The sequence below is a fragment of the Lutibacter sp. B1 genome (assembly GCF_012524075.1).
GTDB lineage: Bacteria > Bacteroidota > Bacteroidia > Flavobacteriales > Flavobacteriaceae > Lutibacter.
The window spans coordinates 1-57,671 of record NZ_JAAZUI010000013.1; the positions used below are offsets into that span (position 1 = coordinate 1).

A 57,671-nucleotide genomic window follows, 5' to 3' on the forward strand; every position below is an offset into this window, starting at 1 on the left:
TCTGAAAATCACTTGACTATGTCATTATTTTCTGCTAACTTCGCCAAACTGTTATACGTTATCAACGTTTTGATAGTGAAACTCTCAACGATGTCAATCGTACAGTTTGAGTCGAAACTTCCATAAATGTCTCTTTCATTAGTATTTTAAAAATTGTACTTAATCCTATCTTTAATGAGTCCGAAAATGTCTATTTGGAACCCAAAAGGCTGATCATATTAAATACAACTTGTTATATCCTTTCAAATTTAACTATTTATTATTAAAAATTTCCGGATAAACGTAGATTTATATTATTTTTATTGGATTCAACTAAACTTTTCAATGCAATATCTAATGGACTTTCAATTTTCAATAAATCTTTTTTACTTACATGAGTATAAATCATTGTCGTTTCAGGTTTAGCATGCCCTAAGAGTTCTTGTATATACCTTAAATCTATTCCATTCTCTAATAAATGGGTCGCATAACTATGCCTTAAAGTATGTGGGGTAACTCTTTTAGTTATATTTGCCATTTGACACGATCTTTTTAAAAAACCTCTAACACTTTCTGCACTATATTTTTGTGAAGGAACTCCTTCAACAAAATAAACTTTTGGATTGTAGCTGTTTATATAATTTAGCATAAGAGGTATAAAGCTTTCTGCTAGTATAATATTTCTATCTCGCCGTCCTTTGCTGTTTTTAACAATAATTTGCCTTCTGTCTATATCAATATGTTTTAATTCTAAATTAAGGAGCTCACTTATACGTAAGCCGGCTGAGTATATCATTGCTAAAACAGCTCTGTGTTTTAAATTTTTTGTATAACGTAATAAGTCAATTATTTCTTCTTTTGAAAGTACTGTTGGCAAAATTTTACTTTTACTTGGACGTTTCAACTGAATTTCATCAATTTTACATTCCGGACAAAAAGCTTTAAATAGTTTTATGGCACTTATAAACTGCCTGTGTGTACTTATGCTGTATTTTCTCGGAATAAAAATATCTTCAATAAATTTTTCTACATGTCTGTTCGTTAAACTTATTAGAGGAATATCTTGTATATAATCAAAAAAATCGGCAATAAAAGTGTAATATGTTTTTATAGTACTTTCACTATAACATTTACCTTTTAAATATCGTACATAATCTCTTAATATTTCTTTATTTTCTTCAGAAATAACTCTATTCTTTCTCTCAGGTTTTATCTGTAATTCATACTGTAAAGAAGCGTCACTTTTAAATTTTACATCATTTTTTAATGTTTCTTTTATTAAAAGTATATTTTTTGAGGTAAAATCAGAATGCCATCCACGTAAAGTTTTACTCCAAACAAAACATTTCAATTGTTTTATTTTAGATTTAATTTCATAATTGAATGGAAAAGTTACAAGTAATCTAACTTGATTTTTGTGCACAACCTTTTGTAATAGGAGGATAGGTATTTTATTATGTATAATTTTCATAGCAATTCAAAAATACATAATTTATAATTATAAATTAAAATAATTTTGATAGAAAATATGATTTTTTGAAGTAAAAAGTGCGCGTGACTGGAGTCGAACCAGCACGTTCTAAGCGAACACAAGGCCCTCAACCTTGCGCGTCTACCAATTCCGCCACACGCGCATTAATTAGTATGTATAAACAAAAAAAGTTAAGCATTTAGCTCAACTTTTTGTGACCGGGCTGGGGCTCGAACCCAGGACCACCTCCTTAAAAGGGAGGTGCTCTACCAACTGAGCTACCAGGTCAAAATGCTTTTCGCATTTGCGAGTGCAAATATACCATCAAAAATTTAGAATACAAGTTTTTTTATGTAGTTTTTTAAACGATATTTGTTTTCAATTTATATAGCAATTAAATTTACTTTATGAGAATTGTATTACTGGGGTATATGGCTAGTGGGAAATCTGCTATAGGAAAAGCTTTAGCAAAAAAAAAGGATTTAAAAATTATTGATCTGGATAGTTATATTGAAGAAAGAGAACAAATGTCTATTTCTAATATATTTTCTGATAAAGGCGAAATCTATTTCAGAAAAAAAGAAGGAGAGTATCTTAATGAATTATTTGATTTATATGATAATTGCATTATTTCGGTGGGTGGAGGAACACCTTGTTACGGAAATAATATGGATAGTATCTCTAAAAATTCGACAGCAATTTATTTAAAAGCATCAATTGATACTATTTTTAACAGATTACTTAGAGGTGCAGCAAAAAGACCTCTAGTTGCTACTATAGGTACTGATAATTTAAAAGAATATATAGCTAAACATTTATTTGAGAGAAGTCCTTATTACGAAAGGGCACACAAAACAATTAAAGTTGATGATAAAAGTATTGATGAGAATGTTAATGCAATACTTCAACTACTCTAAAACAGCATAAGATTCATTTTCATTAAACAACACCGACACATGCTCGTGCATTGAGGTTGATAATGATAGTCCTTTAAAATCTGCTTTTACAGGATATTTTTTATGATTTCTATTTATTAAAACAGCCGTTTTAAATCTTTTTAAAGGTACTTCTAAAAAATGTTTAATACCATAAATTAATGTAGCTCCGGAATTTAAAACATCATCAACTAAAACAATAGATTTATTTTTATAGAGATTAGACTCTAAGTCTGTTGTAATAGGTTTTAACGGATTTTTTTTGTCAATAATTACTTCGCAGAGTACAATTTTTAAATTTGAAATATCATTTAAAAAATGTGCAATATTTTGAGCAAAAATAAACCCATTTCCATTAATACCGGCAATTATAATTTCTTTTTCATTATAATTATCTTCTAATATTTGATATGCAATTCTTCTTGTTTTATTATGAATTTGCTCGTTACTTAAAATTATTGAACTATCCATTTTGTTTATTTTTTCTCAAAGATAAAAAACAATTCTCTACCAAACCTAGGTTTAATTGAATTATAGCATTTTTCTAACGTTTTAATTTTAAATTTTTCTGAAAATAAATGAATATACTCATCAAAACTACCGCCAAATGGTGGCCCTTCTTCAGTTAATTCAAAATCGAATAATAAACCTACTAATCTCCCTTTTGGTTTAAGTAAGTTATACATTTTATCAACATAATTTTTTCTTTGGCTAGGGTGTAAAGCACAAAAAAATATATGTTCTATTATTAAATTATAAGTGTTTATATGTTCAAAAAAATCTTGATGTACTAAATGTTTTTCAGGAAATTCAGTTATTCGTTCTTTAAAATTAATCAATGGTTGCTCAACTACATCTAATACAATTACATTTTCGAACCCATTGTTAAAAAAATACTCAGCTTCATAAGCATTTCCGGCACCAGGTATAAGAATATCAATTTTTTTATTTTTTAAGTGATCAATATAATTTTTTATTGGGTTAGAAACATTACCAATATCCCAAACCGTTTTGTTTTGTTTATAGGTTGTCTCCCAATAGTATTTATCCAAGTTGGCTTTATTCATCTTGAAATTCATCTAAATCTCTTCTGTCTTTTTTAGTTGGCCTTCCGGTGCCTTTTTTGCGGTAATAATCTTTTGAATATTTCAAAAGCTCAAATTTTTTAAATTCTTCTGCGGGCGTTATATCTTTTCTGTATAAATCAACTAATTTGGCTCCAACACGACTTGTAGGTATATCCAACACTTCTATAACATAATTAATTTGATCTTTTCTAACAGTTATTTTTTCACCATTAAAAATTAGTTTGGATGGCTTAATAGTATCACCATTTATTTTAACATGACCCTTTTTACAAGCTTCAGTTGCAATATTTCTGGTTTTAAAATAGCGTATGCACCATAAATATTTATCTATTCTCATTTAATAAGTTAAAATTTTCTTATAATCTTTTAACAAAGATATTAAAATAGTATCTTGCGCGTCTAAAAATTTACATGAATGAAATTTAAAAATTTATATTTAATAGCTGTTTTAAGTTTACTGTTTATTGCTTGTGGCGGAGGCGGAGGTGATAAAGATAATTTTGATGCTGCTGAACAAGCTGTAATTGATAATACTGCATTAGTAGAATATTTACAAACACACTATTTAAATGAGGAAGATGATGGAATTTGGACTATAACCAACGGAGAAACTCCTTTAATGGAACAAGTTGAAGTACAGGATATTACTAAAGACGATATTTCATATAAATTATATTACTTAATCCAAAATGAGGGAGTTACTATTTCTCCAACAAGGGCAGATTCTGTTCTTGTAACTTATACCGGAACATTGTTAGATAGCACAGTTTTTGATGGTAGTTCAAATCTTATTTGGTGGTCTCTAACAAGCTTGATTGATGGGTGGAGTTATGGATTTACTAATTTTAAGGGAGGAAACAAAGTTGTAAATACTGACGAGTCTTTTTATTATGAAGATTATGGTAAAGGGATTTTGTTTATTCCATCAGGATTAGGATATGGTAATACAGCTTATACAAGTATACCACAAAATTCACCTCTAATATTCCAAATAACTTTACAAGATGTTAATAAATCTGATGATGACAATGATGGAATTTTATCTATTTTAGAAGATATAGATAATGATGGTAATGTAAAAAATGATGATACAGATGAAGACGGAATTGCTAATTATTTAGACGTAGATGATGATGGTGACGGTATTTATACCAAAGATGAAGATATTGATGGAGATGGAGACCCAACAAATGATGATACTGATGGTGATGGAATACCAAATTATTTAGATAAAGATAACTAATAAAAAAGCTCGCAAATTGCGAGCTTTTTTATTATAAATTTTTATGATTTCTCCACCCTGATTTAGATAGTCTATTTCCTTTCGTGTTATCTAAATTGGCAATATTTTAATTAATACAAAGCTGTCTACAATAATAATGGGTTAAATAAATAGACAATTATTTAAACTAAAAAAAGCCTGTTTGTAACAGGCTTTTTTTCAGTATATTGTAATATAATTAGTTCGAAAAACGGTAAGATAAACTTAAAATAAATTGTTCAGGTCTAGAATCAATTCTATATTCAGGAGTTTCTGTTATGTTTTTATTGATGAATGATGCTTCATTTTCACTAAAACCTCTTTCATATCGTGCATCAATTCCCAACCTACCTATCTCAACACCTACACCTAAATTAACACCAACAGTTAAATCGTTTTCTACTTCGTCATAATTAAAATTTTCAAATTCACTGTCTAATATATATTGGAAAGAAGGTCCAACAAAAGCACTTAATGGTCCAAATACTTTAAAACCAACTAAAACAGGAACGTCTAATTTAGAAATTTCTAAATCACCATTATTATATTCGCTTTTTGTTTTGGTATAAACCAATTCGGGGCGTAAGTATAACGGTCCTAAATTATATTTTCCATACACACCAACGTGAAAACCAGATTTACTGTCACCTTCATCATCAATTGCTTGTTTAGTGTCGTTAATAATTTCAGAATAATCACCATTGGAATTGTAGCTGATTCCTGCTTTAATACCATATTCACCTTGAGCTTTAGCAGCAAAAATTGTTGCAAATAAAGTAAATACTAATAATAGATTTCTTTTTTTCATAAATTTTTATTTAGAAGTTATAAATTTAAAACGTGGTAAATATAAAGTTATTTTCTATTTATTGCTTTCTCGGCAGCTTTTACAATAGCTTTATTGTTTAAACCGTACTTTTCCATAAGTTCTTCCGGTGTTCCAGATTCGCCAAAACTATCGTTCACCGCAACAAATTCTTGTGGTACAGGTTTATTTTGAACAAGTAATCTTGAAACGCTTTCACCTAAACCACCTAAAATATTGTGTTCTTCAGCAGTTACAATGCAACCTGTTTTAGCAATAGATTTTAAAATTGCTTCATCATCTAAAGGCTTTATGGTATGAATATTTATAACTTCAGCGCTAATTCCTTTAGCTTCAAGAGCTTCTGCTGCTTGTATGGCTTCCCATACTAAATGTCCGGTAGCAACTATAGTAACGTCTGTTCCTTCATTCAGCATTATAGCTTTGCCAATTTCAAATTTTTGGTTTTCAGGTGTAAAAATTGGTACTTTCGGACGACCAAATCGTAAATAAACCGGACCAACATGTTCTACAATTGCAATAGTAGCTGCTTTAGTTTGGTTGTAATCACACGTATTAATTACGGTCATGCCCGGTAGCATCTTCATTAAACCAATATCTTCTAAAATTTGATGAGTTGCTCCATCTTCACCTAAAGTTAAACCTGCATGTGAAGCGCATATCTTTACATTTTTACCTGAATAAGCGATAGATTGACGGATTTGATCGTAAACTCTTCCTGTAGAGAAGTTGGCGAAAGTTCCTGTGAAAGGTATTTTTCCTCCAATTGTTAGTCCGGCAGCAATACCCATCATATTGGCTTCAGCTATACCAATTTGAAAAAATCTGTCAGGATGATTTTCAATAAATTTTTCCATTTTTAGAGAACCTATTAAATCGGCACAAAGTGCTACTACATTTTCATTTGTTTCTCCTAATTCAGCTAATCCTGCACCAAAACCTGATCTGGTGTCTTGTTTTTCGGTATAAGTATATTTTTTCATTTGGGTTTTATTAAAAATCGATTCAAAAATAAGTATATATAATATAAAAAACTAAAATTTTATCAATTCATCATATAATTTATGAATAGGCAAGCCCATAACATTAAAGTAGCTGCCTTCAATTTTTGTAACACCTATAAAACCAAGCCATTCCTGTATTCCGTAAGCACCTGCTTTATCAAAAGGTTTATAATTTGTTACATAATATTCTATTTCATTTTTTGTGAAATTTTTAAAATAAACGTTTGTAACATCAAAAAAAGTTTTTTGATGTTTAGTGTTTTTAATACAAACTGATGAAATTACCTTATGACTTGTTCCCGACAAATTAGTTAGCATTTCAATAGCTTGTTTCTTGTTTTTAGGTTTTTCTAAAGCTTTATTGTTATGCCAAACTATAGTATCAGCTGTAATTAATAGTTCATTTTCGTTCAAATCATTTTCAAATGCATTTGCTTTCAGATTAGCTAAAAAGTTGGTTATTTCTTCTTCTTTTAAGTTTGAAGGATAATTTTCTTCAACATTTTTTAGTTTTATTAAAAAATCAATATCCATTCCTTTTAATAATTCTTGACGTCTTGGAGATGATGAAGCTAGTATGATTTGTTTGTTTTTTAATTTTTCTGAAAGCATATTACAATTTTAATGAAAGGATTACTAATGAATTTATGCCTAAAAACATGATAATTTTTAATAATGTACTTAATTTATTCAAATTTTTAGGCGTTTTTACATTAAGTAGTTTTATAGCTACATACAAAATTGGTAAAAAAGTACCTATAAGTAAATACAACATTGTAAATTTATATTCAAATGAATATTTTATGAGTATAAATAAAAGTAAACTTAACGGAAAAGCACAAATAACAGAAGCTAAATACCTTGTTCTTTTTCTTCCAACTAAAATAGGTAAAGTATTCATATTTAATGCATAATCACCATTTATATCTTCTATATCTTTAATAATTTCTCTAATAAGGTTTAGAAAAAAAGCAAAAAAAGATAAAAACCAAACCGAATATATTATCAGTTGCTGCGAGTGTGTTTTTATGCTGAAATCAATATCAAACCAAATTATAATAAGTATGCTTATTGCAATTAGAAATGACACAATAACATTACCAATTAAAGGTTTTGATTTAAAGTTTTTAGAATAATAGTAGAGTAGAAGCGAAGCACCAATAAAAAGGAATGAAAATGTTGGTTTTTGAATGTTTAAAGATAGATAAATTCCTAAAGCAATACCAATTGTATTAATTAATAAGTACAGTTTTTTACCTTTATCTACAGTTATTTTTTTTGAAATAATTACTTTCTCGGGTTTATTTATCAAATCAGTATTTACATCAAAAATATCATTGATAATATAGCCGGAAGCTGTAATTAGAATTATTGAAAATATCAGAATAAAAAATTGAAAAACAGTTAGGTTGTTAGAAATATTAAAAGATGAAAAAAAATAGAATTTAATTAGTAATTGAGTGTATAGAATTAACAGTAAATTTTTCCATCTAATCAATTTAAAAAATGCTGATAAATCCATTAATCTTAATTAAAATTCTTCTTAATTCTATCTAAATTAATTTTATTTTCCCTGTTTTTTATAGTATCTCTTTTATCGAATATTTTTTTTCCTTTACAAAGGGCAATTTCTAATTTGGCCCAACCTTTTTCTGTTAAAAATAAGCGGAGAGGTACAATGGTTAAACCAACATTTTGAACTTCTTTCTGTAATTTTTTTAATTCGCGCTTATTTAATAAAAGTTTACGCTCACTTTTTGGTTTGTGATTGTAGGAATTACCGTATAAATATTCTTCAATAAACATATTAATTACAAATAGTTCACCTTTTTCATTAAACTCACAAAAACTCTCTGTAATTCTGGCTTTACTTTCTCTAATAGATTTTATCTCGGTACCGGTTAGTTGAATACCTGCAATATATTTATCTAATATCTCGTATTCGAAACGAGCTTTTTTATTTTGTATGTTAATTTTCTTTTGCATAAATGTTTCGCAAAAATAATTATTTATACTGAATTTATGAATTATACGTCAATGTAAATATTTTTATTTGAGTTATTTAATAAAGCCTTATAAATAAGCGTACATTTGCATTTTTATAAATAGAAGGCATGTCAACATTTTTAGAACTGGGCGTTAGTAAACCATATATAAGCGCATTAAAAGAATTAGGAATTAAATTTCCAACCGATATTCAGGAAAAAACCATTCCTGTTTTATTGAATTCTAAAACAGATTTTATCGGTTTAGCACAAACCGGTACCGGTAAAACTGTAGCTTTTGGTATTCCGGCACTAAATTCTATTGATGCAACTAAGCCTGTTATACAAGCATTAATTTTAGCTCCAACCAGAGAATTAGCGCAACAAATAAAAAAACAACTGTTTAAATTTACCAAACACATTGAGAGTAAAATTTTTGTAGAAGGTGTTTACGGAGGTGAGAAAATTGAAAAACAAATTTATGCACTAAAAAGAACAACACATGTAGTTGTTGCCACGCCAGGCAGGTTAATTGATTTAATTGAAAGGGGAGAAATAAATTTAAAACATATTTCTACATTAATACTTGATGAGGCTGACGAAATGTTGAGTATGGGTTTTAAACAAGATTTAAACAGAATTTTAAAATATACAAAAGGAGAAAAAAACACATGGCTGTTTTCTGCCACCATGCCCGAAGAAATAAAAAAAATTATTAAAACTTATATGGCTTCTAACGCTGTGAAGGTTGAAGTAAATAAAAATGATTTGGTAAATGCCAATATTACGCATCAATTTATTAAAACAGAAGTAAAAGATAAAGTAAACCTTTTAATTAAGTTACTGGAAACAAGAGATTCTGATAGAGGTATAATTTTTTGCAGAACTAAAGCCGGAACCCAAAATTTAACTAAAACTTTAAAAGAAGAAGGATTCTCTGTAGAAGCTTTAGAAGGCGATATGCAACAAAGAGAAAGAGATAAAGTGATGCGTGCTTTTAAAAAAGGTACACTTCAAGTTTTAATTTCTACTGATGTTTCTGCCAGAGGTATAGATGTAAATAATCTAGGTTTTATTATCCATCATCAATTACCGGAAAAATTAGAATATTATACGCATAGAAGCGGAAGAACCGCCAGAGCTGGAAAAAGAGGATATTCTATAGCATTAATAATTCCAAGTGAGTTACAGCGAATACATGAAATTCAAAAAGAATTGAATATTAAATTTATAGAAATTACTTCTTAAGAGTTTTTACGAATTTCCCTTTTTTGTTTTCTGAGCTCCTTTTTGTTAGCCTTTCTAAGTTTTCTTTCGTTTTTATGGTCAGATTTATATTCGTTAAGTATATCCTTTTCCTTATATAATTTTTTATTAGTAAGGTGTAATGTGTATTTTAAATCGTTTTCTTCAGTACTTTTTACTTCAACAAAAACCTTTTTTCCTGCATTTATATATCCTTGTTTATCGGGTATATTTATAAGGTCTCTATTTTTTAAATTAGCCAATGGAATAGAAACCCAAATACTGGTATTGTTACCATAATCTAAATATCCTTCAACAAAAAGATCAAAAGCTGTTGATCTAATTTCCATTTGAGGGATTTCAATAGTATTGTTTTTAATATAAACAGTGTTAGAAATTGGAGCAAATCGAATATCTTCAAATCGTTCTTTCTTAAAAATTATATTTCCTATTTTTTGTAGTGGTTCAAAACCATTTATTTGTGCATTTTCAAGTGTAAAATTGAATTCTCCTTTTAACGATTTGTTATCCAATCCTGTAGCGTCATTTATTATACCTTTTAAGTTTGAATTAATGGTAATTTGGCCTTCTAATTTTTCTGTTTTTTGAAGTTCTGAAAGATTTAAATAATTAAAATCTCTCATTAATTTACCTAAATCTAATTTTTCTGTAGTAAAAGTTAAATTGAAAAAAGTTTCGTCTAATTTTGAAAGATCTATATAACCATTAAGATTAACTTTTCCTTTATCGTATGTAAATCCGGTATTTATTAAACGTATTTTATCTTCACCATCAAAATTGATTTTTGTTTTAAGTACTTTGGCAGAAAAATTATTGTACAAACACGAATCAATGGCTAAAAACAAGCTCGGATTAAATTTTGTGTAAATACCACTCAGTGTTTCTTTTAATGCTTTTACTGATTTATTTCCGGGTTTCTCTTTTTTTGTATCATTGTTAGATTTTTCAAGGGTTTCGAAAATTTTCATAAAATCATTCCAAATCATTTTTTCTGAATAAATATTTAATTCAGAAGAAACAATATCTTTCTGATTGCTGAATAATAATGATGTAAAATTATTCAGTTTCCCCGAAAAATTAATGTGTTCATCATTTTCAATAGGAATTTTAAGTGTTTTCAGATTTGCATTTTTGTTTGAAAGTTCAAGTTCTAAATTATCAATTGCTAAAGTTACATTTGTAGGTTTATAAAAAACATTACTGTTGCTTAGCTTTAAATTTGTATTTGTAGCCAATAAAACATCGTTTAATGATGTTATTGGTCCGTTATATTGTGTGTTTAAATTAAAAGTTCCATTCTTAAAAAAGAATGCTTCATTTTTAAATAATTCATTAAACTTTTCCGGATTTCCTTTAGCATTAAGAGCAAAATTTGCAGTTGTTTGATTTTCAAATGTTGATAAATTTGAGTTTTTAAGAGTAAAATCAATTTGATTGTAAGTTCCGTTTATAGAGTCGAAAGTAATTTTAAGGTTCTTTTTATTTTCTGAAAAAGCTCTTTCATCAGTATAAATTCTATTAACAAAATCACCTTTAAAAGAAAAATTATTAATTTGAATGCTGTCTTTTATTTTTAAGGTATTGTTTTGAGTATTAAATTTTATTTTAACCAAAGGGTTACTGCCATATGCAAAACTACCTTGTAACGTGGTATAAGTATAAAATGGCTTTTTAAGGTCAAAAGAGCGTAATTTCTTTTGAATATTTTGAGAAATAAGTTTTATGGTAGGTGTATATTTCGCTTTATTATTTTCAAGAACAAAAGAGAAAGTACCGGAATCTTTAGTATTTATATCTGCCTTAACTTTAAAAAGCTGTTCATCTATTTTAAGATTAAAAAAAGGTATCGTAACTGTATTTTTAGATGAATTTAACGTATAATTAAATGTTCCGTTTACATTGGCATTATTAAAAAAAGTTCCGTTAGCAAGGTTAAGTCCCATTTCATTCATCAAAATATCCATTTTAGCAGTTCCTGAAATAATGGAATCATTAAAAGAAATTTGTGTATTCAATTTGTTTATATAAGCGTTACTTCTTTTATTTTTTTTGAAGTTGAGAATAGCAGTTTTAAAATCTTTTATAGAAATTTTTACGTTATTTTTAGAAAGCAAGAACTGTTCTTTAAAAGGATTTTCTGTTGAAGTTGTTTTATTTTTTAATTGGAATACATTTAAATTGCTGTATCCGTTTGAAAGAAGCAAAGATGAAAACTCACCATTTTCGATAATAAACTTTTTAAATTGAATTTCTTTTTGCAGCAATTCTTTAACTGAAACCACACAGTTAATTTTCTCAGCTTTAAGTGTAGTGTACTTATGTTCAGTATACAGTGAATCTATCAGGATAATATTTTTCACTTTTATTGAAACTGACGGAAAATTATCAAGAGTATTTATAGAAACATCATCAAAAGAGATAGTTCCATAATAATTATCATTGTACGCTTTTTCCAGTCTGTTTAAAATATCTTCTTTATGATTGCTCAAGTAATATGTTACACTTGCATAAAACACAATTACTAAAATAAGTAGTGCTAAAAGTATTTTAAAGGTAATTTTTAGAGCTTTCAAAATAAGTTAATTCATTTAAATTAGTGGGTATACCTATACCTTATAAGTATGCTAAATTTTTTAACAGCTTGTTTTTTAATTAATAAATCTACAAATAATACAATAACTAATATTAAAGTTTTAATTATAAAATAATTAAATTCACCTAAAATCAATTAATTTACATAATAATTATTCGTAAAAATAGCAATTGTTATTTTTACCACAAACATAACTGTAATTTGAAAAAATAATGTGATATGATATATATCATTTCAAAAATATTTTCATTAGGTTAAATTTAAATGAATAATAAAATTTTGGCGTTATGAAAACTGTAGATAATAATAATTTTGGTAAAAAAGTTTTAAAAACAGTTCCATATTTACAACCTTATGTAAAGCATAGATTATATACTGCAGAAATTTTAGGTGTTATTCCAAAAAATATGTATAAAAGCAATGGAGTTATTGATGATGCTATTGTTCAGTTATATGAAGAATATAAAGGAGATTTTAATAAAGGAAGTTCATTAAAATTAGAACTATTTACTTTAGTGAGTAATCGTTTAGATGAAATTTTTAAAAAAGAAGAATTTCATAAAAAAACACTAAGCATAAGTGAAATATTAAATAATGAGCTAGAACAATTAGATGAAAAATTTGAAACAGATTTAGATTGGGATTTGCTAATGGTAGATGAATTAGATGATATTTCATACCACCAAGAAGATATGAAAACACCAATTCTTTTATATAATAATGCTGAAGAAAATATTATTAAATCTTTAGAAATATATAGCGAAAAAGATGGTTTAAATCAAAAAAACCGAATGATTTTGAATAAAATATATAGTTGGTTGCCTTTTGAAACTTCTAATTTAATAGACCTTTATGTTTTTGGAAACTTAAACTTTAACGAAATTGCCCAAATAAAAAAAGTAGATGTTAGAGATGTTGAAAGTGTAATTGTTAAAGTTCAAAAAAGTTTTAGAAAAAATTTAAATTAAAATTTCACTTCCGGTAATATTAATTAAAAGCTAAATTTCACTTTAAACAATTGTATATATCTTAAATATCTTATATTTAATGATGTAATCCTGGTTGGGATGAAAACGCCAATAATATTGAAACATTTACCGATATAAGAGAAATTTAAAATAAGTTAAAAAAGAAAGGTGTTAAGTTAGAGAATGAAGTAGATGAAACAACTACAGGTCCTGCAAGTTTTGTTATCTCAGACCCCGATGGAAATGTAATATTGATTGATCAACACGTATAATGCCATATTTATTTTTTTGGCTATTTGTTTTGTAAAAAAAGTTATTTTTACTGCCTAATTTATTACTAATGACAAACAAAAAATATAAAATAGCTGTTATACAACTTAACCTTAATAACAAACCTGAAAACAATTTAAAAAAATGTTTAAAATGGGTAAGAGAGGCTGCAAATAAAGGCGCTGAAGTAATTTCGTTACCCGAACTTTACAGTAGTCATTATTTCTGTCAGAGTGAAGATGTTGATAACTTTGCTTTCGCTGAACCTTTGTATAGTACATCATTTATAGCTTTTAGTAAATTGGCAAAAGAACTTGGAGTAGTTATTATAGTTCCTTTCTTCGAAAAAAGAATGGCCGGCATTTATCATAATAGTGCTTATATTATAGATACCGATGGAAGTGAAGCAGGTTTATACAGAAAAATGCACATACCGGACGATCCTCATTTTTATGAAAAATTCTATTTTACACCGGGAGATATTGGTTTTAAAACATTTCCAACAAAAAAAGGAAAAATTGGTACGCTTATTTGTTGGGATCAATGGTATCCTGAAGCTGCACGTTTAACAGCTTTACAAGGTGCTGAAGTATTATTTTATCCAACAGCAATTGGATGGCATCCTCAAGAAAAAGAGCAATATGGAGAAAATCAGCATGGTGCATGGATGAATGTTATGAAAGGACATGCGGTTGCCAATGGAGTTTATGTTGCTGCGGCAAACAGAATTGGATTGGAAAAATATATACCAAATACAGCAGGTATTCAGTTTTGGGGATCTTCATTTATTGCTGGACCACAAGGTGAAATTTTAGCACAAGCTTCGCATGATAAAGAAGAAATTTTAATTGCTGAAGTTGATTTAGATTTACAAGAAAACGTACGTCAAAATTGGCCTTTCTTTAGAGATAGAAGAATTGATGCCTTTGGCGACCTAACAAAAAGAGCGATAGACTAATAATTATGAAAACTACTAACAGAAGATTTCCTGCAGAATGGGAAAAGCAACAGGGTATTTTACTTTGTTTTCCTCATAATGGTAATGATTGGCCCGGAAAATATAAAGCAATACAATGGGCTTTTGTTGAGTATATAAAAAAAATAGCCTCTTTTGAGCAAGTATTTTTAGTGGTTGCCAATGAAAAATTAAAAGAAAAAGTAATCAGCATGCTTGATATGGCTCATGTAAATCTTAACAATGTATCATTCATCATTCAAAAAACAAACAGAAGCTGGATGCGAGATTCCGGCCCTATAATTGTTAAAAATGGAAATAACCTAGAAGCTCTCAATTTTAATTTTAATGGTTGGGCAAAGTATAAAAATTACAAATTAGATAAAGTTGTTCCATTAAAAGTGGCTAATTTTTTAAATATACCTTTAACTCAGGCTGTTTATAAAGGGAAGCCGGTTGTTTTAGAAGGAGGTGCTATTGATGTTAATGGAAAAGGTACACTAATAACTTCTGAAGAATGTTTATTGCATCCAACAATTCAAGTAAGAAATCAGGGATTTACAAAGCAAGATTATGAAGAAATATTTAAAGAATATTTAGGAATTACCAATGTTATTTGGGTTGGAAATGGAATTGAAGGTGATGATACGCATGGACATATTGATGATTTATGCCGATTTGTAAATGAAGACACTATTATAACAGTTGTTGAAGAAGATAAAAGCGATAGTAATTACAAAGCTTTACAGGAAAATTTAGACAGATTGAAGAAAGCGACGTTAGAGAATGGTAAATCTCCAAAAATAGTTACACTGCCAATGCCTAAACGTTTGGATTTTGATGAATTGAGAATTCCGGCAAGTTATGCTAATTTTTTAATTTTAAATAATTGTGTACTTGTACCTATGTTCAACGACTCTAATGACAGAATTGCTTTGAATATTATTGCAGATTGTTTTCCAAACAGAGAAGTTATTGGTATTAGTGCTATTGATTTAATATGGGGATTTGGAACTTTACATTGCTTAAGCCAACAAATACCGGAATAAATAAAACAAAAGAAATTTTAAAATGAAATCATTAAAAGGTAAAAATGCTCTAATAACAGGAGCCGGAAAAGGAATAGGAAAAGCAATAGCTATAGCTTTAGCTGAAGAAGGTGCTAACGTAGTACTTCTTGCACGTACTGAAAAAGACATAGAAGGTGTTGCTGAAGAAGCTCGAGCTTTAGGAGTAAATACTATGGCAACTGTTGCAGATGTATCAAATATAGAAGCAGTAAATGCTGCAGCTTCTAAAATACATGAAGCTATGGGTAACATTGATATTTTAATTAATAATGCAGGAATAGGAAGATTTGGTAAATTTATGGAACTTGAACCGGAAGAATGGGAACAGGTTATCAAAGTAAATCTTTTGGGAACTTATTATGTAACCCGAGCATTTCTTCCAAAAATGATAGAACAAAAATCCGGAGATATTATAAATGTATCTTCAACTGCAGGTATTAGAGGTGGAGCAGTTACAAGTGCTTATAGTGCTTCAAAATTTGCAGTGTTAGGATTAACTGAATCTTTAATGCAGGAAGTAAGAAAGCATAATATTAGAGTTACTGCTTTAACGCCAAGCACCGTTGCAACTGATATGGCGATAGAATTAAAACTAACAGACGGAAACCCTGAAAAAGTGATGCAAGTTGAAGATATTTCAGAGATAGTAATTTCATTATTAAAATTACCGGGAAGAGTGTTTATAAAAGATGTAAGTATTTGGTCTACAAATCCGTAATTTAAAATTTTAAATATAAAGTGTATAAAAAATCAGTCTATTTTAAATAAGACTGATTTTTTTATTTTAAAATATGTAATAAAAATCGAAAAAATATGCTATTAAAACTCATATATCTTTGATTTTATACTTAAATTTGGCGCAATTAATTTTTCAATAAAATCACCTTCTTAAATAAAAGCGAAAAAATAATTAATTAAAACACAAACTATGAGATTTGGACATTTTGACGATCAACAACGCGAATACGTCATAACAAACCCAAAAACACCTTACCCTTGGATCAATTATTTAGGAAATGAAGATTTTTTCTCATTAATTTCAAATACAGCAGGTGGTTATACTTTTTATAAAGACGCAAAATTTCGTCGATTAACTCGTTACAGATATAATAATGTTCCTACCGATGCAGGAGGTAGATATTTTTATATAAAAGATGGCGATACAGCATGGTCTCCAGGATGGAAACCTATGAAAACCCCATTAGACAAATACGAATGCAGGCATGGGATGAATTACACCACAATTGAAGGTGTAAAAGATGGCGTTTCTGCAAAAGTATTATTTTTTGTGCCACTTAAAACGTGGGCTGAAGTTCAAAAATTAACCCTAACTAACTATAGTGATAACGTAAAAAAACTTAAAGTTTTTTCATTTGCTGAATGGGCACTTTGGAATGCGGCAGCCGATATGGAAAATTTTCAGCGAAATTTTTCTACCGGAGAAGTTGAAATAGAAGATTCAGTAATTTATCACAAAACAGAATATAAAGAGCGTCGTAATCATTATGCGTATTATTCGGTTAATACTGATATACAAGGCTTTGATACTGACAGAGAATCCTTTTTTGGATTATACAATGGTTTTGATGAACCTCAGGTGGTAGAAAAAGGAGCACCATCTATGAGTGAAGCTCATGGTTGGTCACCAATTGCATCACATTATATTGAAATTGAATTGCAACCCGGAGAATCTAAAGATCTTGTTTTTGTTTTAGGTTATGTGGAAAATGAAGATGATGAAAAGTGGGAATCAAAAAATATAATCAATAAAACTAAAGCAAAAGCTACAATTCAAAAGTTTGATACAGTTGAAAAAGTAGATGCTGCTTTAGCAGAATTGCGTACCTATTGGGATAATTTATTAAGTGTTTATTCAGTAAAATCAAGTGAAGAAAAACTTGACAGAATGGTAAATATTTGGAATCAATACCAATGTATGATTACGTTCTGTTTTTCTCGTTCTGCTTCATTTTTTGAAAGTGGTATAGGTCGCGGAATGGGCTTTAGAGATTCAAACCAAGATTTAATAGGTTTTGTACATCAAATTCCTGAACGTGCTCGAGAACGTATTATCGATATTGCTTCAACACAATTTCCTGATGGAGGATGTTACCATCAATATCAGCCTTTAACCAAAAAAGGAAATAACGATATTGGAGGAGGATTTAATGATGATCCAATGTGGTTAATACTGGGAACCGTTAGTTACATTAAAGAATCGGGTGATTTTAGTATTCTTGATGAAATGGTGCCTTTTGATAATGATATGAGTATTGCTAAAACGTTATTCGGTCATTTAACTGTTTCGTTTGATCATGTTGTAAACAATTTAGGTCCTCACGGATTACCTTTAATTGGTAGAGCAGACTGGAATGACTGTTTAAACTTAAACTGTTTTTCAAACGATCCAAATGAGTCTTTTCAAACTACTGAAAATCAATCGGAAGGTACAAAAGCAGAATCATTAATGATAGCAGGACTTTTTGTGGTTTATGGAAAAGAATACGTTACGCTTTGTGAACGATTGGGTAATACCAAAGAAGCCAAAAGAGCTCAGGTACATGTTGATGAAATGGTTAGCGCCATTAAAAAACATGGTTGGGATGGTGAATGGTTTTTAAGAGCTTACGATTACTACGGAAATAAAATTGGAAGTGACGAAAATGAAGAGGGGAAAATATTTATAGAATCTAACGGATGGTGTACCATGGCCGGTATTGGAAAAGAAGAGGGCTTGGTTGAAAAGGCATTAGATTCTGTTAAAGAACGCTTAGATTGTGAATATGGAATTGTATTAAACAATCCTGCTTTTACAAAATATTATGTTGAATATGGTGAAATATCAACATATCCTCCAGGATATAAAGAAAATGCAGGTATATTCTGTCACAATAATCCTTGGATAATTATTGGAGAAACTGAAATTGGAAGAGGAGATCAGGCGTGGGAATATTTCAGAAAGATTTGTCCGTCTTATTTAGAAGATATCAGCGAGTTGCACAGAACAGAACCTTATGTTTATGCACAAATGATTGCCGGTAAAGATGCTTATAAACCCGGTGAAGCAAAAAACTCGTGGTTAACAGGTACTGCGTCTTGGAATTTTTACACAATTAGCCAATATATTTTAGGAATTCAACCGGATTATGATGGTTTAAAAATTGAACCTTGTATTCCAAAAGAATGGAAAGGCTATGAAATTACTCGTAAATTCCGTGGAGCTACATACAATATTAAAGTTGTTAATGAAAACCATGTAAATAAAGGAGTTTCTAAAGTAATTATTGATGGTAAAGAGCAAACTTCAAACATACTTCCAATTTTTGGAGATGGAAAAATCCATAATGTAGAAGTAATTTTAGGATAAAATAGCAAGTTAAACAGAAATAAAAAGAAGCACATTTGTGCTTCTTTTTATTTATTAGGTGTAATAGAGTAGGTAGAGGTTAAGTTTGTAATTTAATGTATAGCATCTAAAATTTTACCATCTTCACTAATATAATCGTCTTTTGATAAATTAATTGCTGTTTCAATTAAGGCTAAATGTGAATATGCTTGAGGAAAATTACCTAAAAGGCGTTTGGTTTTAAAGTCTATATCTTCACTAAACAAACCAACATGATTGCTATACGATAAAAGTTTTTCAAACATACTTTTAGCCATTTTTCGTTTTCCTATAGCATTTAAACTGTTGATTAGCCAAAATGTACAAATAGTAAAAGAAGAACTTGGTAAACCAAAATCATCTTTATTTTTATACCTGTACATTAATCCGTCTTCACACAACTCTCTTTCCGTTGCCAACACCGTATTCACAAATTTTTCATCTGTGGCATCAATAAAACCATAGGTTTCCATTAATAAATTAGCTGCGTCCAAATCATTAGAGCCATAAAATTGAGTAAAAGCATTTACATTTTCATTCCAAGCATTTTGGTAAATATCATTTTTAATTTTATCAGCTAATGGTTGCCACATTTCTATATATTCTTTAATTCTCAAGATTTTAGCTATTTTAATTGCTCTGTCAATGGCAACCCAACACAGTACTTTTGAAAAAGTAAAGTGTTTTTCATCAGTTCTAATTTCCCAAATACCTTTATCAGGCTTTTCCCAGTTGTCTTCAACAATTTTTACAATATTTCGCGTAATAGTCCATAAAGATTCACTGTTATCTAGCGAAGTTTCAAAATTTTTGAACTGTTGATAGATAACATCAACCAAAATACCATAAATATCATTTTGCTTTTGGATATATGCAGCATTACCAATTCTCACCGGAGCCGAATTTTCATATCCTTTTAAATGAGACAGCGTTTCTTCAGTTAATTGTTTTTCTTTATTAATTCCATACATTATCTGAATTTTTTCATTTTTGTCGGGAATAATATCTATAATGAAATTCATGAAACGTTTTACATTATGCTGATGACCTAATTGAGACATTACTTTAATTACCATTGAAGCATCTCTAATCCAACAAAAACGGTAATCCCAATTTCGTTCTTCACCAATAGTTTCAGGAAGTGAAGTAGTGGCTGCGGCTAAAACTGCACCGGTTTTATCGTAACTTAATATTTTTAATGTTAAAGCACTTCGTATAATATCATTAGTATATTTAGATGTTATATTTGTTTTATTAGACCAATTTAGCCAGTAAACTTTTGTGCGCTGAAGTTTTAAATATTGTCTTTCTACTGTTTGTTCCAATAATTTTTGATTATAACTTAACAGCATAAAAGCATCATCCTCTAAAAAAAACTGCGTTTTGTTTTGTATATTATTTTTATCAAGACTGGTATATAAATAAAGTGAATCGTACTCTCCGTTTTTTGTAAAACTTTTAATATAATCAGGTTTTATAATAGATTCAGTTTCAGGTAGAGCATACTCTAATTTAGGATTGTAATTTACTGATAATATGGGTTTTCCACTTATATATTTAAAGTATCTGATTATATCCGGCGGATTGTAATAGCCCATATCTTCTTTTTGGTATCTGGGCATAAAATCAAACACCTCAAATGCATCAATTCCATTGCTGAAACGTGTACACAAAATATTGGTACTCTTAATATAAAACTGTTTAGTAGTATACTCATCGCTTACTATTATTTCAAAAGAGCCTCCAATTTCTTTATCAAGTATTTTCGCAAAAACTGAAGATGAGTTAAAATCGGGTAAGCAGCACCAATCAATAGATCCGCTTTCAGAAATCAATGCAGCGCTTCTGCAATTCCCAATAATTCCGTAATTTAAATTCGTCATATTAATTATTTTCAATAAAGGATTTAAGTAAAGTTCTAACGTCTTTATAACTATCTACATAATATTTTGCAGCAGATTTATCTGTTCCAACTTTAATAGTTAAAGCATTTTTGGGCAATTCTTTAAATAAAAATTCATCGGTCCAATCATCGCCAATAGCCATTAAAAAATCAAAAGTTTTATCAGTTAAATATTCAATTGCTGCACTTCCTTTATTTATTCCTGACACTTTAATTTCAATTACTTTATTACCTTCCAATATTTCCAAATCTTGATTAGAAATTAAGTTTGACACATTAGCGCGCAGTTCTAAAGCTCTTAACACACCTAATTCTATATCGGCTTTTCTGTAATGCCAAACTAAAGAATGAGTTTTTTCTTCAATTAAACTTCCCGGTGTTCTGTCTACATAAGATTCTAAAATGGGTCTTATATTTTCTTTCCAATTGGATTTTTTTGGGTTTCTTTCTCGCCAGTTCGCATGTTTTTCTTTTATCCAAGCTCCGTGTTCAGCTATAATCGTGTAATTTTTATCGCCAAACCATTCATTTAAAGTTTGCTGATCTCTACCACTAATTAAAACCAATTCATTATTTGTATCATTTGCTAAAATATTCAATAGTCTTATAAGTTCTGCATCAGGAACAGCGGCTTTAGGTGTATCGAAAAATCGTTGTAAAGTTCCATCATAATCCAAAAACAACACTCTTTGATTTGCATTTTCATAAGCATCTTTAAGTTTTGTTTTAAGACTCACAGAAACCTTTCGAGCTTGATATTCTGCTTGTTTTTCTTCAGTTTTATGTAATGCTTCAACAAAATCAGATGCCCATTTATAAACATCGTATCTGGTAATTCTGTCCTGCATTGCAGTAATGCTTTTTTTCTGATCTTCATCACTCATTATCAGTGCTTTATAAATAGCGTTTGATACATCTCCAATATTATTCGGATTTACGGCAATTGCTTCACCTAGTTCTTTAGAAGCGCCAGCCATTTCACTTAAAATTAAAACACCTTTATGATTTATTTTTGAAGCTATAAACTCTTTTGCCACTAAATTCATACCATCTCTTAAAGGAGTAAGTAACGCAATATCAGCCGAACTGTATAACTCAATTAAATTATCAAACGGCATAGATCTATAAAAATAAATAATAGGATTCCAGTTTATAGTACCATAATAACCATTAATACTACCCACCAATTTTTCTACTTCACTTCTAAGGTCTTGATATTGTTTTACATCTACACGCGACGGAACCGTTAACATGATTAAAGAAACCCTTTCTTTATACTCAGGATGATTTCTTAAAAAATGTCTGAAAGCTTTTAATCTGGCAGGAATACCTTTAGTATAATCTAACCGGTCAATAGAAAGTATTAATTTTCTGTTAGGCACACTTAGTAAAAATCTATCAATATCCTGATGTTCTTTTGAGCGTTCTTGTATAGGTTTGGTTTGAATTTCAAGAGCTTTATCTTCAAATTTCTTATAATCTATTCCCATAGGGAAAACATCAATATAAATTTGTCTGTTTTCAAGGTTAATTTTATTAAAATCAACATCATGTCCTAAAAGGCGTTTTACTGAACTTATAAAATGTCGTGCATAGTCATATGTATGAAAACCTATCAAATCGGCTCCTAAAACACCATTGAGAATTTCTTCACGCCAAGGTAATATTCTAATAATTTCATACGAAGGAAATGGAATATGCAAAAAGAATCCAATACTTAAGTCGGGCCTTTTTCTTTTTAAAATTTCAGGCACAAGCATTAATTGATAGTCGTGAACCCAAACAGTATCATTTTCATTAGCATTTGCAATAATTGCTTCAGCAAAAATTTCATTTACTTTTTTATATGCCTGCCAAAAGTCTTCTTTAAACTTACAATATTCAATAAAATAATGAAATAATGGCCAAAGTATGGTGTTGCTAAAACCATCATAATAATTTTCTATAAGATTTTCATTTAAAAAAACAGGTAAACAAGCTTCTTTTTGTAGCAATGTTGTTATTTGGTTTTCTTCTTTTCTAGATTCAGCATTTAATCCCGGCCAACCTATCCATAAACTGTTGTTACTTTTATGGTACGATTTTAATCCGGTTGCCAATCCTCCGGCGCTTGGTATTACTTCTAATTTTTCATCATTTTTTTCAATTTTTACCGGCAATCTGTTTGAAACTATAATTAGCCTTTTCATAATTGTTTAATTTGTTTTTTTGATTAGAATTACTTCAAAAGTACAAATTTTGAAAGCCAACTTAGCTTATTTTATAATGTTTCTGTAAATAATTACAAACCTTATTTTTTAAAAGGTAAATACTGTTAAATTGATAATTAAAACAAAAAGATATTGTTATTTTATCAATCAAATAAAATTTAAAATCTTCTATTTAATTGTTATTGAAGAGCTGCATAACTGCATTGAATTTTCTCCGAATTTACAAAGCATATCTAAAAGTTCTGAAAGCTTTTTACCGGATTCAGTTAAAGAATACTCAACTCTTGGAGGTGTTTCTTTATACGACGTTTTGGTAATTAGACCATACCGTGTTAATAACCTTAATCTATCAGCTAAAACAGTATCACTTATAAATTCCAAGTCTTCTTTTATATTTTTATATCTTATGCTTCCATCTTCAATACAAAACAGCACATCAGTGATCCATCTTCTACTTACTAAATTTAACAGCTCGTTTAGTGAGCATCGGTTTTCTAAAAATACTTGATTGTTGTAATTTGTTGAAGTCTTTTTTCTTTTGTTCATTTCTAATTAAATAATGAGTAACTAATAAAAAACTAAGTTATTGAAATTATATTTTTTAATTGATACATTTGATGAAAAGTTAACCAATCGCTATTAAAAAGGTCTTTTTTTAAACATTTTTTAACATTAAAATCATTTATTATGGAATATAGAAAAATAGCTAACACCGATTTAGAACTTTCAGTAATTACTTTTGGAGCATGGGCAGCAGGAGGTTGGATGTGGGGCGGAACCGAGCAATCAGAATCTGTTAAAGCCATACTCGAAGCTTATGATAAAGGAGTAACATCAATTGATACTGCACCGGTTTACGGAATGGGAAAAAGTGAAGAAATTGTTGCCGAAGCTATTAAAGACATTTCAAGAGATAAAGTTCAAATTCTTACAAAATACGGTTTAAAATGGGATACTAAAAAAGGAGAATATTTTTTTAGCAGCAAAGATAATAGTGGAAATGATATTGATTTACACCGATATTCGTCAAAAGAAAGCATTATAAAGGAATGTGAAGACAGTTTACGTAGGTTAAAAACCGATTATATCGATTTGTATCAAATACATTGGGCTGATCCTACAACACCAATTCAAGAATCAATGGAAGCGGTTACTCAACTTATAAAAGAAGGAAAAGTACGCTACGCCGGAGTTTGTAATTATACAGCTGAGCAGTTCAAAGAAGCCGAAAAGTATGTAAATGTGATCTCAAATCAAGTACCATACAGTATGGTTAATAAAGGTATTGATAAGGATGTAGTACCTTACTCAATACAAACAAATAAAGCAATTTTGGCATATAGCCCAATAGAAAGAGGTTTATTGAGCGGAAAAATGAAACCGGGATACAAATTTTCAGAAGGTGATCACAGAGCGTCACATCCATTTTTTACAGATGAGTTTATTGCTAAAACAAATTTATTTTTAGCTAAAATTAAACCTATTGCTGATGATAAAGGAGCTACTTTGGCACAGTTGGTTTTAAGATGGACCATTGATAAGCCGGGGATTACAATTGCTTTAGCAGGTGCCAGAAATGCAAAGCAATCTGTACAAAATGCAGGAGCTGCTGATATTAAACTGTCTAAAGAAGAATTTGATTTTATTGCTAAAGAAGTAGAAAAACTATAAAATTACCAATGAAGTACAGAATTTTAGGAAAAACAGGAATCAAAGTTTCGGAAATAGGTTTTGGAGGATGGGCAATAGGCGGTAGCTGGGGACATCAAGATAAAAATGAATCGATTGAAGCTTTACATACAGCAATTGATAATGGTGTAAACTTTATTGATACAGCACAAGGGTATGGAGAAGGGAAAAGTGAAAAAATTATTGCCGAAATTTTAAAAACCAGAAAAGAAGAAATTACTGTTGCCACAAAAATGCCTCCCATAGAAGGTGCTTGGCCTCCAAGTCCGTATTGTAAAATAGAAGACAGATATCCTGAATGGTATATCAGAAAAAATATTGAAGAAAGATTATCAAACCTTAATACCGATTGTATTGATGTTCTTCAACTGCATACTTGGACCAGAGCTTGGAATAGTAATCCAACCGCACTGGAAATCCTTCAGCAATTAAAAAAAGAAGGAAAAATAAAGGCAATAGGAATTTCAACTCCGGAGCAAGATCAAAATAGTGTAATTGATTTAATGAGAAAAGGGTATTTAGATGTTGTTCAGGTAATTTATAATATTTTTGAACAAGAGCCTGCTGCAGAATTATTGCCTGTTGCAAAAGAATGTAATGTTGGCGTTATTGTTAGAGTTGCTTTTGATGAAGGTGTGCTTACAGGTAAATATACGGCAGACAGTAAATTTGAAGAAGACGATTTTAGAAATAAGTATTTTGAAGGTGATCGTTTAGCAAGAGCAGTAGCCAGAGTTGAAAAAATTGAAGCAGAAATAAAAGAATCTAATTTAACTATGCCACAATTGGCACTTAAATTTCCATTGGCTCACCCGGCAGTTAGCACAGTTATACCGGGAATCAGAAATAAAAAACAGGCTTTGTTAAATACGGCAATTTCCGATTTAGAAAATCTTTCTGGTGATTTACTGAAAAGATTGCATAAGCATTACTGGCATAAAGGCGTTTGGTATAGCGGAAAATAAGTTTTAATATATTTCTAACATAAATATATTATGGTTAAAATGAATTTTATCTACATAATGGTAATTGCAGCCTCTTTAATATGTTGCAGTAGCGCTAATAATACTAAAACATTAATTAATAATAATTTAGTGGGTAAATGGAAATGGGTATCTACAAATGGTGGTATAGCATCTCAAATCCATAAAACACCTTTAACAATTGATAAAAACATTAAGTTAACATTATCTAAAAATTACATTTTTTCAATTACTGAAAACACCAACATTGTTTTAGAGGGAACTTATAGCTTATCACAAAAAAAATCAATTTATGATGGTGAAATGAAGACATTTATTCATTTATCCGATAATTATGAAAACCAAAATATTGTTGTTACAGGTATCGTTACTTTTATAAGTAATGCTGAATTGCATATCTCGGATAATAAACATGATGGTTTAGGTAGTGTCTTTAAAAAAGAAAATTAAGCCTTGAATACCTTGATTATTAATTGTTTTACAACTAAAAATTATTGATTTGTTAAAATTAGGATTGCTCTAAAAATGATTTTTTTCTTTAATTTTAGTCAAAAATCATTTCTTATGAAACCTTTATACTTAACTTTATTACTATCCTTATTCATTCATCAATATTTCTTAGGGCAAAATGAACAAACAATATTTATTGATATTCCGTCTCAACAAAAGCCTTGGAATACTTTAGATTGGAATGATTCTCCCAGTCAATTTCAATTTGCAATAGTAACTGATAGAACAGGAGGGCATAGACCCGGTATTTTTATGGATGCTATTAGAAAATTAAATTTGTTGCAGCCGGAATTTGTAATGAGTGTTGGTGACTTAATTGAAGGTTACACCACCGATGTTAAAAGGTTAGATTCTGAATGGACAGAATTCAATAGTTTTATTGATAGTTTGCAAACTCCTTTTTTCTATGTTCCCGGAAACCATGACATTACCAATAAAGTTATGGAAAAAAAATGGCAAGAACTTTTTGGTGTAACATATTACCATTTTGTGTATAAGGATGTTTTATTTTTATGCTTAAATTCTGAAGATAATTATAGAGGAGCAGGAAAAGGTACTATTGATGATGAGCAGTATGAATATATAAAAAAAGCTTTAGAAGATAACAAAAATGTAAAATGGACTCTTGTTTTTTTACATCAACCTTTGTGGGTGCAAGAAGACACCAAACGTTGGTTAGAGGTTGAAAAACTTTTAGAAGACAGAAATCATAATGTATTTGCCGGTCATTATCATCGTTATTGGAAAACAGAGCGAAATAACGGTAAATATATTGCTTTGGCTACAACCGGAGGAGGTAGTAAATTAAGAGGTACTGCTTATGGTGAATTTGATCATGTAGTATGGGTTACCATGACTGAGAAAGGACCTATACTTACAAATTTATTACTTAATGGTATTTGGGATGAAAATATTGTAACAAAGGAAATTGTTGATTTAGTTAGAAACCGACCTTTCCCTGTACAAATAGAACCGGTATATATTGAAAACAAAAAGACAGAACAACTTAGCACTTCATTAAGAATTACAAATACTACTGATTATAAAATGTCAGTTAAAATACATACATATACACATCCATCAGTTTTTTATAAGTTAGATACATCAGAAATTATTGTTGAACCTAATGATGTATCAAAACTTACACTTTCCTTAATTAATAAAGAAGGAATTGATCTTACAAAAATGGCACCTATACATATTGAAGCCGAAGTAAAGTACGATTATGAAGGAAGAACGGATCTTGTACTTAAAAATACCATTAATTTTATGCCATTTCCTAAACTAATGGTTAAAAAAATAAAAAAGGATATAGTTTTGGATGGTAATTTAAATGAATGGGGAAATAATTGGATAACAATAGATAATTTTAAAGGAATTCCTTTTGATTATAAAGGACCTAACGATTGTTCCGTTAAATTTTCTACCACTTATGATGAAACAAATTTATACTTAGCATTAAATATTCAGGATGATGAACTCTATATAAATGAAGGCATTTCACCGTGGCAACAAGATGCTTTAATTGTAGGTCTTGATGCTCGCCCAAAGCATATTAGCGCTGTAAATGTAGGTGAAAGTCGCGGTAAAGATTGGTTATTATATTTTCGTTCATTTAAAGATGAAAACGCTTTATACGGTGAAGAATTTTTACCAAAAGGCGTTAAATCTGCCATAAAAAAATCAAAAAATGGGGTAACTTTAGAAATAGCATTTCCAATAGAATATTTAAATAAAATGCAAATGAATTCTTGGTCTGACTTACGACTTGGTGTTGGGTATTATGACTTTGATGATAATGGAGAAAAAAGAACAGAACATTTTTGGTATCCTTCTTGGGATTCTAACGAAAATATTTCAGGCTCCGGAATGCTTTTTAAAGAATAATATTTTTACAATAAAATATTCAATAGTATATTAATTTTAAAAAATTCATTTAATTTGTATATGTTAATTATACAGAGTAAATGTTAAGAACAATTCAGATAATAGCTATACTACAAGGTCTTTTTTTAATTTTAGTACTACTTAAAAATAAAAAGAAATATAAATCAACCACCTTTTGGTTATTTTTTGGAAGCATAGCTTCTGTTCTTTTATATTTAATAGGTGATGACGGCAGCAATATTTTTAAAAAAGGTGCTGATTGGTTTTTGTTTGACAGTTCATTATTTGTAACTTTTTTACTTTTATTCCTTAAATATTTTAAATCCGGGAGCGATAAATTTTCTAAAAAAGATTATTTGTTTTTTATACCCAACATTATCTTTTTTAGTATTGAAGCAACAGAAATTATTTTAAAGAAAGAAACTGTATTTATTGAAATTGTTGAATTGTTAATTGCAATAACATTTTTGATGTATGTGATATATATAGTGTATGACGTTATAAATACTAAAGGAATGAAATGGGTTCTTTACTTCGTTATTCCTATTGGCTTAATAAAAAGCTACATGTATGTAGTAGATTCTTTGGCTTTTTTTGGTATTGCTAAAATGAGAATGTCAAATAATGAAGATTTTAATAAATATTTGTTACTTATAATTGCTTTTTTATTCTATTTTGTTATTTATAATTTAATAACTAAACCTATAGAGTTTTTGCCTAAACCCACTTTAAACAAGTATAAAACTTCCGGTTTAAAACCGGAGCTTATCAAAAAATATGAAGGAGATTTAATTCAGTTAATGGAAGAAGATAAGCTTTTTTTAGACCCTAAACTTTCTATTGTAACTGTTTCAGAAAAATTAAATATTCCCAGACAATATATTTCTGAGGTGTTAAATTTACATATGAATATTAGTTTTCAAGATTTTGTAAATAATTACAGAGTAAATGAATTTATTAAATATCTTCAAAAAGACCAATATGCTCATTATACCCTTTTTGGTATTGCAAATGAAGTTGGTTTTAATTCTAAATCTTCTTTTAATGCTACTTTCAAGAAAATTAAAGGAGTAACACCTACTGAATTTAAACAAACACTTGTTAAAAACAGCTAAAGTTGTACAAAATGATTATGTTGGACTAACCTAAAACAATCTACTTTACAGTAATACGTTTTTTTGCAAAACAATTACCAGTTACAATGATAAAATGGATAGGCAAAAGCGCCAATACAAAACTTACTTTATTACTACTTATTACTTTTTTTATTTCTTGCTTAAAACTAGGAAGCTGGGGGTTAACAGAAACAAGTGAAGCCAGATATGGTCAAATTTCAAAAGAAATGTACATTTCAAAGGATTATGTGCATCCAAAACTATTGGGTATTCATCATTTTCACAAACCTTTGCTAACGTACCATATAACTGCGCTAGGTTATGCTATTTTTGGTGTAAATGAATTTGGAGCTCGTTTCTTTTTACAAATAGCTTTAATAATTCAGTTATTATTGGTTTATCATATCTCTTTAATTCTTTTCAAAGATAAAAATATAGCACTTAATACTTCTATAATCTATTTTTCGTTGCCTTTAGTTTTAATTTCTGTTAGAAATTTAACAACAGATGCTTATTTAAATACATGTATTCTTTCAAGTATCTTTTTTTGGCTGAAATTTCAACAAAATAATCATAAAAAATATTTTATATACCTGTTTTTTATTTGTTTAGGATTGATAATGAATATTAAAGGACCGGTTGGAATTTTATTTTCAGTAATTTTTATACTAATTTATAAACGTATTTTTAAATTTAACTATAAAATAGATTTTCATGTAATCACAGGTTTCTTTATTTTTATTGGAATGTCATTTTTTTGGTTAGCTCTTTTATTGAAAGAAGATCCTTTATTATTTAATTACTTTTTAGATGAACAAATATTAAAAAGAATAACAACTAATTCGTATCACAGAGCAAAACCTATTTGGTATTATTTATTAGTATTGCCATTAGCAATTTTACCTTGGTTAATTCCTTCAGTACAAGGTATATTTACCAATATAAAAACTACTCTTGAAAAGAATAAAACAAAAAAGCTACTGGCATTCAACATAATTGCAATATTTTTAATTTTTTCGTTATTTAAAACAAAACTTATTTTATATGTTTTACCTATTTCAAGTTATATTGCTATTTTATCTTCAAAAATTTTATCTGAATATAAAAATGAAAGATTAAAAAAATACAGTATCTTTTTAATAATACTAACGGTATTATTGATAGTAACGTTTTTTTTATTACCAACAATAGATCATTCATTTTCAATTAATTATAAAATTCTATCGGCACTCACATTAGCTTTGTTACTACTGTTTCTATTCATCTATAAAAGAAAAGACACGATGTTATCTAAAGTAGTCTATTCCGGATATTTATTTGGAATCGTTTTATTATTAGGATCAACACTATTTTTCAATTCTAATGAAATCAAGATCAATTCGGTTAAACCTATACTGAATTTTATTGAAAATAATGCATCTTTAAAAGATAGAAAAGTAGTTATTTATGATTATTTATTGCCTTCAGCTTCATTTTATTCAAACGAAAACATATACACTATCAGTAATGGTCACAATACCGTTAAAAGAGATGTAAGGTTTGAAGAAAATGATGGTTGGAAAAATTATTTAATTGATGTTAAAACTCCCGAAGGAATAACACAGTTAGATTCTCTTTTAAAAAAAGATATTGTTCTTATTACGCGAAAAAATAGACCTTTAGCAGATAATTTACAATCTAAACAAACCAAATTAAATAATGAAATTATTTTTGGTAAGTGGACCCTTTTTTATTAATATTTCGGGTAAATTCATAAATACTGAAAAAAGTTTATATTATTTAATTTTCTCTCTTTTAAAAGTTTATTATTATTTAAATTTGATAAACATTTAAGCTTTATGAAAAATTTAATTTTAGGAATATGTATTATTATATGTTTCCAACCTATTAGTTATGCTCAAAAAATAGATAATTTTATAACTGTTTCAGGAAATAAACTTATGGACGAAGATAAAGAGTTCAGGTTTATCTCTTTTAACGTTCCAACACTTAATTATCAGGAAGATGAAATGAGTTTCACGCAAACAAATCCATATAAATTACCTGATGAATTTGAAATGAGAGATGTTTTTGAAACTGTGAAAGAAATGGGAGGTCAGGTAATTAGAATTTATACAATACCTGTTAGAAATAAAAACTTTCCAAAAGAGGCTCCAACGTATGTTGAAAATCCGGGGCAATTCAATGAAGAAGCATTTAAAGTTACCGATACCATGCTTGCTTTGGCAAACGAATACAATATTAGAATTATCTTTTCATTATTAAACAATTGGCAATGGATGGGCGGAAGACCTAATTATGCTGAATTTAGAGGTAAAACTGCTGATGATTTTTGGACCGATTCTCAATTAATTAATGATTTTAAAAAAACAATTGAGTTTACAATTAACAGAGTAAATACAGTAACAGGAACAGCATACAAAGATGATAAAGCTATTATGTGCTGGGAAACAGGAAACGAATTAACCAGTCCGTTTGAGTGGACTAAAACCATTACCAGATATATTAAAAGTTTAGATACCAATCACTTAGTTTTAGACGGTTACTACGCCATTGACAACAGCCCTGTATTGGAAGAAGCTATTTTAGAACCTTCAATTGATTTGGTTTCATCTCATCATTATGAAACAAACCCTTTTGATATTCCTAAAAATATTCAAAGAAATGTTGATGTAATAAAAGGTCGAAAGCCATATTTAGTTGGTGAATTTGGTTTTTCGAGTACTGAAGCTTTAAAAAATGTGTTGGATACTATTATAAAAACTGATGGCATATGCGGTGCTTTAATTTGGAGTTTAAGACATCATAGAAGTGAAGGCGGATTTTATTGGCACTCCGAACCAATGGGAGCGGGTGTTTATAAAGCATATCATTGGCCGGGATTTGAAACAGGAATAGCTTATGATGAAGTTAATTTAATGAAAATGATGAGGGAAAAAGCTTTTGAAATACAAAATAAAGAAGTTCCTAACATTAGCATTCCTAAACAACCTGAACTTTTACCTATTGAAAATGTATATTCAATAAGTTGGAAAGGATCAATGGGAGCTTCAGGATATACAATTGAAAGAACAAATTCAAAAGAAGGTGCTTGGAAACTAATTGGTTATAATATTCCTGACAATGTTCCTTATTTTCCTTTATATCATGATAAAACTGCTCAAATAGGAAAAAATTATTATTACCGTGTTAAAGCAATAAATTCAGCAGGTGTTTCTGAAGCGTCGAATATAGTTGGTCCTGTTAAAGTAACGGAATTAGCACTTATTGATGATATGAAAAACATAGGTACATTGTACAGCAGTAAAAATATCAAGTTAGAAACAGGCAATGATAGAAATTATAAAGAACTAATTAATAGAATAAAAGGAGAAAAAGGTTCTGAAATTATATATAATATCCCTGGAATTTTTAAAGAATTCAGTATTTATACTTTTGAAAAAAATGAAACTCCTTTTTTAACTATTCTAGGTTCTGTAGACGGAATACAATGGGAAACTTTAAAATTAACACCTGAATCATTTATAAATTCTGAAACTAATTACGGTTATTTAATTCCTAAAATATATAGGTACAACCAACAAAAATCTTTAAAATTTATAAAAATTGAATTTAAAGGAATAAGTGAAATATCTAGAGTTAAATTACTATATACTAACTAATTAATTAAGTTTTAAATATTGCTCTAGACTTTTCAATACCAGGCATGTTTTCTAAAGCCCATTCGGTTAAATTTTTGATATGAGGTAAAAGACTTTCACCGCGTTCTGTAATATTATATTCAACACGAGGAGGTACCTCAGGATAAACGGTTCTGTTTACTAAACCATCAGCCTCAAGAGTTTTTAAAGTAACTGATAGCATTTTTTGAGATATACTGCCAATAGTTCTATGAAGCTCAGAAAATCTCATTTTATCGGTATCGCCTAAAATCAAAATAATTAGGATAGACCATTTATCGCCTAATCTATCTAGTACATTTCTTACGGGACAATTTTCTTCTATGGAAAATTTTTTTAACTCAATCATTTTTTAATCTATTGATTTACTGTAATACTAACATAAAGGTAAGTATCTGACTATTAGGTACGTTCTTGTTTAGTAATATGTAACTGCTTACCTTTACTTACCAAAAGTAACTAAAAAACTTTTAGTTACTGTAATAACTAATTATAAAAATAAATAATAAATGGAAAAAATACTGATTACAGGTGCAACAGGTTTATTAGGAAGTTCAACTATAAAGTATCTTTTAAATAAGGGTGTAGAAGCAAAAAACATTTACGCTTTAGTAAGAGATACAAAAAAAGCAGAAAATTTAGTTGAAAAAGGAATAAACTTAAAAATTGGAAATTATGACGATTATCCGTCTCTGGTTGAAGCATTTAAAGAAATTGATAAATTATTTTTTGTTTCGGGAAGTGAAATACCAAAACGAGTGGCACAACACGAAAATATTGTAAAGGCAGCTAAAGAAGCTAAAGTGAAGCATATTATTTATACAAGTTTTCAACGTAAAAATGAGACTGAAACATCTCCAATAGTTACAGTTGCCGAAGCACACTTAAAGACTGAAGATTTATTAAAAAACTCAGGAATTAACTATACCATTATGAAAAATAATCTTTATATGGACATTATTCCTATGTTTATAGGAAACGTTTTGGAAACAGGAACTATTTATCAACCGGCGGCTGATGGTAAAGTAGCCTTTGTTTTGAGAGATGACATAGCTGAAGTTGCAGCAAACATTTTAACAACCACCGGGCATAAAAACAAGGAATATGATATAACTGCCAATGAAGCGTATTCATATAATGATATTGCTGTAATGATTTCAGAAATAACAGGTAAAACAATTAATTATATTTCTCCTTCTGTTGAAGAATATAGAAAAACACTCACTGATGCAGGTGTTCCAAATGAAATTATTGGAATGACAATTGGTTTTTCACTTGCTCAAGCTCAAACTGAATTAGATCAAACAGCTAACATATTTGAGAACTTACTCGGCAGAAAACCTGTTTCACTACAAGAATATCTGAAAAAAGTTTATAAATAACATTGAAAAAGTATTGTAAATTATTAGAGCAGACATAAGTGTCTGCTTTTTTTAATACTAAGAAAAAAATAAGTAATAAATTTAATAATAAATAAGCTTTTACAATTAAAAATAACAACTGATATTTGCTGTTTTTAATAAAGCAAAGTAATGGAAGTTAAAGTAAAACAACGCATAGCATTAAGTATTTATTTTTTTCTTACCGGATTTTGTTTTTCAACGTGGGCATCACGCATTCCAACAATTAAAACAGCTTTCAACTTTAATGAGGCACAATTAGGTAATTTACTTTTAGCAATGCCTATAAGTTCGTTGATAGGTTTACCTATTTCGGGTTGGTTAGTTTCAAAATTTCATAGTAGATCTCCGCTTTTAGTTTCGTTCATTTTCTTCACTATTGCTTTAATGTTAATTGGACAAACAACTAATATTTATGCATTGATAATAGCTGTAAGTATCTTTTCATTTTGTATGAGAATTCTAAATATCTCAATGAATACACAAGCAATTGCTTTACAAAAGAATTATGGAAAAAAAATAAACGGTTCATTTCACGGCTTATGGAGTATTGGAGGTATTGCTGGCGTAGGTTTTTCTACTTTAATGGTGAAATTTCAGATTCCTATGACAAAACATTTATTATATGTAGCTATATTTTCATTTCTTTTAGCCATTTTAGCGTATAGGTTTTTATTGAGTAACGACAGATCTCCTCATGGAAATAAATTACAAATTGGAAAACCTGATAAATTTATTTTATATTTAGGATTGTTGGTGTTTTTTGCAGCTATTTGTGAAGGCGGTATGTTTGATTGGAGTGGAGTATATTTTAGAGAAGTAGTACATGAAGAAATATTTACGTTAGGTTATTTGATCTTTATGATTTTTATGGCATTTTCACGCTTTTTTTCTGATAAAATAATTGACAATATTGGAATTGAAAAAATGTATATTTTAAGTGCTATTACGGTTGCATTTGGCATATCAATAGTTATCATTTTTCCATATTTTTGGACTTCTATTATTGGTTTTAGCTTTGTTGGTTTAGGTGTTGCAGCAATATTTCCTATGACTTTTTCTTTAGCAGGAACATCAAAAAAATATTCCGCAGGTATGGCAATTTCAATCATTTCAACATATAGTACTATAGGTATGTTATTAGGTCCTCCAATTGTTGGTTATATTGCTCATTTATTTAACCTTAGAGTTTCCTTCATTTTATTTATGGTTGCCGGATTAATGTTAATACCGGTTTCTCAACTGTTTTTTAAACATCAGAAAAAAGAGAATTAATGAAGTATTCTTTAAAAAATAACTTAGACAAAGACGAATCAAAGGCTGTTTGGAAAATTTTATGTGCTTGTAATAATGATTTTGTTCCTCCTTTAAGCAGCAGATTTAGCACTTCTGATATCTTATTTGAAGAAGATAACAATGCTGAACTTCCAAAACAGTATTTTGAAAGTATTATTGATCAAAATTTTATTTTAGTAAAGGATACTGATAATAAAGTTATTGGTTTTTTATCATTTATCAATGGTTACAGTAACCAATATTTATTAAAGTTTTCACCCTCAAATTATATTTCAACCATTTGTGTGACCCAAATTACAGAGGATTGGGTATTGGAACTGAATTATATAATTTTATGGAACAAAACCTACCACCAGCATTAACTTCAAACTTTATAACCATTAGGACTTGGAGTACTAACTTTACACAATTAAAAATGTTAGAAAAAAGAAAGTATAGATTGGTTAAAGAAATTAAAAACCATAGAGGAGAAGGTATTTCATCATTATATTTTATAAAATAATAACCTATTTTAGGTTTTAAGTAACTTTAGTTGACATATTTGTTTAGTTTAACAATTAAAAAAATTACAAGTTAACAGTAAACTTGGTGCAGTAAAAAAATATTTGAATAGCACTTCTTATAAAAGTTAAATTACTACATTTATTCACTTTTAATTCTTTTTATTTAAAAAAATTACAACGTGAATATTATAACATTAACACTAAACCCGGCTTTAGATAAAAGTGCAAAAATAAATGGTTTAGTTCCAGAACAAAAATTGAGATGTCACTCAATTATTAATCAACCCGGTGGAGGAGGTGTTAACATTTCTCGCTTATTAAAAAGGTTACAAATAAATACTGTTTGTATGGTGATTTTGGGAGGAGATACCGGAACTTTTTTTGAAGAGTTGCTTATAAAAGAAGAGGTAAAACCAACTAAAATAGTTGTAAAAACTCCAACAAGAGAAAATTTTTCGGTAGTTGATACTCAAACGGGTTTGCAATACCGATTTGGAATGCCTTCTAATGAAATTTTTCAATTAGAAATGGATGTAATTAAAAATACGCTTTTGCAAACAGTAAAAAAGGATGATATTTTAGTTTTAAGTGGTAGTTTGCCTGAATCAATGCCAACTGATTTTTATGCACAATTAATTAAATTGATTTCTAATGTAGGAGCCAAAATTATTTTAGACACCTCAGGTAAACCATTAGCTGAAGCTATAAAAGAAAAGGTATTTTTAATAAAACCTAACCAAAAAGAATTGGCTCAGCTTGCAGGAAAAGATTTTTTAACCAATCCTGAACAGGAAGCTTTTGCTTTACAACTTGTAAATTCAAAACAGGCAGAATATGTTGTTGTATCTTTAGGTGCTCGTGGTGCTTTTATGGCCTCTAAAGATGGTGTCATTTTTCAAACAACACCATCTGTTAAAGTCAATAGTACAATTGGAGCAGGAGATAGTATGGTTGCCGGTTTAATTTATGCCTTACAAAATAATTTATCTCCAAAAGAAGTACTTAAATGGGGCGTTGCTTGTGGCGTAGCTACTACTATGAGTGAAGGAACTAATTTAGCTTCTGTTGTAAACATTAATAGAGCTTTAAAATTAATTAAATAAAAAATTAGTATTTCCTTAACTTTTCATATATAATTTTGTAGTATATTTACAGACTGATTAGTCAGTTTAACTTAAATTATTTAAATTATGAAATACAATTTATTAGGAAACACAGGATTATTGGTTTCAGAGATATGCTTTGGAACAATGACATTTGGAGGAAAAGGCTTTTTTAAAGTTGTTGGAGATTTAGGTCAGAATGATGCAGACAGTTTAGTAAAACAGGCATTAGATGCCGGAGTTAACTTTATTGATACTGCAAATGTATATTCTGAAGGTTTGTCGGAACAAATTACAGGTAAATCTTTACGAAATTTAGGAATAGATAGAGACTCCGTAGTTTTAGCAACAAAGGCTAGAGGTACCATGGGAGAAGGTCCAAATCAAAAAGGATTAAGTCGTAAGCATTTGATGCATCAACTAGATGAAAGTTTAAGAAGACTTAATACTGATTATATAGACCTTTATCAGATTCATTCTACAGATCCTTTAACTCCAATTGAAGAAACGTTACGAGCTTTAGACGATATGGTACGCAGTGGTAAAGTACGCTATATTGGAGCAAGTAATGTAGCAGCTTGGCAATTAATGAAAGCTTTGGATTATTCTTATTACAATCGTTTAGAGCGCTTTGTTTCGTTACAAGCTTACTACACAATAGCAGGAAGGGATTTAGAACGAGAAATAGTTCCTTTATTGAAAGATCAAAAAGTTGGTTTGATGGTTTGGAGTCCTTTAGCTGGAGGATTATTAAGTGGAAAATACGAAAGAGAACCTAAAGAAGGTGATAGTGGAAGAAGAGCTAGTTTTGATTTCCCACCTGTAAACAGAGATAAAGCTTTTGATATAATTGATGCTTTAAAACCTATGGCTGAAGCAAAAAAAGTCACTGTTGCACAACTTTCTATAGCTTGGTTACTTCAACAGCCTGTGGTAAGCACAGTAATTGTTGGAGCTAAAAACTCTAAACAATTAGCCGATAATTTAAAAGCTCCTAGTGTTAGTTTTACGAATGAAGAATTAGCCAAATTAGATGAATTAAGTCAATTAGCACCCGAATATCCTGGTTGGATGTTTGAATACACAGGTGGTGATAGACAATTATAAATTACTACATATAAAAACTGCCTTTTAAAAGGCAGTTTTTATATTATTCAATTATTTAAAATATCAATTATTAAATATTTCTATTTTTGTAATTATTAATAATGAATGATAGATAAGAAAACCCAAATACTAACTACAGCAATAGATCTTTTTGTTGAAAAAGGGTTTGATAGAGTTTCTACAGCCGAAATTTCAAAAACTGCAGAAGTTGCTACTGGAACAATGTTTTATCATTTCAATACTAAAGAAGATATTATAATTTCATCCTATAAATTAATTAAAACGCAATTTATTTTACAAACTTTAGAAGGTAATTCACTTAATAATCCCATATATGACGTTTTAAAAACAAAATGGAAAAACATGATTTTATGGGCGATGAATCATAAAAAAGAAGTTCAATATTTATTACAGTTCAAAAATTCACCTTATTATTGTGATAATTTAATGGCAGAAGATGATACATGGAAAGAACTTGTGCATTGGTGGGAAAGAGGCATCCAAGAGAAAGTTTTTAAACAATTACCTTTAGATTATCTCTTAAAAACTTTTAATGATTTATTATTTGGAACGATAGAGTATTTGTTTCAAAATGAAGATAAAGTTGATGAGTACATTACTGTTTCTTTTAATTTATGTTGGGATTGTATAAGTTTAAAACATACATAAAACATCTTTTTTTATTAAAATAAAGTCTTATATTTGCCCATATTTAAAGAGCTTAGTGTTAATTAGTATTTACAATCAACAAAACTAAAATTTAGGATAACTATTTATTTTATATTCCTTTAAAATTAGTTTAGTATTTTCATTATTTTCTTGAACAATAGTATAAAAATTATAATTAAATAAAACGAATGGCAAAATCTCAGCAAACTTATAATAAGTCTGAAAAAGAAAAACAACGATTAAAAAAACGCGAAGAAAAACTTAAGAAAAAGGAAGCACGTAAAGCTTCTGGTGTTAAAGACAATGAATTTGTTTATGTAGATCACAATGGGAATTTAACAGATACTCCTCCAGATCCTTCCATGAAAGTTGTTGTTGATGCTGAAAGTATAGAAATTGGGATACCTAAAAAGTCTGATGCTGATTATGAAGAAATAGATCCTGTTAAAAAAGGTAAAGTTTCATTTTTTGATTCTTCAAAAGGTTTTGGTTTTATTATTGAAAATGACACTGAACAGAAGTATTTTACGCATGTTAGCGGTTTAATTGATAAGATTGCAGAAAATGATAAAGTTTCTTTTGAGCTAGAAAAAGGTTTAAAAGGAATGAATGCAGTTAGAGTTAAAAAAATATAGTTATTTTATAAATACTTTAATAATTTCATTTTAAAAATCTAAGACATTCTAATTACTATAATTACTTCAGTAGTTTAGTAAATAAATCAATTAAAGGTTGATTTGCATTTGAAGGATCCGGTAAAGTTCCATAACCTCTATAAAGTCCAAAACTATCTTCATGATAGGAGTGATATGTAAAGTGTATATTGTTTTTTTTGGCAATAGTTACCATATCTTCAACAAATTGAAGTCCACCTTTATTATCTTGAAAACAAGGATAACCTGCACCAAATTCTCCCATATATAAAACAGCATTTTTTGTTTGAGCCCAGTCTGTAAATTTCCCAATAACAGATTCTAAGTATTCTTTATTTCTTTTTAAAATAGGACTATCAGTTGTATAAAAGTCTAATCTTAATTTACAGTAAGAATCATTGGCTGCATTTTCGCCTTTCATCCAACCATTAATTTGATAGTAAAAATTTGGAGTAGGTACAAAACTTACTTTTGAGTTAGTCATATTACAATCATCAGTTGCGTTTTGTATAAAAAGACTCATAGTATCATTGTGACCTTCATTAGTAGCCAAACCGCTTTCTCCAGTATTATTGTTACTCCAATAATTCCAGCTATCCTTACTGTTTAAGTTCATTTCCAGTACGGTCCTAGTAAAATTACCGTTTTCATCATACTCATTTACAACAATATCATCAAAATAAACTTTTCCACCAACATTTCCACCAACCAACGCAGGTCTGGCTATTTTTATGTTTTCATCAGTAATTTTATACAATTCTCCTTCAAAATAATTCCAATTGTTTGTTCCACTTGCTAAAGAAGGATTGTTAAAAGTTGCCGTATACCATTGAACATTTACAACTTCAATTATATTTTCATCAGGATATTTACCACCATCACCTAAATTTGCAAAATCTAATAATTGATGTGTGTAGGAGAGAGGATCATATCCATGAAATTCATATATCAAATTCTCACCGTGCACATTTGGAAAATTCAAATTACTATCTAAAGTATTGCTTCCTTTAACATAAATTGCTTTTTCTATAAATAGTAAATGATTTTTATCAACAGATCTTATTTCATCAATAAGCTTTTGAGCCAATTCTGTCCATTGACTTATAGACGAAGTAGGTACAGGCTCATTTACAGGGCCAAATCCTGCTATTTGGACTTCATCTTTATAACGTTCAGCAATTGCTTTCCAAAGTGCTGCTAAACGATTTTGATTTTCAACATCATCCCATAACGCATCACCGGTTCCTTGAGATTGATAGCCGCCTTGCGGAGCATGCATATTCAAAATAAGATAAATTCCTTTATTTTTAGCCCAAGTTATATTTTTATCTAACCAATCCCATCCGGATTGTTTATAGTTATATGGATTCGTATCATCTTCAAAAGTTCTGTAATTCATATAAAACCGAATAGCGTTCATTCCCATATTTTTCACACGTTGGTAATCTATTTCACTATGATGCGTTTCCGGAGGAACTAATGAATTAGACCATATTTCATTTCCAAAAGCAACTCCTTGTAAATACACAGAATTTTTTGAAGCATCAACTATTTGATTTCCTGAAAGTTGCAATAATAAATTTGGAGTTTCAATTATTGGATCCGGTTCTTCTATTGTAGGTGAAGAATCGTTATCACTACAAGAAAAAAGAACTAAAGAGTATGAAAGTAAAAAATAAAATCGGGCTAATTTCATGTTAAATTGTTAATAACAATATTTGTACTAAATTTAATGAAATTATTTTAACCTTTTCTAAAAAAACATGCTTTATTAAAAGAATCTTTTAATTATGTTTTTTTTTTAGTGGTTGATCTTGAATATACTCTAAATTAAATTTCATTGCAATTTTAGCTTTATTCAATTCGGCTCCTAAATAACCGGCATGACTCATTTGAGAAACTAATTTTTTCTCAAGAATTGCAAGTAATATTGATTCAGGTGAATTCCCTTTGATTATATAACCTGGACGATTGTCTTTAAAATAATGCTTTACTGTTATTTCCTTTCTGTCTAAATCTGTAGTAATTACAAAAAAACCTTTCTCGTCGTAATCTAACGGAATGCGTTTTCCTCCGGGTTTAAGCTCAATAAAAGTTTCTTCTTCCATATCAGTTTGTTCTGATTTTAATAAAACATTTTTTACTTCAATATTATTTTTTAAATCAATTTTACTAATTTTTTTATGCAACAAATCTACTTCTATATTTTCTCTATTATCAATCAATTCTACTTGTTTTAAAAATTGATCTATTTTTTCAATTGAAAGATTTTGTAAAACCGGAAAATGTCCTTGTGCATTTCTAATTCTTTTTTCAGAAGTTATTCCGTGTTTAAATAAACATTGAATAGCTTGTCCTGCCTTAAAAATAGGAGAATCTTTACCGCAAAGTACTAAAACTCTTATATTAGGATTAGAAACTATATTCTTAATAATTTTTTCGATTCCTAAATTAGGCGTATACAAATTGCCTACAATAGCAATGTTTTCCCATTGAGAAATAGGTTGAATTAAATTAGTTGAAGTTAAAGTACAAACCGCAATTGGATGTGTTGCATTTACCACTTTATAATTTCCTGAAACAACCGGCCACTTTTGTTTTGTATTAAAGTTCAGATTCTTAAAAAAATCTTTGACAGAACTTATATTATAAAACATTTTTACAGCCGAATGATTTTCACCATTACTTTTAGTAGGAAATAATTTTGTTAGAAAGTGCATTATTTTTTTCATACATTTCTTTAAATAGGTTTAAAATAGATGCTAAATTTAGCTATTTTGTTAAAAATATAAAGTAATTACTTTAGTACAATTTAAAATAGTTTGGAATAAATCATTTATTATTAGAAGGTACATGATTTTAATTATTCAACTATACTTTTTGATAAAATTTAATTTTGTACTTTATAATTGATTCAAGTTTGCGTAATTTTATGCAAAGAATACATAACCCTCATGAATAAATATCTTTACTTACTTATTTTTCTTATTAGCATTCAATGAAAAAAACAACACTTCTAAATTTGGTATTACTTTTAGTAAGCTGGTTGAGTTTTGCTCAATATTCACAAGCAGAAAGAGACAGCATTGAAAAACTCAACAAAGAAGATCATCAGCAAATAATGTATCAGTTAGGAATTACAAAGTTGAGACCGGGTCCTTCTGGAAATCCGAACGATGCCAATGCAGCCAATACTGATGAATCTAAAGCAAAACAGTATAAGGAGCTTCCAAATCCTCTTATTTTTAATAATGGTACACCGGTAAATAATTCCAATCAATGGGAAGAAAGAAAAAAGGAACTTTTTGAGCTTTTTGACAATGAAATTTACGGCCGTACACCTAAAAATATTCCAAATGTAACTTGGGAAATTATTAATGAAAAAGATACTTTAGAAGGAGAAATACCTGTAAAAATAAAAGAGTTAATAGGTATTGTAGATAACTCATCGTATCCGGAAATTTCAGTAGCAATTCAAATGACAGTTGGTACACCGCTTGCTGTTTCAAAATCTGTTCCTCTAGTAATAGAATTTGGCTGGGATATGACAAAATTCAAAAATTGGCCTCAACCTTCCGTACCATCATGGAAAGAGCAACTTCTAAAAAAAGGATGGGCATATGCTATTATAATTCCTGCAAGTTTTCAAGCTGATAATGATGCCGGACTTACACAAGGTATTATAGGATTGATAAATAAAGGGAAACGCAGAAAACCTGACGATTGGGGAACGCTTAAAGCATGGAGTTGGGGAGCAAGTAAAGCAATTGATTACTTTGAAACTACTCCCGAAATTGACACAAAAAAAATAGCGATAGAAGGGCTTTCACGTTATGGAAAAGCTGCTATTGTAGCGATGGCTTACGAACCTAGAATTTCAGTTGGTTTTATAGGATCTTCAGGTGCCGGAGGTACTAAAATATTAAGACGAAATTTAGGTGAACAAGTAGAGAATTTAGCCTCATCGGCAGAATACCATTGGTTTGCAGGAAATTTTATAAAATATGCCGGTACTCTGCAAGTTAATGATTTACCGGTTGATGCTCACGAGCTTATAGCTTTATGTGCTCCACGACCAGTTTTTATAAGTGCCGGTTCTTCACAAGTGGAAGGGCATTGGGTAGATGCAAAAGGAATGTTTCTAGGTGGAGTTTATGCAAGTCCTGTTTATGAACTATTAGGTAAAAAAGGGTTACGAACTACGGAATTTCCTCTACAGGAAACAAATTTAGCAGATGGAGAAATTGCATTCAGACAACATGAAGGAGGACATACTACATATCCCAACTGGCCTTATTTTATAGAGTTTGCCAGTAGATATTTTGAAGATTAATAAAATTAGAATACAATCAAAATTTTTAAGTGTTAGCTCCTATTTGAAAAATAACAGATTAGTGAATAAAGACTTTTTTTGACAGCTAACAAAAGGAGGGAAGTGTAGTTTGAATAGATTGAAAAAAAGTTTACTTTCTTTATTTTGTATATTGCATCAGATACAAATGTTTATCAAAAAAATATTGAATGCAAAAAAAAATTAACCAACAAATAAGAATTTATAATAAAGAAAGTTTACTTAATCAGATTGTTACTGGTAAATCATATCATTCTTCACTAACATCAATACTTGTTATAAAGAAAGGGTATATCACTTTTTTGAACACGTTTGAAACAATAACCTTAACAGAAAATAAAGTCCTTTTTTTATTTCCAAAAGGTATTTTTGAACTTATTGAAATGAGTGAAGATCTTGAAATAAGCATCATAGCAATTAATGTTGATTTATTTTCTCAAATTTCTTATGATTTTAACAGATATAGTTTATACCAATTTTTAACATCTAATTATTTAAATCATTTTAACATTTCAAAAGCAACAATTAAGGAACTTTGGGTGTTAATTGATCTTTTAAAATCAAATCTGCAAAAAAATCAAAATAAGTATAATAAGACAATCTTATTAAGTTTGATAACTGTTATTTTATATACTGTAATTGAAGCTTTGGATAAAAGTAACAGCTCAATTGGCGATATTGATATGAATAGAAAACAAGAGCTGGTACTCAATTTTTTAAAACTGTTATCAGAGAATTTTAAAGAAAACAGGAAAGTTTCATTTATGCAGATAAGCTTTCAGTCACATCACGTCACTTATCGGCAACAGTTAAAAAGGTCACCCAAAAAACAGCAAATCAAGTTATTCATCAATTTGTAATTTCAGAAGCAAAAACACTTTTAAATACAACTACAAAACAAATCGCGCAAATAGCATTAGAACTTAATTTTAAAGATCAATACTGTTTTAGTAAATTTTTTAAAAAAAATACAGAATTCAGTCCTACCAAATTCCGCAGTAAAAACAAATAATCTTACATTTTTACATCATTTTAAGTTTTTTTGACATTTTTAAGCATTCTATTTAGCATAACCTTGCATTAAATTTAGAAATGTTTATAAATGAAGGTAAAAAGATGTTTTTTAATAGCAATGGTACTTGTATATTCTGTAGGTTTCTCACAAGATACAATACAACAAAAATTGTCTATTAATGAGATTACAAAATTAGCTTTAGAAAATAATCAAGCATTAAAAGTATCCCGAAAATCTATTGATATTGCCCAACAGCAAACAGAAATATATAAGCAAAATCAGTTACCAAATGTGTCTTTTGATGCTACTGCTATGTACCTTGGAGATGCTGTTATTTTAGACAAAGACTTTTCCAAACAGGCTACTGTTGATATGCCTCATTTTGGAAATACATTTTCTGTACAGGCACAACAAGTTATTTATAAAGGAAATGCAATAAATAATACCATAGAAATTGGCTCTTTACAAGAACAATTAGCAGGTTTAGATGTTGAAAATGATGAACTTTCCATAAAGTTTTTAGTGATAGCTAATTATTTGGATTTGTATAAACTATACAACCAAAAACAAGTGTACTTAGAAAATATAAAATTAGCAAAAAAACGAATTGAAAATGTTACTAATTTTTATAATCAAGGTATGGTTACACGTAATGAAGTAATACGTGGCAATTTACTTTTAGCATCTTTAAACCAAGCGGTTGTAACCATAAATAGCAATATTACTATTTTAAATAAGCAATTAACAACAGCTTTGGGTTTACCGGAAAACACACAAATTATCCCTGATGATGCTACATTAAACTTAAATATATCGTTACAAGAATTTGCATCTTATAAAGAAGAAGCCTTAAAGAATCATCCTGATATTAAATCAGTTCAACTGCAAAAAGATTTAGCCGAAACAAGTTTAGATATCACAAAATCAGAAAAACTGCCAACTTTAGCAGGGTTTGGAGGTTATAATATGCAACGCCCAATTACAAGTACAAACCCAATTACTGATATGTACAGCAACAGCTGGCAAGTAGGAGTTTCTTTATCCTATGATATAGAATCTCTTTACAAAACACCTAAAAAAGTTAAGTTAGATCAGCTTAAAATAGATCAGATTTTAGAATTGGAAGAAATGGAAAAACAAAATTTAGAAGTAGCAGTAAAAGCTGCTTATTTAAAATACAATGAAGCTGTTTCTCAACGAAATACATATCTAGAAAGTAAACGCTTAGCAGAAGAAAACTATAGGATCATAGAAAAAAAATATTTAAATCAATTAGCATTGGTTGTTGATATGTTGGATGCCAGTAATTCAAAATTAGACGCTGAACTTCAATATATAAACTCAGAAATTAATATTATTTATACCTACTATAATTTATTAAAAACAACAGGAGAATTATAATCACTAAAAGAACTATAAATGGCAGAAAATAATACAGAAAATCAGGAAAATAACAGTACTGATAATTCTACAAAAAAGAATAATAAAAAATTAGTGTTTTATATCAATTTATTAGTGTTCTTAGTAGCCCTTACAGCTCTAATATTTGTTATTAAATACTATTTTCATATAGGTGATAAAAATTATACAAATGACGCGCAAATTGAAGCCTATATAAACCCTATTAACACTCGTGTTTCAGCTTATATTAATGAAATTCGTTTTGAAGAACATCAAAAGGTTAAAAAAGGAGATACGCTAATTATATTAGATGATAGTGAAATTAAAACAAATGTAACACAAGCAGAAGCAGCTCTTTTAAATGCTATTGCAGCAAAAAAAACTACCCATTCCTCAATTAATACCATATCTAATAATAAAAATGTAATTGACGCTAATATTGCAGGAGCTAAATCTAATCTTTGGAATGCAGAGAAAAACTTAAATCGTTACAAAAATTTATTACAAGAGGAGGCGGTTACGCAACAACAATATGATGCTGTAAAAACACAGTACGATGCTGCAAAATCTCAGTACGAATCTTTATTGGGGCAAAGAAAATCTGTTACTTATTCTGTTGTAGAAATGGGAGGTAGAATAGATATGAATGAAGCAGCTATAAAACAAGCAGAAGCTGCTTTAGAAATGGCAAAATTAAATCTGTCGTATACAATTATTACAGCACCTTATGATGGGGTTATGGGACGAAGAATTGTAAACGAAGGTCAATTATTAAATCCTAGTCAACAAGTTGCCACCATTGTAAAAGATCAACAAAAATGGGTAATTGCCAATTATAGAGAGACGCAATTTGAAGAAATAGCTATAGGCAAAACTATGGAAATAGAAGTAGATGCCTTAGACGGGAAAAAATTTAAAGGTGTTGTAACTGCCATTTCAGCAGCTACAGGATCAAAATATTCTACAATTCCGGTAGATAACTCTACAGGTAATTTTGTTAAAGTACAACAAAGAATTCCTGTTCGTATCGATTTTACTGAAGAAAATACTAAAGAAGATTTAGAACTTTTACGGGTAGGTATGAATGTTAATATTGTTATAGATTAACTATGTATAACCAAGGATTATTCAAGGATTGGGTACCTAAGCCTGTAATGCTGTTGCTTATCGTTATATTTTTATTACCACTGTTAGTGGTTAGTGGTATTTATACTGCAAATTTTAGTGTAATGATGAGTGATTTAGGTATTTATTCTGAATATTTATCCTTGGCTAATTATGCGACATTTATTGGTATGGGAGCAGTTTTACCTCTTATATTGCGTGTTAAAATGCGTTTTAGAAGTAAAGAGCTTATGATAACCAGTTTATTAATGATCGCATTATTTTCAATGGTTATTATTACTACAGCAAATCCGTATGTACTTATTTTTTCAAATTTCTTTATTGGATTTTTCAAGATTTTAGCTCTTATCGAATTAATTCTCCCGTTGGTATTTATTTTAAGTCCAGATGGTGATAGATCTAATTTTTACTCTGTATTTTATCCATTAAGTATCTCAACGGCACAATTAAGCTCTTATTTATTTGCTAAAATAGCCTATAATTTAGAATGGAGATCGGTTTATATTATAATGGTAATCATTATATTAACTTTGGCTTTATTGGCAGTTATTTTTATGCATAATCTTCGTTTTTCGAGAAAACTACCATTGTATTATATTGATGGATTAAGTATTTTACTTTATGTTATATCATTTTCACTCCTTAGTTATGTGTTAGTTTTTGCCGAACAACAAGCTTGGTACACATCACCTAATATACAATGGGCTACAATAGGATTTATAGTGATATCTACCTTATTTATTATCAGACAAAGGGAACTGAAACGCCCTTTTGTACCTTTAAGTATTTTTAAAAGCAGAAAATTTATACGAGGATTTACACTTTTAATGGGTTTAGGAATGTTTTTGGCTTCAACCTCAATCCAAAGCACATTTACCATTGGTATTTTAGGGTATGACTCACCTACAAATAATTTATTAAATTATGCAATGGTACCGGGTATTATTTTAGGAGGGATCTATGCTTTTTTTTGGTATAGAAAAAATTTACCTACCAAGTTTTTGATTCTTTCAGGTATCTTATTTTATACGTTACATTTTGTTATAATGTATTTTTTAATAAGTCCTCAAATTGAAATAAACTATTTAATTTTACCTTCAATTTTAAAAGGATTAGGGATGACCATATTATTTATAAGTATATGGTATTATGCACTAGATGGTTTCGATATGAATGAAACATTAGCAGCTGTAGCATTGACCCTTCTTGTTCGGTCTGTGGTAAGTGTAGCATTTGCCGGAGCACTTTATTCTTGGATATATTATAAGTTACAATTACAAGGATTAGAAAATATAGCCATTCATATGGATGCTGTAACATTATCTCCAAAGGGTGGAGGACTTGCTGTTTATGGAAGGTCAAGACTACAAGCTATTTTAACAGCTACTAAAACAGTGTATGGTTATTCAATAATTGCAAGTATTATGATTATGATTTATACACTGTCATTACGTTTTGACAATACCTATTACAGAAGGCTAATATTTATTAGAAAAATAATTAAAGGAGAATCTATAAGAGGCTATAACTTCAAAAGACAAAAAGGTACTGTTGAATCTATTGCTGCAGGTACAGGTGCAGTAGGAGTATAAATTAACTGTTAACTAAAACAGCTTATACACCGCAAGGGAGTTTATTATTTTTATCATTTGTAAAGGCAGGAATCTTTTAAAATGTGAAGGAGTAGATTCCTGCTTTCGTAGGAATGACAGATTCTTAATCAACCAAAAACATATCTAATTTTCAGATACTTTTAAATAAAACTCTCGTTAAAATAAACTTAATCAACTATTTATCAATTTGTTCTGCTTAGGTTGAATCCTATACCAATAAAAAATCGAACTTTATTCGTGCTATTAACCCACGATACATCAAAATTAACCGGTCCCAACATAGAATCATATGAAAACGTTGCGCCGGAAGATAAAAGCAAACTGGCTTCAACAGCATCTTCCCACTTTCCATCTGCTGAAAAAGCATCTTCTATATAATCGTCAAAATCACCAAAACCAACCGAAGCTATATGAAAATGTGGCGTAACATATATTTTATTTATAGGATTTAATTGTACACCCAAATTCAGTTTCATAAATTGGCTTGTAAACAATTCACCTTCATTCAATCCTGGGAATATATAGTTATCATTCCTTGGATCAATAGAAACGCCTCCTAAAAAATATTTTGCACCAATTCCATAATCTTCAAAAGAAATATCATTGCTTTTGATATTATCCTGAAATATAAAACCGCTTGTAGCACCAATAATAGCTGTAATTTTATTTTTTAATTGAAACCTTTTTTCATAATCCAAACTTAATTTACTGTAATCATTAGTAGAGCCGCTTATATTAGGAATGGTTGAATTATAAAATTCCACATCAACATCACTTTTAATTGATCTACTTAAATATCCCTTTAAAAAAGTTCCATTGGTAGCAAAAAACACTTTATTAAAACTGTTATGAATGTATTGTGCATTTATTTCAATCGTATTTAAATCGTATTTATTAAGTTCAAATACATTGTTATTATATTTAGGATTTACTTTTGGTTTTAAATGAGTATTTTGATATTGTAATCCAATACCTACATAGCTTTTTAAAGAATTTAAATTTCTGTTTATTTGATTGTTGAAGTCAAAGTATCTATACTTCATGTTATCAACATTTTCTCCTTGGATAAAAATATCTTGTTCTAATTGATGTCCATATATTTCTGACCGCCACCACCAATTTCTGTCTGAACCAAAATTTTTCTGATATTGAATTCTCAATCTAGGTTCTTCTGCAATATCTAAAGTTACAAGAGATCGGGAAGCTCTTCCTATAACATTTCTACCTACATAATTTACAATCAACCCTACACCATGGTAGCTATCATAATGCAACGATCCATTAACATGATGTTTTGATTTTTCAAATCCATTCAATTGTAATCCTTTTTTATCGCCATCAGTATAAGGGTTAAAAGTAATATGGCTAAAAATGGTGGTTCCCATTGCTCTGTTAATACCTTCAAATAAATCTTCTCTAGTATACTTTTTACGAGGCTGAATATTAGTTCTTGCCTTTACCATTGCCAAATTACTTTTACTGATATTATTATATACAATGGTGTCTAAAATAATTTCATCATTTACATCAGGAAGTTTATGCGTATGTTGCTTAAATTCTTTGAGTTTCTCCGATAAATCTATTAATGCACTCATGTTTTCAGCAGTTGCTATTTTTCCTTCTTCGTAAATAGCTACACCATTATCAAAATCGCCGGTAGAGTAGGTTAGATGCGGTGTATGATCAATCAATATATTGCATAAAGCTTTATTTTCAGGGTTTTTAAGATTGCTATGCAACATTCCTGTTTGAAAAAGTAGAGTACCAATATTGTCCAATTTTTCTTTGGGTTCCATACCACCACCAACATCACTGCCAATAATAATATCTGCTCCTAAATTTTTGGCTACATCAACGGGGAAATTATTAAGAACACCACCATCTATTAAAAGCGTTTTTTCATAAGAAACAGGTGAAAAAGCACCGGGTATAGACATACTGGCTCTCATGGCAAAAGCCAAGTTCCCATGATCTAAAATAACCTCTGTACCATTTACAATATCAGTTGCTATGGCACGAAAAGGAATAGAAAGGTTGTCAAAATCAGATATATTATAGGCAGCATAAGTTAAGTTAGAGAGAAAAGCTCTAAGATTTTGATCATTCAAAATGAAGGAAGTAGGTTTAATTTTACCTTCAACTATATCCATCCCAACTAGATACCTATTGAATTCGCTTTTTTCTTCAACACTTACATTTCTTAACGAAACACCTCCACCTATCAGTTTGTCCCAATTGGCATTTTTGGCAATATTTGCAATGCTATCACCGGAATATCCCATGGAATATAATCCGCCTACAATACTACCCATACTGTTACCAACTAACAAATCGGGAACAATACCTAAGGAATCGAGTTTTTGGAGTAAAGGGATATGTGCCAAACCTTTTGCACCACCACCGCTTAAAACTAAAGCAACTTTAGGTTTTTTATTCTCTTTTGAAATTTGCGCTGTATTTTGTGCAGATGTAAATTGAGTATATGTACTTAAAAAAATAAGTAGAAATAAAAGTTTTTTCATTCTTGAAAAATAATTCAAATTATTTCATTTTTCAAATTATTTTCAAGATTTTAATTATGAATTAAACATGCTAATTAGAAGGGGATTATTTCCCCTTTTATTTTTTATTTTCCTCTTCTGACTTTTTAAATTCAGATTGATATTTTTCCAAAAACTTCTTCTGTCTTTCAACCATTCGTTCTCTTATTTTATCTATATCCATAAAGTCTTTACCAAAATTGCTATTAAAAAAATCATCATTAAAAAAGTTTTTACTAAAAAGTGAATCTTGAGCAAAAACATCATCAAACCCTTGATTTTTAAGATATGAAAAATCACTAAAAAATTTTGATTTGAATGATTGCAATAAGCTATCCTTATCTAACAATGTTAAATCATCATATTTTCCATCAGAAGACCAAGAATAAATACTATCATATTTAATTAAATTGCCATTTTCATCAAATTCTTTATTAACTCTCCAAGTTCCTTTAGGTTGTTCAACTGTTTTTTCTTTAGGTTTTTCTTTATTGGCTTCATTGTTTTGACCGTTACAACTAATACTCAATAAAGCTATCATTAAAAGTGAAATATATTTTTTCATTGCTTTTATTTTTAGTTATACAATTCACATTAATTAATAGAATTTAAAATTAATTATAAAGGAGGAGGCCGGCTTAGCAGCCTCCAACTATAATAATCAGGAACAATTAAGAAATTTTGATAGTTCTAGCAGGTTTTTGTTTAGCCTCTTCTTTTTTTGGCAAAAGAATACTTAAAATACCTTCTTTGTAACTTGCATCTATCTTATCATTATTTACGCTTTCAGGTAATGTAAAAATTCTTTTGAACGAAGAATAACCGAACTCTCTACGTATATAGTTTTCTTCTTTTTGTTCATTTTCATCCTTTATCTCTGCAGAGATTGATAGCACTTGATTGTCAAGGTCAATATGGAAATCCGATTTCTTTAATCCGGGAACAGCCATCTCTACTACAAAAGCATCTGCCGTTTCCTTGATGTTTACTTTTGGTAGTGTAATACCTGTATTAAAATTTGAAGTAAGTACTGATGGTAGATCTCTGTTAAAGATATCATCTAACCAATTAGACCAAGTTGGGAAGTTTCTGTTTGAATTAGTGTTTGCTAAACCTCCGTTTTTAGGAACATTAACTAAATTGCTCATAATAACAAAATTTTAAATTAAACATTAAATCAAATTTGAAATCTTAATCGACTTCGATACTAACTAAACAAATGAAATGCCAAAATGCAAAGAGGTATTTTTTTACCTTATTTTCTAATAAATTGACCTATTTATGCTAAAATAAATGTCAATCTGACAGAAAATTGTTTTAGAAGTATTAGTTAGTATATTTTATTGTGTCTTTTTAATATTTTAAATGTTCTAAAATGTCTATCTTGCTATATTATTCTAAAAAAATAAGGGAAATAACTTATTAAAATTATAATAACGTTTTATTCTAATAATCATTAATATATAACCAAAAAATAATACATTATCATGGTTGAAGGAGAAATTGGAACTTCAGAAAAAATATTAAACGCAGCATATACTTGCATTTTAACTAGAGGGTATGCAAATGTTTCTATGCGAGATATTGCCAAAGAAGCAAATGTAGCTCTTAGTCAAATTAATTATTACTATAAAAATAAAGAAGGTTTGTTTGATGCAGTACTTAATTCTTTAAAAGAAAAAGTTGTACAAAATATTGAAATCAAATTACAACAAATAGATACTACTCAAGACAGAATGGCTTTTTTAATTGCATATTGTAATGAATTAGTTACTAAAAATACCGAAATATACCGATTAATAGTAGACTTCTTTAGTATGGCAATGTGGTCTGAATCTTTTAGTAAATCTCTAAAAGAATTTTTAAAAGAAGTATATGGGAAGATTGAGCAATATATTGAAAATGATTATATTGAAAATAAAAACATACAAGCATCTTCTCCTAATTTATTAATTAGAGTTATGATTGGATCTATTTTTGGGATTGCTATGCATTATATTTTGGATAATGACGATAATGAAATTTTAGAAGGGATACATATTATTGAATCTGTAATTCAATAATATGTAATTCTTTAAATAATACTCAGAACAAATTAACGAGGTATTAAAATAATTTCAATTGATTATTCTTCAAGCATATATAATCTTTCCCAATATCTAAAGTTATTATATAGGTTTCAACCTTATCAAAGCAACAAGAGTTCAGCTAATTGCTCAAAAGAGAAAACAAACAGGGAGACGAGTGGGAGAGTAAATTCCATTTACAACTTGTCACCATTTTTTAGGTTGTTTACGTATTCGGCTGTAGATGATTATTGCTACAGCACCACCAATCATACCGCCACCAGCATCACCTAAGAGCGCAAAGAACGAGTTGCTTTCACCAACAACCAAGCCAACCAATTGTCCCAATAAAATTCCTCCAACACATCCGGCGATGATTTTTATCTTAGTCTGTTTTACATTTTTCAACTTGCGCTTTTTTTCTGCAATATATGCACCGGATATGCCCATCACAGTTTGCATAATGAGAACCATAAAGAAGTAGATGATGTTTATGTTCTCGTTTATTTCATTAATAATATTCATGTGGGTTTCCTCTTGCTTATGTTGCCTGATGTACAGGATATATTTTTTTCATAATGTTACTTAGTGCTTTTTCAAAGTGAACACCTTTAACCTGAAATTGTACTTTTGCTTGTGTGTTTGGCTGTGCTTCAACCGAATCTGCAATTGCATGCATCTTTGCCTGCTGGCACATCGCTGCTAAATGTGCCCCATTAAGCCCTTCGCTGGCATCCGCCAAAGTAGGAAGATCTACATCAGTCCCAAGTGGAACCTGCTGGCAATGTACCTGCAAAATTGATAGACGAGACTCACGATCAGGTGCCGGTAAATCAAGAACCAAGTCGAAACGACCTGGTCTTAGAAGTGCAGGATCTATTAAATCAGGACGGTTTGTTGCGGCTAAAACCACCACACCCGCTTCGCCATTACTAATTGCATCGAACTCTAGCAAAAATTGACCGACCATTCGGTCACTGATTTGCCCGTCTCCAGTGCTTTGACCACGTGTAGGCACGATAGTATCAATTTCGTCGAAAAAGATAATAGACGGGGCAGACTGACGAGCACGTCTAAACACTTCACGAATACCTCGTTCAGATTCACCCACCCATTTGGAAAGCAGTTCTGGACCTCTTGCTACAATAAAATTCACTTCTGTTGTTGTACCTACGGCTTGTCCCAGCAAAGTCTTTCCAGTTCCGGAGTCTCCGGTCAATAAGATGCCACTAGGTATGTGTGCACCAGCTTGGTGAAAACGATCGCCATAGATTAATGGCCATTCGATTGATTGTTTTAGAAGACGTTTCTGCTCAGTAAGACCACCAATATCTTCCCAATGTGTTTCAGGAACATCTGTAGCCATTTCGCGCATAGAAGACAGATGGAAATTAGCTAAAGCCTCTTGGAAATGTTCCATACGTACGAATAATGATGCATCTGCTTCCGTTATCGATCGATCACGGACACATATCATACCGGCTTCACGACACAGTGCAGCAAGATCTGCTCCAAAGAAACCATGGGTTATCGCTGCTATGCGTTCAAGGTCAGCATTGGCTGCCAAGGGCATAAAGCGAGAATGTATTTTGAGTATTTCTAAACGCCCAGCCTTGTTAGGTGGTGTAATAGCTATCTCACGGTCGAAACGACCCGGACGGCGCAAAGCCGGATCAACATTGTTTGGAAGATTAGTTGCTGCCATTACCACTATTTTACCGCGTGAAGACACTCCATCCATTAGAGCGAGCAATTGCCCTACCACTCGCTTTTCAACTTCACCGAGCACAGTTTCTCGGTTTGGAGCAATAGTGTCAATTTCATCGATAAATAAGATAGCTGTTTCATGTTCCTGTGCCTCTTCAAATACATTACGTAGCATTTCCTCGGATTCTCCATAATGTTTTTGGATAATCTCAGGAGCGTTAACCAAGAGGAAAAAAGCATCCGTTTGTTGTGCAACCGTACGAGCTATCAACGTTTTACCACACCCGGGAGGTCCATAAAGCAACAAACCGCGCGGTGCATCAACACCGAGTTGCTCAAATAGCTCCGGATTTTTGAGTGGAAGTTCGACCATCTCACGGATACGTGCCAATTCATTTGAAAGACCTCCTACATCTTGGTATGAAGCCCTGCGCTCCATTCTATCTATTATATCAACCTTCGTGTCTTGAGTTATCAAAACAACACCTTCAGAATCCGTTTCAATCACACGAAGGCGAGTACCTTCGTAATCAAGTAAGCTACCAACAACAAAAACTCGGTTAATAGCCAAAGATTTTATTAAATGAGAAAATTCTGTCTTGTCACCATTATTAATACCAAGTTGATTCGCAATTTCGCTGATGCGCGATAATGGCTTAAGGATTGAGTGATTGCCATTTCTCCGATTATTTCCAGTTGGCTGAACACGTCCAGCAATAGTGAAAACAATGCGTTTAGCCGAAGTAACCTCAGCGAGTTTGAGTTCCACGACCTCTCCCTCTTGTACACCGCAGCTTGCCTGTAATAGAGGACCGAAGCTGATACTACCGGATGGCACAGAATCATCTGCTACCAAACTCCCGGTAGCATGCGCTACTGCTGTTAAGATAACCGCATCGCCAACCTTCCAGCTTTTGGCTGTTAGGTCGGCGGGGTTTAAAGCTACATCATCATTTTTTCTTTTAGTCTTATCAGGAGAGTGTCCTGAGAGCGACTTAAATATTAATAAGTTACTAGGGTTCATCATCTCTGACCTCCTTGCTTACGACTAATCGCTTGTGCAACTCCCGGAGTAGCAGCTACACGTACCCGCTTGATATCCTTAACCATATAAGGTCCAAAAAGAAATGTGAACAGACCATAGCTGATAAAGGCAACATGGAATGACCAATAGCCATTTAATGCCAATGGGCCTGTCTTGAAATATGGCAAAAAGGTAAGTGGAAGGAATGATAATCCTGAGAACAATGCGATTGCCGCCACCCACTTAGGTACAAATCCAGGTTTTGTTTTATCTTTCATAACCAAAATAAAGATTGCCAAAACCTCTATTGTAGTAATCCAATAAGTCATATCAAAGAAATACCAACCAATGAAGTGAACCATTTTGATGGTTTCAGCAGGTGCAATAGCTGCATTTTCAGCACACCACGCCCACATAGCAGGTACAAACATCAGCACCCAACCGGTTAGCAAACCTCCGCAAAGCTGGATGAGTGAAAGGATTGGTACGGGTTCACGACGCCACATTTGAACAGTTACCTGAACCGCCCATACCAGATACAGAATTCCAAATGCAGTAGAAAGCGATTGCCCAAGCAAGATACTATCTTGGTATTTTAGATAGTAATTATCGACAAGTTCTTGAGCAGTAAAACTAGGATTGGGTGGCGGATAGTTATGTCCTAAAACTACCCAAGCTAAGCCATACAACACTACGAATGCAGGACCACACCACGCAGCCCAGATTTGAATTTTTGATGATAGTGATTTGTCCATTTTTTTCTTCTTTAAATTATACTTATATTTATAATTCGTACGTACGAACTAATTTGTATAAATGTAATAATTATTTTAAAACAAGAAACTTATTTTAAAAAATATATAACTTACAATCAAAAAAAAACAATTAAATGAAATTAAATTATTCTATAAGAGATGTGCTTAATTTTCGAAAATTAGAGTGGGGAAAATCTAATGATTTTTTTTATTTAACAGATATACCAAGTACATTTGAACCCGATTTTTTTAAACCAAATTATTTTTCATTTGGTCTTTTAGATAAAGGATTTATAAAAATAGAAATAGA

53 protein-coding genes, 2 tRNA genes and 1 pseudogene (1 of these 56 running past the window's edge) are annotated in these 57,671 nt (G+C 29.8%); 32 read left to right on the plus strand and 24 right to left on the minus strand.

Annotated features, from left to right (window positions below):
- Nucleotides 1-262 precede the first annotated feature (262 nt).
- The 3 genes from HGB55_RS08860 to HGB55_RS08870 all read right to left on the minus strand — a co-directional run bounded on the left by HGB55_RS08860 (nt 263) and on the right by HGB55_RS08870 (nt 1,738).
- Nucleotides 263-1,450 carry a tyrosine-type recombinase/integrase gene (locus tag HGB55_RS08860; RefSeq protein ID WP_168816537.1) on the minus strand — a complete coding sequence of 396 codons (1,188 nt, stop codon included), beginning with the start codon at nt 1,448-1,450 and terminating at the stop codon, nt 263-265.
- 78 nt (nt 1,451-1,528) lie between these two features.
- Nucleotides 1,529-1,613, minus strand: a tRNA-Leu gene (locus HGB55_RS08865).
- A gap of 52 nt (nt 1,614-1,665) precedes the next feature.
- A tRNA-Lys gene (locus HGB55_RS08870) sits at nt 1,666-1,738 on the minus strand.
- A 119-nt stretch (nt 1,739-1,857) separates the two neighbouring features.
- Here HGB55_RS08870 and HGB55_RS08875 point away from each other — a divergent pair.
- Nucleotides 1,858-2,367, plus strand: a complete 510-nt coding sequence (locus HGB55_RS08875) for a shikimate kinase (protein ID WP_168816538.1) — start codon at nt 1,858-1,860, stop codon at nt 2,365-2,367.
- On the opposite strand, the gene HGB55_RS08880 is transcribed toward HGB55_RS08875, so the two are convergent.
- From HGB55_RS08880 to HGB55_RS08890, 3 genes are read right to left on the minus strand one after another with little or no spacing between them, the layout of a single operon-like run.
- Complete coding sequence (locus HGB55_RS08880; RefSeq protein ID WP_168816539.1) at nt 2,359-2,856, minus strand: phosphoribosyltransferase family protein; 498 nt, start codon at nt 2,854-2,856, stop codon at nt 2,359-2,361. The genes HGB55_RS08875 and HGB55_RS08880 overlap by 9 nt on opposite strands.
- Before the next feature lie 5 nt (nt 2,857-2,861).
- The gene (locus HGB55_RS08885) at nt 2,862-3,452 is read right to left on the minus strand and encodes an SAM-dependent methyltransferase (protein WP_168816540.1); all 591 of its coding nucleotides are present in this window, start codon (nt 3,450-3,452) and stop codon (nt 2,862-2,864) included.
- Nucleotides 3,445-3,810 (minus strand): RNA-binding S4 domain-containing protein, encoded by a 366-nt coding sequence (locus tag HGB55_RS08890; protein WP_168816541.1) that lies wholly within the window; start codon nt 3,808-3,810, stop codon nt 3,445-3,447. The genes HGB55_RS08885 and HGB55_RS08890 overlap by 8 nt, the downstream gene beginning before the upstream one ends.
- 78 nt (nt 3,811-3,888) lie before the next feature.
- Between HGB55_RS08890 and HGB55_RS08895 the strand changes: the two genes are divergently transcribed.
- Nucleotides 3,889-4,716: an FKBP-type peptidyl-prolyl cis-trans isomerase gene (locus HGB55_RS08895; protein ID WP_168816542.1), complete on the plus strand. Its 828-nt coding sequence runs from the start codon at nt 3,889-3,891 to the stop codon at nt 4,714-4,716.
- 217 nt (nt 4,717-4,933) lie between these two features.
- Here the strand turns inward: HGB55_RS08895 and HGB55_RS08900 are convergent, their stop codons facing one another.
- From HGB55_RS08900 to smpB, 5 genes are read right to left on the minus strand one after another with little or no spacing between them, the layout of a single operon-like run.
- Nucleotides 4,934-5,542: an outer membrane beta-barrel protein gene (locus tag HGB55_RS08900; protein ID WP_168816543.1), complete on the minus strand. Its 609-nt coding sequence runs from the start codon at nt 5,540-5,542 to the stop codon at nt 4,934-4,936.
- A gap of 47 nt (nt 5,543-5,589) precedes the next feature.
- A complete protein-coding gene (locus tag HGB55_RS08905) occupies nt 5,590-6,543 on the minus strand; it encodes a transketolase family protein (RefSeq protein ID WP_168816544.1) in 954 nt (317 codons plus the stop codon).
- A 51-nt stretch (nt 6,544-6,594) separates the two neighbouring features.
- On the minus strand, nt 6,595-7,176 hold the full coding sequence (locus HGB55_RS08910; protein WP_168816545.1) for a Maf-like protein: 582 nt from the start codon (nt 7,174-7,176) through the stop codon (nt 6,595-6,597).
- A 1-nt stretch (nt 7,177) separates the two neighbouring features.
- On the minus strand, nt 7,178-8,086 hold the full coding sequence (locus tag HGB55_RS08915; protein WP_168816546.1) for a geranylgeranylglycerol-phosphate geranylgeranyltransferase: 909 nt from the start codon (nt 8,084-8,086) through the stop codon (nt 7,178-7,180).
- A 5-nt stretch (nt 8,087-8,091) separates the two neighbouring features.
- The gene (gene smpB / locus HGB55_RS08920; RefSeq protein ID WP_168816547.1) at nt 8,092-8,550 is read right to left on the minus strand and encodes an SsrA-binding protein SmpB; all 459 of its coding nucleotides are present in this window, start codon (nt 8,548-8,550) and stop codon (nt 8,092-8,094) included.
- A 128-nt stretch (nt 8,551-8,678) separates the two neighbouring features.
- Between smpB and HGB55_RS08925 the strand changes: the two genes are divergently transcribed.
- Entirely contained in the window at nt 8,679-9,797 is a 1,119-nt protein-coding gene (locus tag HGB55_RS08925; RefSeq protein WP_168816548.1) for a DEAD/DEAH box helicase, read from the plus strand.
- Here HGB55_RS08925 and HGB55_RS08930 read toward each other — a convergent pair.
- Complete coding sequence (locus HGB55_RS08930; RefSeq protein WP_168816549.1) at nt 9,794-12,388, minus strand: AsmA-like C-terminal region-containing protein; 2,595 nt, start codon at nt 12,386-12,388, stop codon at nt 9,794-9,796. The two genes, HGB55_RS08925 and HGB55_RS08930, sit on opposite strands and share 4 nt — an antisense overlap.
- A 307-nt stretch (nt 12,389-12,695) precedes the next feature.
- Between HGB55_RS08930 and HGB55_RS08935 the strand changes: the two genes are divergently transcribed.
- From HGB55_RS08935 to HGB55_RS08955, 6 genes and pseudogenes are all read left to right on the plus strand, one after another.
- Nucleotides 12,696-13,376 carry a hypothetical protein gene (locus tag HGB55_RS08935; protein ID WP_168816550.1) on the plus strand — a complete coding sequence of 227 codons (681 nt, stop codon included), beginning with the start codon at nt 12,696-12,698 and terminating at the stop codon, nt 13,374-13,376.
- 161 nt (nt 13,377-13,537) lie between these two features.
- Nucleotides 13,538-13,648 (plus strand): annotated as a pseudogene (locus HGB55_RS15655) (VOC family protein); the annotation flags it as partial.
- 68 nt (nt 13,649-13,716) lie between these two features.
- Nucleotides 13,717-14,604, plus strand: coding sequence for a carbon-nitrogen hydrolase (locus tag HGB55_RS08940; RefSeq protein ID WP_168816551.1), 888 nt, complete (start codon nt 13,717-13,719; stop codon nt 14,602-14,604).
- A 5-nt stretch (nt 14,605-14,609) separates the two neighbouring features.
- The gene (locus HGB55_RS08945; protein ID WP_168816552.1) at nt 14,610-15,650 is read left to right on the plus strand and encodes an agmatine/peptidylarginine deiminase; all 1,041 of its coding nucleotides are present in this window, start codon (nt 14,610-14,612) and stop codon (nt 15,648-15,650) included.
- Nucleotides 15,651-15,672: 22 nt separating this feature from the next.
- On the plus strand, nt 15,673-16,389 hold the full coding sequence (locus tag HGB55_RS08950; RefSeq protein WP_168816553.1) for a 3-ketoacyl-ACP reductase: 717 nt from the start codon (nt 15,673-15,675) through the stop codon (nt 16,387-16,389).
- 210 nt (nt 16,390-16,599) lie between these two features.
- Nucleotides 16,600-19,038: a GH36-type glycosyl hydrolase domain-containing protein gene (locus HGB55_RS08955; RefSeq protein WP_168816554.1), complete on the plus strand. Its 2,439-nt coding sequence runs from the start codon at nt 16,600-16,602 to the stop codon at nt 19,036-19,038.
- A 92-nt stretch (nt 19,039-19,130) separates the two neighbouring features.
- Here the strand turns inward: HGB55_RS08955 and HGB55_RS08960 are convergent, their stop codons facing one another.
- The 3 genes from HGB55_RS08960 to HGB55_RS08970 form a co-directional block, all read right to left on the minus strand.
- A complete protein-coding gene (locus tag HGB55_RS08960) occupies nt 19,131-20,939 on the minus strand; it encodes a glycoside hydrolase family 15 protein (RefSeq protein ID WP_168816555.1) in 1,809 nt (602 codons plus the stop codon).
- Between the two features lies 1 nt (nt 20,940).
- Entirely contained in the window at nt 20,941-23,148 is a 2,208-nt protein-coding gene (locus HGB55_RS08965; protein WP_168816556.1) for a bifunctional alpha,alpha-trehalose-phosphate synthase (UDP-forming)/trehalose-phosphatase, read from the minus strand.
- Nucleotides 23,149-23,337: 189 nt separating this feature from the next.
- On the minus strand, nt 23,338-23,715 hold the full coding sequence (locus tag HGB55_RS08970) for a helix-turn-helix domain-containing protein (RefSeq protein ID WP_168816557.1): 378 nt from the start codon (nt 23,713-23,715) through the stop codon (nt 23,338-23,340).
- Between the two features lie 141 nt (nt 23,716-23,856).
- Here HGB55_RS08970 and HGB55_RS08975 point away from each other — a divergent pair, with 141 nt between their 5' ends.
- The 7 genes from HGB55_RS08975 (at nt 23,857) to HGB55_RS09005 (ending at nt 33,015) form a co-directional block, all read left to right on the plus strand.
- Nucleotides 23,857-24,840: an aldo/keto reductase gene (locus tag HGB55_RS08975; RefSeq protein WP_168816558.1), complete on the plus strand. Its 984-nt coding sequence runs from the start codon at nt 23,857-23,859 to the stop codon at nt 24,838-24,840.
- An 8-nt stretch (nt 24,841-24,848) separates the two neighbouring features.
- Complete coding sequence (locus HGB55_RS08980) at nt 24,849-25,823, plus strand: aldo/keto reductase (protein ID WP_168816559.1); 975 nt, start codon at nt 24,849-24,851, stop codon at nt 25,821-25,823.
- 39 nt (nt 25,824-25,862) lie between these two features.
- Nucleotides 25,863-26,291 (plus strand): hypothetical protein, encoded by a 429-nt coding sequence (locus tag HGB55_RS08985; protein ID WP_168816560.1) that lies wholly within the window; start codon nt 25,863-25,865, stop codon nt 26,289-26,291.
- A 114-nt stretch (nt 26,292-26,405) separates the two neighbouring features.
- On the plus strand, nt 26,406-28,238 hold the full coding sequence (locus HGB55_RS08990) for a sugar-binding protein (protein WP_168816561.1): 1,833 nt from the start codon (nt 26,406-26,408) through the stop codon (nt 28,236-28,238).
- Nucleotides 28,239-28,318: 80 nt separating this feature from the next.
- Nucleotides 28,319-29,353 (plus strand): AraC family transcriptional regulator, encoded by a 1,035-nt coding sequence (locus tag HGB55_RS08995; protein ID WP_168816562.1) that lies wholly within the window; start codon nt 28,319-28,321, stop codon nt 29,351-29,353.
- Nucleotides 29,354-29,439: 86 nt separating this feature from the next.
- Nucleotides 29,440-31,089, plus strand: a complete 1,650-nt coding sequence (locus tag HGB55_RS09000; RefSeq protein ID WP_168816563.1) for a glycosyltransferase family 39 protein — start codon at nt 29,440-29,442, stop codon at nt 31,087-31,089.
- 102 nt (nt 31,090-31,191) lie between these two features.
- The gene (locus HGB55_RS09005; RefSeq protein WP_168816564.1) at nt 31,192-33,015 is read left to right on the plus strand and encodes a cellulase family glycosylhydrolase; all 1,824 of its coding nucleotides are present in this window, start codon (nt 31,192-31,194) and stop codon (nt 33,013-33,015) included.
- Between the two features lie 4 nt (nt 33,016-33,019).
- Here the strand turns inward: HGB55_RS09005 and HGB55_RS09010 are convergent, their stop codons facing one another.
- Nucleotides 33,020-33,382 carry a helix-turn-helix domain-containing protein gene (locus tag HGB55_RS09010; RefSeq protein WP_168816565.1) on the minus strand — a complete coding sequence of 121 codons (363 nt, stop codon included), beginning with the start codon at nt 33,380-33,382 and terminating at the stop codon, nt 33,020-33,022.
- Nucleotides 33,383-33,542: 160 nt separating this feature from the next.
- Between HGB55_RS09010 and HGB55_RS09015 the strand changes: the two genes are divergently transcribed.
- The 8 genes from HGB55_RS09015 to HGB55_RS09050 all read left to right on the plus strand — a co-directional run bounded on the left by HGB55_RS09015 (nt 33,543) and on the right by HGB55_RS09050 (nt 39,746).
- Nucleotides 33,543-34,415: an SDR family oxidoreductase gene (locus tag HGB55_RS09015; protein WP_168816566.1), complete on the plus strand. Its 873-nt coding sequence runs from the start codon at nt 33,543-33,545 to the stop codon at nt 34,413-34,415.
- A gap of 150 nt (nt 34,416-34,565) precedes the next feature.
- Nucleotides 34,566-35,708: an MFS transporter gene (locus HGB55_RS09020; RefSeq protein WP_168816567.1), complete on the plus strand. Its 1,143-nt coding sequence runs from the start codon at nt 34,566-34,568 to the stop codon at nt 35,706-35,708.
- Complete coding sequence (locus HGB55_RS09025) at nt 35,708-36,091, plus strand: hypothetical protein (protein ID WP_168816568.1); 384 nt, start codon at nt 35,708-35,710, stop codon at nt 36,089-36,091. Before HGB55_RS09020 ends, HGB55_RS09025 begins: the two co-directional genes overlap by 1 nt.
- Nucleotides 36,064-36,231, plus strand: coding sequence for a hypothetical protein (locus tag HGB55_RS09030; protein ID WP_168816569.1), 168 nt, complete (start codon nt 36,064-36,066; stop codon nt 36,229-36,231). Before HGB55_RS09025 ends, HGB55_RS09030 begins: the two co-directional genes overlap by 28 nt.
- A gap of 180 nt (nt 36,232-36,411) precedes the next feature.
- Nucleotides 36,412-37,335: a 1-phosphofructokinase family hexose kinase gene (locus HGB55_RS09035; protein ID WP_168816570.1), complete on the plus strand. Its 924-nt coding sequence runs from the start codon at nt 36,412-36,414 to the stop codon at nt 37,333-37,335.
- Nucleotides 37,336-37,422: 87 nt separating this feature from the next.
- A complete protein-coding gene (locus HGB55_RS09040; RefSeq protein WP_168816571.1) occupies nt 37,423-38,442 on the plus strand; it encodes an aldo/keto reductase in 1,020 nt (339 codons plus the stop codon).
- A gap of 105 nt (nt 38,443-38,547) precedes the next feature.
- A complete protein-coding gene (locus tag HGB55_RS09045; protein ID WP_168816572.1) occupies nt 38,548-39,111 on the plus strand; it encodes a TetR/AcrR family transcriptional regulator in 564 nt (187 codons plus the stop codon).
- 188 nt (nt 39,112-39,299) lie between these two features.
- Nucleotides 39,300-39,746, plus strand: coding sequence for a cold-shock protein (locus HGB55_RS09050; RefSeq protein ID WP_168816573.1), 447 nt, complete (start codon nt 39,300-39,302; stop codon nt 39,744-39,746).
- 61 nt (nt 39,747-39,807) lie between these two features.
- Here the strand turns inward: HGB55_RS09050 and HGB55_RS09055 are convergent, their stop codons facing one another.
- Together HGB55_RS09055 and HGB55_RS09060 are read right to left on the minus strand one after the other, a co-directional pair.
- On the minus strand, nt 39,808-41,460 hold the full coding sequence (locus HGB55_RS09055) for a glycoside hydrolase family 5 protein (protein WP_168816574.1): 1,653 nt from the start codon (nt 41,458-41,460) through the stop codon (nt 39,808-39,810).
- An 88-nt stretch (nt 41,461-41,548) separates the two neighbouring features.
- A complete protein-coding gene (locus HGB55_RS09060) occupies nt 41,549-42,496 on the minus strand; it encodes a hypothetical protein (protein WP_168816575.1) in 948 nt (315 codons plus the stop codon).
- 266 nt (nt 42,497-42,762) lie between these two features.
- On the opposite strand from HGB55_RS09060, the gene HGB55_RS09065 reads away from it, so the two are divergent.
- The 6 genes from HGB55_RS09065 to HGB55_RS09090 all read left to right on the plus strand — a co-directional run bounded on the left by HGB55_RS09065 (nt 42,763) and on the right by HGB55_RS09090 (nt 49,248).
- Complete coding sequence (locus HGB55_RS09065; protein WP_168816576.1) at nt 42,763-44,097, plus strand: acetylxylan esterase; 1,335 nt, start codon at nt 42,763-42,765, stop codon at nt 44,095-44,097.
- A 188-nt stretch (nt 44,098-44,285) separates the two neighbouring features.
- Nucleotides 44,286-44,975, plus strand: coding sequence for a hypothetical protein (locus HGB55_RS09070; RefSeq protein ID WP_168816577.1), 690 nt, complete (start codon nt 44,286-44,288; stop codon nt 44,973-44,975).
- Nucleotides 44,876-45,127, plus strand: coding sequence for a helix-turn-helix domain-containing protein (locus HGB55_RS15660; RefSeq protein WP_168816626.1), 252 nt, complete (start codon nt 44,876-44,878; stop codon nt 45,125-45,127). The genes HGB55_RS09070 and HGB55_RS15660 overlap by 100 nt, the downstream gene beginning before the upstream one ends.
- 90 nt (nt 45,128-45,217) lie before the next feature.
- Nucleotides 45,218-46,531 carry a TolC family protein gene (locus HGB55_RS09080; protein ID WP_168816578.1) on the plus strand — a complete coding sequence of 438 codons (1,314 nt, stop codon included), beginning with the start codon at nt 45,218-45,220 and terminating at the stop codon, nt 46,529-46,531.
- An 18-nt stretch (nt 46,532-46,549) separates the two neighbouring features.
- Nucleotides 46,550-47,638 carry an HlyD family secretion protein gene (locus HGB55_RS09085; protein ID WP_168816579.1) on the plus strand — a complete coding sequence of 363 codons (1,089 nt, stop codon included), beginning with the start codon at nt 46,550-46,552 and terminating at the stop codon, nt 47,636-47,638.
- Nucleotides 47,639-47,640: 2 nt separating this feature from the next.
- Nucleotides 47,641-49,248: an MFS transporter gene (locus tag HGB55_RS09090; RefSeq protein WP_168816580.1), complete on the plus strand. Its 1,608-nt coding sequence runs from the start codon at nt 47,641-47,643 to the stop codon at nt 49,246-49,248.
- A gap of 203 nt (nt 49,249-49,451) precedes the next feature.
- On the opposite strand, the gene HGB55_RS09095 is transcribed toward HGB55_RS09090, so the two are convergent.
- From HGB55_RS09095 to HGB55_RS09105, 3 genes are all read right to left on the minus strand, one after another.
- A complete protein-coding gene (locus HGB55_RS09095; RefSeq protein ID WP_168816581.1) occupies nt 49,452-51,791 on the minus strand; it encodes a patatin-like phospholipase family protein in 2,340 nt (779 codons plus the stop codon).
- A gap of 97 nt (nt 51,792-51,888) precedes the next feature.
- Nucleotides 51,889-52,374 (minus strand): hypothetical protein, encoded by a 486-nt coding sequence (locus tag HGB55_RS09100; protein ID WP_168816582.1) that lies wholly within the window; start codon nt 52,372-52,374, stop codon nt 51,889-51,891.
- 106 nt (nt 52,375-52,480) lie between these two features.
- Nucleotides 52,481-52,957 carry an Hsp20/alpha crystallin family protein gene (locus HGB55_RS09105; protein ID WP_168816583.1) on the minus strand — a complete coding sequence of 159 codons (477 nt, stop codon included), beginning with the start codon at nt 52,955-52,957 and terminating at the stop codon, nt 52,481-52,483.
- A gap of 339 nt (nt 52,958-53,296) precedes the next feature.
- Between HGB55_RS09105 and HGB55_RS09110 the strand changes: the two genes are divergently transcribed.
- On the plus strand, nt 53,297-53,872 hold the full coding sequence (locus tag HGB55_RS09110) for a TetR/AcrR family transcriptional regulator (RefSeq protein WP_168816584.1): 576 nt from the start codon (nt 53,297-53,299) through the stop codon (nt 53,870-53,872).
- Nucleotides 53,873-54,082: 210 nt separating this feature from the next.
- Here the strand turns inward: HGB55_RS09110 and HGB55_RS09115 are convergent, their stop codons facing one another.
- From HGB55_RS09115 to HGB55_RS09125, 3 genes are read right to left on the minus strand one after another with little or no spacing between them, the layout of a single operon-like run.
- Nucleotides 54,083-54,400: a hypothetical protein gene (locus tag HGB55_RS09115; protein ID WP_168816585.1), complete on the minus strand. Its 318-nt coding sequence runs from the start codon at nt 54,398-54,400 to the stop codon at nt 54,083-54,085.
- A gap of 16 nt (nt 54,401-54,416) precedes the next feature.
- Complete coding sequence (locus HGB55_RS09120; protein ID WP_211047372.1) at nt 54,417-56,609, minus strand: AAA family ATPase; 2,193 nt, start codon at nt 56,607-56,609, stop codon at nt 54,417-54,419.
- Nucleotides 56,606-57,361, minus strand: coding sequence for a hypothetical protein (locus HGB55_RS09125; protein WP_168816586.1), 756 nt, complete (start codon nt 57,359-57,361; stop codon nt 56,606-56,608). Before HGB55_RS09125 ends, HGB55_RS09120 begins: the two co-directional genes overlap by 4 nt.
- Before the next feature lie 134 nt (nt 57,362-57,495).
- On the opposite strand from HGB55_RS09125, the gene HGB55_RS09130 reads away from it, so the two are divergent.
- Nucleotides 57,496-57,671 carry the 5' end (the start) of an AraC family transcriptional regulator gene (locus tag HGB55_RS09130; protein ID WP_168816587.1) on the plus strand. The gene runs 709 nt beyond the window's last position, so the window shows 176 of its 885 coding nt (coding positions 1-176); it begins with the start codon at nt 57,496-57,498; its stop codon lies off the right edge, out of view.

Bases quoted from the DNA above. Each gene is read 5' to 3' on its own strand.
- HGB55_RS09125 (WP_168816586.1), bottom strand. From the start codon at position 57,361: ATGGACAAATCACTATCATCAAAAATTCAAATCTGGGCTGCGTGGTGT.
- HGB55_RS09045 (WP_168816572.1), top strand. From the start codon at position 38,548: ATGATAGATAAGAAAACCCAAATACTAACTACAGCAATAGATCTTTTT.
- HGB55_RS09025 (WP_168816568.1), top strand. From the start codon at position 35,708: ATGAAGTATTCTTTAAAAAATAACTTAGACAAAGACGAATCAAAGGCT.
- HGB55_RS09065 (WP_168816576.1), top strand. From the start codon at position 42,763: ATGAAAAAAACAACACTTCTAAATTTGGTATTACTTTTAGTAAGCTGG.
- HGB55_RS08985 (WP_168816560.1), top strand. From the start codon at position 25,863: ATGAATTTTATCTACATAATGGTAATTGCAGCCTCTTTAATATGTTGC.
- HGB55_RS09005 (WP_168816564.1), top strand. From the start codon at position 31,192: ATGAAAAATTTAATTTTAGGAATATGTATTATTATATGTTTCCAACCT.
- HGB55_RS09010 (WP_168816565.1), bottom strand. From the start codon at position 33,382: ATGATTGAGTTAAAAAAATTTTCCATAGAAGAAAATTGTCCCGTAAGA.
- HGB55_RS09105 (WP_168816583.1), bottom strand. From the start codon at position 52,957: ATGAGCAATTTAGTTAATGTTCCTAAAAACGGAGGTTTAGCAAACACT.
- HGB55_RS08955 (WP_168816554.1), top strand. From the start codon at position 16,600: ATGAGATTTGGACATTTTGACGATCAACAACGCGAATACGTCATAACA.
- HGB55_RS08925 (WP_168816548.1), top strand. From the start codon at position 8,679: ATGTCAACATTTTTAGAACTGGGCGTTAGTAAACCATATATAAGCGCA.
- HGB55_RS08890 (WP_168816541.1), bottom strand. From the start codon at position 3,810: ATGAGAATAGATAAATATTTATGGTGCATACGCTATTTTAAAACCAGA.
- HGB55_RS09050 (WP_168816573.1), top strand. From the start codon at position 39,300: ATGGCAAAATCTCAGCAAACTTATAATAAGTCTGAAAAAGAAAAACAA.
- HGB55_RS09120 (WP_211047372.1), bottom strand. From the start codon at position 56,609: ATGATGAACCCTAGTAACTTATTAATATTTAAGTCGCTCTCAGGACAC.
- HGB55_RS08970 (WP_168816557.1), bottom strand. From the start codon at position 23,715: ATGAACAAAAGAAAAAAGACTTCAACAAATTACAACAATCAAGTATTT.
- HGB55_RS08940 (WP_168816551.1), top strand. From the start codon at position 13,717: ATGACAAACAAAAAATATAAAATAGCTGTTATACAACTTAACCTTAAT.
- HGB55_RS08935 (WP_168816550.1), top strand. From the start codon at position 12,696: ATGAAAACTGTAGATAATAATAATTTTGGTAAAAAAGTTTTAAAAACA.
- HGB55_RS08975 (WP_168816558.1), top strand. From the start codon at position 23,857: ATGGAATATAGAAAAATAGCTAACACCGATTTAGAACTTTCAGTAATT.
- HGB55_RS08960 (WP_168816555.1), bottom strand. From the start codon at position 20,939: ATGACGAATTTAAATTACGGAATTATTGGGAATTGCAGAAGCGCTGCA.
- smpB (WP_168816547.1), bottom strand. From the start codon at position 8,550: ATGCAAAAGAAAATTAACATACAAAATAAAAAAGCTCGTTTCGAATAC.
- HGB55_RS08995 (WP_168816562.1), top strand. From the start codon at position 28,319: ATGTTAAGAACAATTCAGATAATAGCTATACTACAAGGTCTTTTTTTA.
- HGB55_RS08905 (WP_168816544.1), bottom strand. From the start codon at position 6,543: ATGAAAAAATATACTTATACCGAAAAACAAGACACCAGATCAGGTTTT.
- HGB55_RS09090 (WP_168816580.1), top strand. From the start codon at position 47,641: ATGTATAACCAAGGATTATTCAAGGATTGGGTACCTAAGCCTGTAATG.
- HGB55_RS09015 (WP_168816566.1), top strand. From the start codon at position 33,543: ATGGAAAAAATACTGATTACAGGTGCAACAGGTTTATTAGGAAGTTCA.
- HGB55_RS09030 (WP_168816569.1), top strand. From the start codon at position 36,064: ATGGAACAAAACCTACCACCAGCATTAACTTCAAACTTTATAACCATT.
- HGB55_RS08900 (WP_168816543.1), bottom strand. From the start codon at position 5,542: ATGAAAAAAAGAAATCTATTATTAGTATTTACTTTATTTGCAACAATT.
- HGB55_RS09110 (WP_168816584.1), top strand. From the start codon at position 53,297: ATGGTTGAAGGAGAAATTGGAACTTCAGAAAAAATATTAAACGCAGCA.
- HGB55_RS08885 (WP_168816540.1), bottom strand. From the start codon at position 3,452: ATGAATAAAGCCAACTTGGATAAATACTATTGGGAGACAACCTATAAA.
- HGB55_RS09070 (WP_168816577.1), top strand. From the start codon at position 44,286: ATGCAAAAAAAAATTAACCAACAAATAAGAATTTATAATAAAGAAAGT.
- HGB55_RS08860 (WP_168816537.1), bottom strand. From the start codon at position 1,450: ATGAAAATTATACATAATAAAATACCTATCCTCCTATTACAAAAGGTT.
- HGB55_RS09000 (WP_168816563.1), top strand. From the start codon at position 29,440: ATGATAAAATGGATAGGCAAAAGCGCCAATACAAAACTTACTTTATTA.
- HGB55_RS08965 (WP_168816556.1), bottom strand. From the start codon at position 23,148: ATGAAAAGGCTAATTATAGTTTCAAACAGATTGCCGGTAAAAATTGAA.
- HGB55_RS09055 (WP_168816574.1), bottom strand. From the start codon at position 41,460: ATGAAATTAGCCCGATTTTATTTTTTACTTTCATACTCTTTAGTTCTT.
- HGB55_RS08990 (WP_168816561.1), top strand. From the start codon at position 26,406: ATGAAACCTTTATACTTAACTTTATTACTATCCTTATTCATTCATCAA.
- HGB55_RS09115 (WP_168816585.1), bottom strand. From the start codon at position 54,400: ATGAATATTATTAATGAAATAAACGAGAACATAAACATCATCTACTTC.
- HGB55_RS08980 (WP_168816559.1), top strand. From the start codon at position 24,849: ATGAAGTACAGAATTTTAGGAAAAACAGGAATCAAAGTTTCGGAAATA.
- HGB55_RS08950 (WP_168816553.1), top strand. From the start codon at position 15,673: ATGAAATCATTAAAAGGTAAAAATGCTCTAATAACAGGAGCCGGAAAA.
- HGB55_RS09060 (WP_168816575.1), bottom strand. From the start codon at position 42,496: ATGAAAAAAATAATGCACTTTCTAACAAAATTATTTCCTACTAAAAGT.
- HGB55_RS08910 (WP_168816545.1), bottom strand. From the start codon at position 7,176: ATGCTTTCAGAAAAATTAAAAAACAAACAAATCATACTAGCTTCATCA.
- HGB55_RS08915 (WP_168816546.1), bottom strand. From the start codon at position 8,086: ATGGATTTATCAGCATTTTTTAAATTGATTAGATGGAAAAATTTACTG.
- HGB55_RS08875 (WP_168816538.1), top strand. From the start codon at position 1,858: ATGAGAATTGTATTACTGGGGTATATGGCTAGTGGGAAATCTGCTATA.
- HGB55_RS09040 (WP_168816571.1), top strand. From the start codon at position 37,423: ATGAAATACAATTTATTAGGAAACACAGGATTATTGGTTTCAGAGATA.
- HGB55_RS08880 (WP_168816539.1), bottom strand. From the start codon at position 2,856: ATGGATAGTTCAATAATTTTAAGTAACGAGCAAATTCATAATAAAACA.
- HGB55_RS09020 (WP_168816567.1), top strand. From the start codon at position 34,566: ATGGAAGTTAAAGTAAAACAACGCATAGCATTAAGTATTTATTTTTTT.
- HGB55_RS09100 (WP_168816582.1), bottom strand. From the start codon at position 52,374: ATGAAAAAATATATTTCACTTTTAATGATAGCTTTATTGAGTATTAGT.
- HGB55_RS09080 (WP_168816578.1), top strand. From the start codon at position 45,218: ATGAAGGTAAAAAGATGTTTTTTAATAGCAATGGTACTTGTATATTCT.
- HGB55_RS09095 (WP_168816581.1), bottom strand. From the start codon at position 51,791: ATGAAAAAACTTTTATTTCTACTTATTTTTTTAAGTACATATACTCAA.
- HGB55_RS08945 (WP_168816552.1), top strand. From the start codon at position 14,610: ATGAAAACTACTAACAGAAGATTTCCTGCAGAATGGGAAAAGCAACAG.
- HGB55_RS09085 (WP_168816579.1), top strand. From the start codon at position 46,550: ATGGCAGAAAATAATACAGAAAATCAGGAAAATAACAGTACTGATAAT.
- HGB55_RS08895 (WP_168816542.1), top strand. From the start codon at position 3,889: ATGAAATTTAAAAATTTATATTTAATAGCTGTTTTAAGTTTACTGTTT.